The organism is Streptomyces sp. NPDC059718, from assembly GCF_042733315.1.
In the GTDB taxonomy this organism is placed as follows: Bacteria; Actinomycetota; Actinomycetes; order Streptomycetales; family Streptomycetaceae; genus Actinacidiphila.
In genome coordinates, this window is record NZ_JBHWGA010000042.1 from 1 (window position 1) to 53,989 (window position 53,989).

Below are 53,989 nucleotides of genomic sequence, written 5' to 3' on the forward strand. Positions count from 1 at the left end.
GGTCAGTGTCCGGGCAGCCCGCATTCGTCCGTTCTGCGACGTGTGGGGGTCGCGGGGCGGGGGGGGGGGGGCCCCACCCCCCCCCCCCGCCGCGCTGACGCTGGAGCGCGCACCACTATCGCGGATTTATGCACGACCTTCTCATGATCATCGACGAAACATCGGTAGGTGCCGCACGTGACCCATCCTCCCAAGGGAGCGGTGATGCGGTCGGGTCGACGCCCTGCGGCATTCGAACACCAGGTCCAGGCCGACGGCGGTTGCGCCGGCAGGGGCGATCACCGAGGCCGATCGCGAGGTCGTGATGAGCCGGCCGAATGAAATGAAAGAACGCGTTCCGCGACGCGGAGAACGGATGCGTCCGCGATCGGAGCGGAGGAAGATGACGGTGCCCCTTGGACGAATTGCCGGGCTGTCGCGGGCGCCGCCCCGCAGACCGGCTCCACGAGTACGCCGCGCCGTACTGGGTCTTCAGTCAGTCGAGAAGTCCTTCGGTCCTTGTGTGGCCCGGTGGCGAACCGAGCAGGACGTCGAGCATGCTCAGGGAAGCTTCAGGTGGTCGAAGTAGGGCGCTGGCGGGCGGTTCCGCGATGGGTGAAGGATGGCTGGCATCCGTCATCTTTCCTATACGATCCGAATGGTCGTCACCATGCAGCAGCGTTGCGACCGATGTCAACAGGTTCGCGAAGACGCTAGGAAGATCCTCACGTCACCATGGACGACGAAGCGACGATCGCGAGGGACCGTGGGGCCATGACGGGCGGAACGCCGCCGGGAAAATCTCGTGGCCGGCTTGCCGACGAGGTGTACGACACGCTGCTCGGACAGCTGGCTGATGTCGCTACGGATCGAGCCTGGCTCCCGCGTCACGATCGACGTCCTGGCGCGAGAGCTGGGGGTCTCGCAGACGCCGATCCGAGACGCTCTGAACCGCATGGAGGCCGAGGGCCTGGTCGTGCGTGCGCCCCATGCCGGCTATCGCATTCCCCCCCAAATCACCCGTCAGCGATTCGAGGACATGCTTGAGCTCCGCCTGCTCCTCGAGCCGGCAGCGGCGCGCAGATCCGCCGAACGCGCATCCTTGCAGCAGGTGGCCGGCCTGCGACGAATGCTGGAGGAGATGGCGGAGCTGGAGGGGGGCAGTGGGCGTTGTTCGACGAGGCCAAGGGCTCGGATGGAATGGCGTAAAAGCTTGACGGGCGGACCGGGCCGAGGAATGCTCACACAATCGGATCGGATCGGATCGGATCGGATCGACCTCATCCGCCTCAGATGCGAGGAGAAGCAGGTGCCCAGAGCGCTGCTCCTGACCGGCGACGCCGCCGAGGAGCTCGACACCATGTATCCCTACTATCGCGTGCAGGAGGGCGGCTGGGGCGTTGACGTCTCGTCACGGACGATGCGTGACGTTCAGCTGGTCATCCACGAGTTCGACCCCAACTCCGACGCCTACGTGGAGAAGAACGGCCGAAAGTTGCCGGTCGACGTGCCCTGGGCCGAGGTCGACGTCGAGCGCTATGACGCCCTCATCATCCCTGGGGGACGTGCCCCCGAGTGGATCCGGGTCGACGCCGACGTCAGGCGCATCACCGAGCACTTCTTCGCGCGCAACCTCCCGATCGCGCTGATCTGCCACGGCGCGCAGGTGCCGGCTGTGTACGGACTGCTCAAGGGCCGGAAGACGGCGTGCTTCCCGCCCATCACCGGTGACATGGAGAACGCGGGCGCGACGGTGATCGACGCTCCCGACGTCGTGGACGGCAACCTCGTCTCCTGCCGCGGATGGCCCGACATGCCGCAGTTCGGCACGGCGATGATGGAAGTCTTTTCGAAGTCCATCAACTCCGCATCGGCATGAGCACACCTGGCCTGTCCCAGTGACGGCACTTCGGACCGTCACAGTCGACGGCTCCCCCGTCCACGTCATGGAGAGCGGCACCGGGCCCGCGGTGCTGATGCTGCACGGCTCCGGACCCGGTACGACCGGATCCGGCGCCTGGGCAACGACGGCACAGGCGCTGGGCACGTCCTGGCGCCTGGTGGCTCCTGACCAGGCGGGGTTCGGCCGTACACCAATCCCGGCGGGCTCCAGGGGTGGGCTCCGGCTGTGGACGGAGCAGGCCGCGGGCCTGATGGATGCTCTCGGTGTCGAGCACTACGCCGTGGTGGGCCACTCCATGGGCGGTGCCGTGGCGCTGGCGTTGGCGGCCGCGCGTCCCCAGCAGGTCACCCGTGTCGTGGCGGTCTCGACGATGGGCGCCCCCGGGGCGCCGCTGTCCGCCGAGCTCGACGCGGTCTGGGCCGCCCCCGCCGGCCCGCTCGGGGCACGAGACATGTTGAGTCGCCTCGTCCTCGACCAAGCGCTCGTGACCGAGTCGGCCGTCGCTGCCCGTGCAGCTGCGATGCGAGCGGGGGCGGCCGCATTCGCGTCGTTGTTCCCTCCACCTAGGGCGCGTTGGGCCGACGAGCTCACCCTCTCGGCGCAAACGCTGGCAGGGGTCCGCGCGCCCGTGCTGCTCGTCCACGGCGCCGAGGACCGAGTCACCCCGCTCGGGACGGCAGCCCTGCCCTTGCTCGAACACCTGGCCGATGTCCGTCTGCACGTGCTCGGCCGATGCGGGCACGTGCCGGCGCTCGAGCACCCGCACGACTTCAGGCGACTTCTGTCGTGCTTCCTCGGCCGGGAACGAGGTCACTAGTCATGCAGGTCCTGCCGCAGGACGTCGCGCCCCACGGTGCCCGGATCCGCGGACAGCCGGATCACGCGGCCCGCGTCCTCCAGCACGTATGAGTGCGACGTACTCGTCGCCCTGGTACCAGTGGATCCCCTCCTGCTCGCAGGTCGCCCGACCGGTCCCCGCCGCGCCGGTGTCCTGAACGACTGATCCACGACCCGGATCCGGAGGTCGTCCACTGTGCCGCCGCCAACCCCGTGCTGTACCCCGAGCGGATGCACCGCGTCCTTGCCGACGCCGGTCTGTGAAGCCGGACCGCGCCCGAGCGGTGGCGTGCGGTCAGTGGCTCCGGGTGCGGGGACCGCGGTACTGCTCGTCGGCGACCTTCTCCAGCCACGTGGTCTCGGGACGGTCGTCCCCCGGGCCCTCCCACATCGCGAGGTGCTGCATGAACCTCTCCGGCGTCGCGCCGTGCCAGTGGTCCTCATCGGGCGGGCAGGCGACCATCTCACCGGGCTGGACCTCGAAGGGCGTGCCGTCGCGGGTGCCGACCAGGGCGACGCCCTCGACGACGTGCAGGGTCTGGCCGACGGCGTGACGGTGCCAGGCCGTGCGGGCGCCGGGGGAGAAGCGGACCATGTTCGCGCGCATCCGCGAGGGCTCCACGCCCGCGAGGATCACGTCGAACCACACGTTCCCGGTGAACCATTCCTCAGGACCCTTGACGGTGGGCCTGGACGTCACGAATTCCATGACCGCGGGCGACGGGGCATGCGCGGTGCCGCGCTTTCCAGGCCGGCACCCCGGCCCCCGACGCACAGCCCGACGACCGGCCCCGGCCGGAACGACCGAAGTCGCCTCAGGCAGGCTGGAGCAGTTCCCGGCAGGCGGCACGGGCGATCCAGGTCTGGGCGCGGTCGAAGGCCCAGCCCCGTTCACCGACGAGCGTGATCCAGGCGTGCGGGCCGAGGTGGAACCACAGCACGTCGACCGCCTCGGCGCGACCCACCTCGGAGCGGAGCGCGTCGAGCGCCACGAGGCGGTCCGCGACCCGGTTCAGGGCCTGGACGTAGTCGTCCGCCCCCTTGTCCAGCACCGCCTTGACGGCTGGTTCCCCGGGCGGATCCCGGTAGAAGAGCCCGTACACCAGCTCCCAGTGGCGTTCGTGCGTGAGCCGGGTGCCCGCGGCGGTCAGCTCGATGACGGCGCGCGGGTCGTCGCTGGTGCCGACGGCGGCGAGGGCGTCGGCGATGGCGGGGTCGGTGAGGGCCGGCTCCAGCAAGGCCGTCAGGATCTTCGGCTTGTTCCCCACGCTGCTGTACACCGTGGGCACGGCGACCTTCCCCGCTTCCGCGATCTCCCCGATGGTCACTCCGGCGTACCCACGGGCGAGGAAGAGCGCCTGGGCGCTGTTCAGGATCGCTTCGCGTGTGCTCGCGGCCGAATGGGCGCGCAGGGGGGAGTGGTACTTCCGGCTCGTCACCGACGCATCGTACCCCTCCACCGTAAGTGACTATATTGACAATAATAACCTCTAATGAATATGTTCCGCTCCATGAACCATTCCTCCCAAGAGCCCATGGCCGTCATCGAGACCCGGCTCGCCCACGAGGTACACCGTGTCGCCACGACACTGCTGGCGGAGGCGGCCGTTCGGCCTTCCGCGCCCTTGGGCACGCTGGCCCAGCTGCGTGACTTCCTCGTGGTGAACCTCCGCCACCACCACGAGACCGAGGACGAGGACCTGTGGCCGCGGATCGTGGCGACGGCACCGGCGGCCGCGGACGCGCTCAAGGAGCTGAGCGCTGAACACGAGGCCCTGGACGAGGGCCTCGACCGGCTCGCCGCCGTCGAGTTGAGCAACGGGGAGGGCGACGGGCAGGGCGACGGAGCCCGGGCCGCGCTCCGCGAGGCGGCCGTCGCCGTACGCGACACGGTGCACAGCCACCTGGCCCACGAAGAACCCGTCCTCTTCCCCGCACTGCGGGAGCACATCACCCCCGAGTACTGGGCCGACTTCTCGCAGCGGGTGATCGCCACCACGCCGCCCGTGGCCGGACACCTCATGATCGGCTTCCTCGACGAGGTGGGGTCCGCCGAGGAGGTCGCACTCATGCTCGCCGCCCTCCCGGAGGCTGTGCGGCCGCTCGTGCCCGTGCTGCGCCGGCAGGCGGCGGACGACCTCCGGAGCCTGCGCGGCGTCGAGGCCTGACCCGGGCACGAGGGGCGGGGCGCCCAGGCCTGCGGACGGACGCCGGGCGGCCCCGCCCCGAGGGCGGATTCGGCAAGCGGGAGCGGGGCCGCATTTCCAGGGTGCGCCCCGGAGCGGCCGGGGACACTTCGGGGCGCACGGACGCCGGCGAACCGCCCGGGAGCGAGCCGCCGGGCCCGGGCCGCGCGAAGCAATAGACGAAGGTATGGGTGCCACCGCCGGTCGCGACTTTCGTCACTCGTGGAACGCAGACTTTCTGCCGAAGTCCGGCGCCCGGCCCGCGCCATAACTTCGTTTCCATGAACCGAACCTCCCGTACGGATACCGTCCCCCTGGCCCAGCGCCCCGCACTGCTCGCCGCCGGCCTGCTCGGTGCGGCGCTCCTCCTGCTGGGCGGTGTGCCACTGGCCGGTCGGCTGCTCGCCCATCTGACGTTGTGGGGCGCCGCCCTGACCGTCCCCGGACTGCCTCACCTGGCCCTCCTCGTCGTGGGCGGCGCGCTGCTGACCCTGTTCTGGCGCCGCCGGTACGCCGCGGCCCCGGCCCCGGCCACCTCTCCGACCGGTGAATGACCAGGACGCACAGGAAGACCACACGGGCCACCACGTCATGACCGATTCCCCCAACGTCCCCGCCATCGAGACCATCGGGCTGGGCAGGCGCTACCGCCGAGGGTGGGCGCTGCGCGACACCTCCTTCCGCCTGCCCACAGGCCGCGTCTGCGCGCTCGTCGGCCCCAACGGCGCGGGCAAGACGACCCTGCTGTCCCTGGCCGCCGACCTGATCACGCCGACCACCGGCACGATCACACTGTCCGGGCACCGACCCGGCAGCGCGCGGGCCCGCCGGAGCACCGCGTTCCTCAGCCAGCAGAAGGCCCTCTACCCGCGGTTCCGCGTCAGCGAGGTCCTGCGCATGGGCCAGGAGCTGAACCCCACCTGGCACCAGGAGACCGCCGAGTCCGTCATCGACGCCGGCGGGGTCCCCCTGAACGCCCGGGTCGGCACCCTCTCCGGCGGACAGGCCACCCGCGTGGCCTTCGCCCTCGCCCTGGGCAAGCGCCCCCAACTGATGCTCCTGGACGAGCCGATGGCCGATCTGGACCCCCTGGTCCGGCACCAGATGACCGACATCCTCCAGGCCGAGGCCCGGCGGCACGGTTCGACCGTCGTGATGTCCTCGCACCTGGTCTCCGAGCTGGAGAGCGCCTGCGACTACCTCGTGCTCGTCAACAACGGCACCGTCCGGCTGGCCGGCGAGGTGGAACTCCTGCTCGCCGAGCACCGGCAGCTCACCAGGCGCCGACGGGAGGACCTGGACGGCCACCAGGTCATCGCGACCACCGGCAGCGACGGAGGGTTCACCTCGCTGGTGCGGACCCCCGACGCACCGCCCCCCGACGCCGACCACCGCGCCCCCACCCTGGAGGAGCTCGTCCTCGGGTACCTCAGGACGCCCGACGCGCCCGCGCTGCTCACCCCGAGCGCGCAGGTCACCACCGGCCGCGAGGTGGTGGCGGCATGAGCACCGGCACCCGCACCGGCACGCCCATCGGCACGCCTGTCGGCACGCGCACCGTCGTCCGCCGCAGACCGCGACTGCACGGGCTGACCTGGCTGATCTGGCGGCAGAACCGCACCGCCTTCTGGATCGGACTGGCGGCCGCGGCAGCCGTCGCCGTCTACGCCGTCGTACAGCACCAGCACATCGCCGCGGCCGTCGCGGCGCAGCACCTCGACGCCTGCCACGGCCACGAGTACTCCGACTCGTGCCTAGGCCGCCTCAACGCGTTCGGGCAGCGGTACCAGTTCCCGATGCGGCGGCCGCTCCAGGCGATGCTGCTGCTGCCGTTCCTGTTCGGGGTGTTCCTCGGCGGGCCGCAGCTCGCGCAGGAGCTGGAATCGGGCACGTACCGCACGGTGGCCACCCAGTCCGTGACCCGCATGCGCTGGTTCGCGGCGAAGCTGGGTGTGCCGCTCGCCATGACCGCGGTCGTCAGCGGCGTCATCGCCGCCGCCATGACCTGGTGGTGGCACCCCGTCGCCAAGGCCATGGGCCCCCTGTTCACCTGGCACATGTGGTACCCGTTCTACGGGGTCGGGCCGGTCGTCGTCGGCCTCGGCGTCCTGCTCTACCTCCTCGGGACGACCCTCGGCCTCGTCCTGCGCCGTACCGTCCTGGCCATGGGCGCGACCCTCGTCACCGGCGCCGGGCTGTTCGCCCTGCTGGAGGCGGTCCGGCCCGGCATCTGGCCGGTCAGGACCGCGTACGCGCAGCACACCTCGGAACCGCCGGCCGCCAGGACCGCGTGGCTGCTGGCGGACGGCCCGCTGTCCAAGGACGGGCGGCGCGTGCCCGAGGCCTGGGACTGCTACGCCGCCGGGAACGTGAAGCAGTGCCTCGCCTCCCGCGGCATCACCGGCCGCTGGGCGGAGTACCACCCCGCGTCGGACTTCTGGCCGCTGCAATGGACGGCCACGGGCTTGTGCCTGGCACTGGGCGCCGCGCTGGTCGCCTTGTCCGTGTGGTGGATCCGCCGGAACCCCGCCTGACGACCCGCGCTCCCGGGGCGACCCCCGCCAAAGGGGGATCGGCGCTCCCTGGATCGGTGATGCCTTCATCCGTGCGGCGTCCCCGCCGAATCTGGTGGTGAGCGGTTCGGGGCCCGGCCAGGGCCCCGACCGCGGACCGAGGATGCAGGAGAGCTGAACATGCGTGTGAACACGATCGCGGTGATCACCGGCGCCAACCGGGGACTGGGCCGGGCCACCGCCCTCGCGCTGGGCGCCGCGGGTACGGACGTCGTCGTCACCTACCGGAGCAACGAGAAGGAAGCCGAGGAGGTGGTGGAGGCACTGACCGCCATGGGGCGCCGGGCGGCCGCACTGCGGCTGGACACCACCGCGTTCGAGGACTTCCCGGCCTTCGCGCGGACGCTGGGCGACACCCTGCGCGCCACGTGGGGGCGCGAGTCGTTCGACTTCCTGGTCAACAACGCGGGCTCGGCGGCACTGTCCCCGCTGGGCGCCACTGGTGCGGATGACTTCGACCTGATGGTCGACGTCCACTTCAAGGGCGTGTTCTTCCTGACCCAGGAGCTGCTCCCGCTGCTCGCGGACGGCGGGCGGATCGTCAACACCTCCACCGGACTGACGCGGTTCGTGGGCGAGGGCTGGTCGGTGTACGCGGCGGTCAAGTCGGCCGTCGAGACCTACACCCGGTACCTGGCCAAGGAGCTGGGCCCGCGGCGCATCAGCGTCAACGCGGTCGCGCCGGGTCCCGTCGCGACCGACTTCGGCGGTGGGATGATCCGTGACGACGAGGGGCTGCGCACGGCGATGGCCGAGCGGGCGGCGCTCGGCCGCGTCGGGGAGCCGGAGGACATCGGGCCGGTGGTGGCCGCGCTGCTGGCACCGGGCACCGGCTGGATCACCGGCCAGCGCGTCGAGGCCTCCGGCGGCACGCTCCTGTAGCCGCCGGTACGCAGGTCCGTACGCCCACCCATTCGTCCACCCGTACGCCCGGCCGCCTGCCCGCGGCCGGGCGTACCCTTCGGACCGAGCGGCCGGGGCGCACCCGGCCGCGGCAGTCGCGACGAGGAAACACCATGGACCGAGCACAACTGGCCGACTTCCTGCACACCCGGCGGGAGGCGCTCCAGCCGGAGGACGTGGGCCTGCCACGCGGGCCCCGTCGCCGCACCCGCGGCCTGCGCAGGGAGGAAGCCGCCGTGCTGTGCGGCATGTCCACGGACTACTACGCCCGGCTGGAGCAGCAGCGCGGCCCGCAGCCGTCCGAGCCGATGCTCGCGGCCATCGCCCGCGGGCTGCGGCTGTCCCTGGACGAACGCGACCACCTGTTCCGGCTGGCCGGGCACAACACCCCCAGCCGGGCGCTGCGCGGCGACCACGTCAGCCCGGGCATGATGCGCATCCTGGACCGGCTCGCGGACACCCCGGCCCAGGTGATCACCGCGCTGGGGGAGACCTTGCTGCAGACGCGCCTGTCGGTCGCGCTGCTCGGGGACGAGACACGCTTCACCGGACCGGCCCGCAGCTTCGTCTACCGCTGGTTCACCGATTCCGCCGCCAGGCATGCCTACCACGAGGACGACCGGCCCGGGCTGAGCCGACGCTTCGTCGCCGACCTGCGCGCGGTCTACTCCCGGCTCGGCGCGGACTCGCGGGCCGGGGCCATCGTCGAGGCCTTGCTCGCGCAGAGCCCGGAGTTCCGCGACCTGTGGCAGGCACACGAGATCGGCGTGCGGTGCGGCGAGGTCAAGCGGCTGCTCCACCCGGAGCTGGGGCTGCTCGAGCTGAACTGCCAGGTGCTGTACGACGCCGACCAGGCCCAGTCCCTGCTCGTCTACACCGCCACCCCGGGCTCGGAGACCCACGAGAAGTTGCAGCTGCTCCCGGTGCTCGGCGAGCGCGCGCCCGGCACCTGAGCCGGCGCACGGCCGCGGCGGGGCCGGCTCACCGCTCGCCGTGGCCGTGGCGTCCCCGGCCGGGCAGCATCTCCTGCACCTTCGCCTTGAAGCCCTGCCGGACCATGGCGGCGCGGTCGGAGTCCCCCTTGAGGACGGACGCGGCCGCCGCCTCGATCTGGTCCAGCGTGGCGTGCGGCGGGATCGGCGGGACGGCGGGGTCGGTACGGAAGTCCAGGACGAAGGGCCGGTCCGCGGCCAGCGCCCGCTGCCAGGCGCCGTCGACCTCGCCCGGCTTCTCCACGCGGAGGCCGTCCAGACCGATGGAGCGCGCGAAGTCCGCGTAGGCGACGTCCGGCAGGGACTGGGAGGGCAGGAACTGCGGCGCTCCGGACATGGCGCGCATCTCCCAGGTCACCTGGTTGAGGTCGCCGTTGTTGAGGACGGCCACGACCATCCTCGGATCGGACCATTCGCGGTAGTACTTGGCGGCGGTGATGAGTTCGGCCATCCCGTTCATCTGCATCGCGCCGTCACCGACCAGGGCGATCGCCGGACGGTCCGGGTGGGCGAACTTCGCGCCGATCACGTACGGCACACCCGGCCCCATGGTGGCGAGCGTGCCGGACAGGGAACCGCGCATGCCGCCGCGCATCCGCAGGTGCCGGGCGTACCAGTTCGCCGCGGAACCGGAGTCGGCGGCCAGGATGACGTCCTCGGGCAGGAGCGCGTCCAGGGCGTGCACGACGTGCTCGGGGTTGACCGGGTCCGCCTCGACGCCGGCACGGCGCTCCATGACCTCCCACCAGCGGGCCGTGTCCTTCTCGATCTTCCTGCGCCAGCTACCGTGCTCCTTGCGTTCCAGCTTCGGCAGCAGCCGCGTCAGGGTCGTCCTGGCGTCGCCGACGAGGTTCACCTCGAACGGGTAGCGCAGGCCCACCATGAAGGGGTCGATGTCGATCTGCACCGCGCGGGCCTTGCCGAACTCCGGCAGGAACTGGCTGTACGGGAAGCTGGAGCCGATCACCAGCAGGGTGTCGCAGTCCTGCATCAGCTCGTAGCTGGGCCGGGTGCCCAGGAGACCGATCGCCCCCGTGACGTACGGCAGTTCGTCCGACAGCGCGTCCTTGCCGAGCAGCGCCTTGGCGACACCGGCGCCGAGCGTGTCGGCCAGCTGCTCGACCTCGCTCCGTGCGCCGCGCGCTCCTTGGCCGATGAGGACGGCCACCTTCTCGCCCGCGTTGAGCACCTCGGCCGCCCTGTCCAGGTCGGCCTCGTCGGGGACCGGGGCGAAGGAGGGCATGCCCAGGCTGGAGGGCACCATCTTGAACGCGTGCTGCGGCGGGGAGTAGTCGAGCTCCTGCACGTCGGCCGGGATGATCACGGCCGTGACCGTGCGCTTCGCGGCCGCCACGCGCATCGCCCGGTCGATGACGTTGGGCAGTTGCTCGGGGACGGTCACCATCTCCACGTACTCCGAGGCGACGTCCTTGAACAGGCTCAGCAGATCCACCTCCTGCTGGTACGAGCCGCCCATCGCGCTGCGGTTGGTCTGCCCGACGATCGCCACCACCGGTACGTGGTCGAGCTTCGCGTCGTACAGACCGTTGAGGAGGTGGATGGCGCCGGGGCCCGACGTGGCCGCGCAGACGCCGACCCGGCCGGAGAACTTGGCGTACCCCACCGCCTGGAAGGCGGCCATCTCCTCGTGACGGGCCTGGATGAACCGCGGCTTGTCGTCCGCCCGGCCCCATGCGGCGAGCAGTCCGTTGATGCCGTCACCGGGATAGGCGAAGACGTGGTCGACGCCCCATTCGCGAAGCCGCTGCAGAACGTGGTCGGACACCTTGATGGACACGGGAGACACCTTCCGGTCGGGCTCGACGTTGCTGGTGGCGGCGCACCGCGGCGGCCGCACCGGTCGCCCCGGCCGCGAGGGCGGCGGCCTACGTGTCGTCCGCCTCCCCGCTCGTCGGTGAACCGCCTCGGCGCCCCAGTCACGCGTTCCCGGACCGAACGGTCTCTAACGCCTCCCGAGCGCGGATCGGCCGGATGCGGCACGCCCCCGCGGTTCACCGGCGTGCCCACGGGTACCCGATGGTCCTGCCGCGAAGGACAACCGCGAGGAAGTGATCGATCATGCGGGCGACCGTGTGGCACGGCAAGCACGACGTACGGGTCGAGACCGTGCCCGACCCCCGGATCGAAGAGCCGACCGACGCGGTGGTGCGCATGACCTCCACCGGCCTGTGCGGATCGGACCTGCATCTGTACGAGGTCCTCGCCCCGTTCATGACGCCCGGCGACATCCTCGGGCACGAACCCATGGGCATCGTCGAGGAAGTCGGCTCCGAAGTGGACAACCTCGCGCCGGGCGACCGCGTCGTGGTGCCGTTCCAGATCGCCTGCGGCACCTGCTACATGTGCCGCGAGGGACTGCCGACGCAGTGCGAGACGACCCAGGTCACCGAGTACGGGAGCGGAGCGGAGCTCTTCGGCTACACCAAGCTCTACGGCAGCGTCCCCGGGGCCCAAGCGGAGTACCTGCGGGTCCCGCAGGCGCAGTTCGGCCCGATCAAAGTCCCGGACGGCCCGGCCGACGACCGGTACGTCTACCTGTCCGACGTCCTGCCCACGGCCTGGCAGGCGGTGAAGTACGCCGACGTCCCCCAGGGCGGCAGCGTGGCCGTCCTGGGCCTGGGGCCGATCGGCGACATGTGCTGCCGCGTCGCCCGCCACCTGGGCGCGGGCAAGGTCATCGGCGTCGACCACGTACCCGAACGGCTGACCAGGGCGCGCCATGACGGCGCCCACGTGTTCAGCCTCGACGAATACGAGGACCAGGACGATCTCGTGAAGGCCGTCCGGGACGCCACCGACGGCCGCGGCCCGGACGCCGTGATCGACGCGGTGGGTACCGAGGCCCACGGCAGCACCCTCGGCAAGCTGGTCCAGCAGTCCGCCGGCCTGCTCCCTCGCGCCTGGGCGGCCAAGCTCATGCAGACCGCGGGCGTCGACCGCCTCGGGGCCCTGCACCTGGCCATCGAGATGGTCCGCCGCGGCGGCACGATCTCGGTGAGCGGCGTCTACGGCGGCATGACCGACCCGATGCCGATGCTGACCCTGTTCGACAAGCAGATCCAGCTGCGCATGGGCCAGGCCAACGTCCGGCGCTGGAGCGACGAGATCCTCCCGCTCCTGACCGACGAGGACCCCCTCGGCGTGGACGGCTTCGCCACGCACCACGTCCCCCTGGAGCAAGCCCCCCAGGCCTACGACATGTTCCAGAAGAAGGCCGACGGCGCCATCAAGGTCCTCATGGTCCCGTGACGCCCGCGATCACCCAGGCGGCGCGTCGAGCGGCGTGGCGGCCAGGGCCCGGGCCACGCCGTGGAGGTTTGCGGCCATGGCGCGACCCGTCTTGTGGGACCAGTCGTGCCCGCGCTCGTCCTCAAGGTAGTTGGGGCCGGCGCCAGGGCCGAGATGCCAGTACGTCCAGGCCTGGCCCGGGATGGTGTACCCCAGGTCGGCCAGGGCCCCGGAGATCTCGCTGATGACGTGGTGTGCGCCGTCCCCGTTGCCGGTGACCACCACGCCAGCCACCCGGTTGTAGGCGACCGGACGGTCACGGTCGTCCGTCTCGGGCATCATGGCGTCCATGCGCTCCAGCACGCGCTGGGCGACCGACGAGGGCCTGCCCAGCCAGGTGGGGGAGGCGACGATAAGGATTTCTGAGGACAGCAACTTCTCGTGGATCTCGGGCCACGCGTCTCCGGCACCTTCGTCGCCGGTCACGCCGGGCTTGATGTCGAGGTCGACCGCGCGCCCGCAGTCGATGTCCACGCCGTAGGCGGCGAGCTGATCGCCACCATGACCTCCGCCTTGCTCCTGGTCCTGCGGGTGGCCACCCACGACCCGTTCGTGCCCTACCTGGTGGCGCTGATCCTCGCCTGGTGCGTGCTGTGCTGGTTCGTACTGCCTCTGTGGGCCCGAGCCCGGTTCACCGAGGACTGACGGGTTCCGGCCGGGTTCACCCGGTTGTCCCATCAAGGCGGATGCCGCAGTGCCGATACCGCGGTAGTGCGCTGAAGAATCCGACCGACAGGCTCCGTGCGTCCCGCGACCACGGGACGTGCTCTCCCTCGAAGCTCTGCCCGCCCCGGAAGGGGCATGGGCGCATGGCTTGGACCAGAGCGATGTGCTCCTGCACGTCGTACGGGAACTGTGCGCTCGCGGGCTGCTCACCGTGGGTCTCCCGAGCGCCGATTCCGAGGCGCGGATCGTGGCCGACAATCGCCGCTGAGGTCCCGCTTGGGGCGGACGTCCCGGGGTAGCCGAAAGGCGTCCGCGTGGCAGGGCACTCAGGGAGGGCGGGGCACATGACGACGTTCGTCCGGGCGGCCCGAACCGCTCCGCGAGGCGGGGCTGACCGCGAGCGCCCCCGCGAGGACGATCTTCCGGTGCTGGAAGACGCGACGAAGGTGGCGCCGGGCGACGCCCAGCAGTTGTCGAAGGCGTTCTTCGTCCGGCTGGGCGTGCTCGAGGAGGGGACCGCCGAGTACCAGTACGTCAGGAACACGCTCATCGAGCTCAATGTGTCGCTGGTGCGCTTCGTCGCCTCGAGGTTCAGCAGCCGCGGGGAGGAGATGGAGGACATCGTCCAAGTCGGGACGATCGGGCTGATCAAAGCCATCGACCGTTTCGACCTGACGCGCGGCGTCGAGTTCGCCACCTTCGCCATACCCTGCATCCTCGGCGAGATCAGGCGGTACTTCCGCGACACCAGCTGGGCCGTCCATGTGCCGCGCCGTCTGCAGGAGTTGCGGATCGGGCTGGCCAAGGCCGTCGACACCCTGCCGCAGACGCTCGGCCGGGACCCCACGGCCGCCGAACTCGGGGCGCTCATGGGGGTGGACGAGCGGGACGTCCGGCAGGGCGTCGTCGCGTCCAACGGCTACACGGCGGGATCCCTGGACATCGCCTTCAACCCCGATGACGAGGAGGACGGGATCTACGCGGACTGCTTCGGTGCCGTGGACCCCGCGTTGGACGGGGTGGTGGACCTCGTCGCCCTCCGGCCGCTCATCACCGGGCTCAGTGACCGGGACCGGCGCCTGTTGCGGATGCGGTTCGGGCAGGAGCTGACGCAGGCCCAGATAGGCGCCGCTCTCGGGGTCAGCCAGATGCACGTGTCCCGCCTGCTGGCCCGGGTCCTGGCGCGCTTGCGGAGCCGGCTCGACGACGCGGAGTAATCGGGCACCACCCGCGGGGGTCCTCCGCCGGGAGCCGGGCCACGGCCGTTCCGGAAACCTACTCCGCAGGAGCCGGGGCAGGCCGGGTGCGCCGACGATGGCTGGTGTCGCACCACGGGTACTTGCGGCTTCGGCGGCAGACGCAGACGGCCACGACGAAGCGGTCGGAGCGCACGACGCGGCCGTCGTCCAGGACGACCTCGACGGGTCCCTCGATGAGGATCGGTCCGTCCCGGGTGATCGTCACGCGTGTCGGCGCCGGTTCAGCGTTCGCGTTCGGCACGGATCACCACCAGCTCCTCCTTCTCTTCCCCCGGAGCTATCAGTCCGCGCGCCTCCAGCCACGCCGACCGGTCACGCAGCACAGGCCCGAAGGGGATGTACCGGCGCTCGGTGACCGCAGCCCGCAGTCCGGCACGACGTAGCCGGCCCACGGTGCGCTCGACACCGCAGAGACCGGAGTGGACCAGGAGCAGGACTCCTCCCGGGGTGAGCAACGGCGGCGCGTCCGAGCAGACGCGGTCGAGCAGAGCGCGGCCGTCGGACCCCGCATCCCACGCCCGGGCACGCCCCCGGGCCGGAGGATCGGCTCGAGGGGACGGGACGTACGGGGGATTGGCCGTGATCAGGTCGAAGCGGCGGCCCGTCACGGGGGCGGTGAGGTCGCCGCGCAGCACCTCGACGCGCAGGCCGTTGAGGCGCGCGTTGACCCGCGTCGCGCACACCGCACTCAGGGAAGCGTCCACGGCGGTCACCTGCGCGGCGCCGCGCTCGGCGGCGGTCAGGGCGAGCGCGCCGGTCCCCGTTCCGAGGTCGAGGACCTCGGCATCGTCGGCGAGACGCTCCCGTTTCAGCGCGTCTTCGAGGAGGAGCGTGTCGTCCTGGGGGTGGTACACCCCTGGTGGACACAAAAGCCACATAGGGCGCGGCTACCCCGTGGCGCACGAATTAGCATGGACCTCGGAACGAGCTACCGGGGCGCTGTCATCCGTCCCGGTCGGCGCGTGCGTGAGCCGACCGCATGGGATCCTGGTGCGCGGGCAAGCGAAAACACCTGGGGTGCACCCGAGGACAGGGGAGCATGGACGCTGTCGCACCGGAAACGGGACCGCCCTTCCTGGAGGGATCGCGGGCACTGCGCTTCGCCGCGGCCGACGGCCTCCTGGGAGGCGTGATGGCGCCCGCCTATGTGGTGGACGGCGGGGGGCTGATCATCGCGGCCAACGACGCCGCAGCGACCCTCCTGCAACGGTCCATCGCGGATCTCCTCGATCATGACGCCCATGACCTGCTCCACCGCGACAGCCACGGTCACACCCTGCCGCGCTCCCGTTGCGAGATGCGTGACGCCTTGCTCACGGAACGCACCCGGCACCGCGACGTCGGGTGGTTCGCCCGCGGGGACGGCAGCCTGCTCGGGTTGTCCTGGTTCCTGACGCCGTACGCCCTGGGGCCCGGAAGGCGGGGGGCCCTGGTCATGCTCTACCAGCGGCAGGAGGCAGCACATTCCCAGGGGCGGGCGGCGGGGCTCTCGACGCCGCTGACGGAGCTCGACCGTCTCGCCCTCCTCGCGGAGACCACCACCCAGCTCACCTCGACACTCGACGTGAACGAGGCGCTGCACCGCCTGGCCGCCCTGACCGTGCCGCTGCTGGCGGACTGGGCGGTCGTCGACCTCCTCACCGAGAACGACGAGGTGCGGCGCGCCCTGGTGGTCCAGAACAAGGACGGTCTCCTGATCGAGCGCGCCGACCTGCAGGGGCCCATGCCGCCGGTGCCGCAGGAATCCCCGATGCCGCTGTCCCGCGCATTGCGCGGCGCCGCGTCGACCATCGCCACCGCCTCGACCTACCACGGCCCGCCGGACTCCGGAATCGCGGTCGAGCAGCACCGGCTCTTCGAGCGGACGGGCATGCACTCCGCGGCCATCGCCCCGATCCGTGGGCTGCGGGACGTGCTCGGAGCGCTCACGCTGGGCCGCTCGGAACGCCCGGACGGCTTCACCGTCGGTGACCTGCCGCTGCTGGAGGACGTGACCCGCCGGGCCGGCCTGGCGCTGGACAACGCCCGCCTCTACCAGCGGCAGCGCAAGGTCTCCGAGACCATGCAGCGCCACCTGCTGCCCCAGATGCCCACGATCCCCGGCCTGGAGATGACCGCCAGGTACGTCCCGGCCCCGCAGGCCTCGCAGGTCGGCGGTGACTGGTACGACGCGTTCCCGCTCATCGACGGTGCCACCGCACTGGCCATAGGCGACGTCGTCGGGCACGACCTCGACGCCGCCGGCGGCATGGCACAGGTCCGGAACATGCTGCGCGCCTTCGCCTGGTCGGATCCCGAGTCACCCAGCGCCGTCGTCACGCGCCTCGACCAGGCCGTCATGCACACCGCCGAAGTACCCATGGCGACCATGATCTTCGCGCGGCTCACCAGCACCGATGACAGGCTGTGGCGACTGGAGTGGACCAACGCGGGCCATCCGCCGCCGCTTCTGGTGACCCGCGACGGGCAGACCAGCTTCCTCACCGAGGGACACGGCATCCTGCTCGGCACGGGCACCGACCGGCCGCGCCAGGACGCCCTCGTCACCCTGCCCCCGCAGTCCACCCTCGTGCTGTACACCGACGGACTGGTCGAGTCGACCCGGCACTCCATCGACGTCGGCCTCGACCGGCTCCGCCAGCACGCCGCATCCCTGGCCCGGCGTCCCCTGGACTCGTTCAGCGACTCGCTGCTGAGCCAGGTCCGCCCCCAGGACAACGACGACGACGTCGCCTTCCTCGCACTGCGCACACCCGCCGCCCCGTAGGACCGGGCCGGCCGCCGTCGGAAGTGGTCCTGTGAGTGAAGCGGCCAGGGCGGGAAGAAGAGCGAAGAAGAGCGAGGAGCAAGGGAGGTCGCCGTGTCGCACGACCAGCTCGGGCTCGACGACGTACTCATGGCGGCGGAGGCGGCCTCGCCGGTGAAGTCCCTGGACGTGGTGGCGCGCAACCTGCGGGAGCGGTTCGGGGCCCGCTCGGTGTCGCTGCTGGTCCCCGACATCATCGGCCAGAAGATGGTGCGGGTCAGCGAGGACGCGGACTCACAGCAGGACAGGAGCGCCGATCAGGTTCCGCTGCACGGCAGCGTCTACCACGACGTACTGCGCAGCCAGCAGGTCACGCGGGTGCCCGGCGACGGATCGGGCGAGCGGGTGATCGCGCCCGTCACCAACCGGGGCGACACGATCGGGGTGCTGGAGCTGACCCTGCCCGAAGCCACCGACGACGTCCTTGGGCAGGTCGGCTACGCCGCGCACGCGCTGGCGTACATCGTGGTCACCGATCGCCGGTTCACCGACCTCTACCACTGGGGCAAGCGCACGACGCCGATGACCTTGGCGGCCGAGATCCAGCGTCAACTGCTGCCCACGGCCTCCTGCTGCACGGCGAACGAGTTCACCGTCGCCGGGGCGCTGGTGCCCGCGGACTCCATCGGCGGTGACACCTACGACTTCACCCTGGACTACGACACGCTCCACCTGTCGATCACCGACGCGATGGGCCACGACATCAGGTCGGCCATGCTGGCCACCGTCCTGGTGAACGCCTCCCGCCGCGCCCGCCGTGCCGGCTGCGATCTGGCGGAGCAGGCGCGCCAGATGCACGAGGCGATCCTGGAGCACGGCAGTCAGGGGCTGGCCACCGGGCAATTGGTCCGTGTTGCGCTGGACGGAACCAGTTGTCAATTGGTCAACGCGGGGCACCCCTGGCCCCTGCGCCTGCGCGACGGAACGGTCGAGGAGTTGCCCCTCGGCGTCAACCTCCCCTTCGGAGTCCCGTCCTCGGCTCCCTACCGCGTTCAGGACCTCGACGTGCGCGCCGGTGACCGGCTCGTGCTCTACACCGACGGCATGCAGGAGCGCCGGGCCCGCGGCGTGGACCTGGCCGCCATGCTCCACGACTCCGCCGACGAGCACCCCCGCGAAGTGGTCCAGACGATGACGTCCGCCGTGTCCGTCGCCTGCCACGGCCACCTGGAGGACGACGCCTCGATCGTCTGCCTGGACTGGCGCGCGTAGAAGGCCACGGCTGTCGCATGGCGATGCCGGGTTTGTCGTGGAGCGAGGAGGAAAGCCGCTCCACATGAGGCTTATGAGGCTTATGAGCGAAAAGCAAGGTTCTCCGAACGCCGCCCTTCCTGCAGCGATGGACACCCTTGAGCAGCAGGAGTGGCTCGACGGACTCGCCGCGGGCGTCCGCCGGGCCGTGCGTGCCCTGCCGCTGGGCCGGGGACGTGACGCGCTGCGCGGCCTGTGGCTCGGTCACCCCGTGCATCCGGTACTCGTCCAGGTGCCGATCGGCGCCTGGACCTCCGCCGGGATACTCGACCTGCTCCCCGGCGAGAGTCGCGCCGCCCGCCGTCTGGTGGCGCTCGGTCTGGTCTCCGCGGTGCCGGCGGCCCTCGCCGGATGGGTGGACTGGGCGGAGCAGCGTCCCCGGCAGGCCCGCGTGGGCCTGGTCCACGCGACCGCCAACTTCGTCGCCGTCACCGCGTACGCCTGCTCACTGGCCGCCCGGATCAAGGGCCGCCCGATCCTCGGCCGGGCCCTCGGCTTCGGCGGCATGACCATGGCCACGGTGGGCGGGGTGCTCGGCGGCCACCTCGCCTACCGGCAGGGCGCCGGGGTGAACCACGCGGAGGCGGTGCCGGTGCTGGTGGAGCCGGGCTGGCATCGCGTCGGCGTGCCGCAGGACTTCCCGTTCGGCGAGCCGGTGCGGCGGATGGCCGACGAGGCGGCCGTGGTCGTGGTCCGCGCGGACGACGGGCGGTTCCACGCCCTGGCCGACCGCTGCAACCACATGGACGGCCCCCTGCACGAGGGCAAGGTCATCGAGGGCTGCCTCGAATGCCCCTGGCACGGCAGCCAGTTCCGCCTCTCGGACGGCGCGAACGTCCAGGGGCCGGCGACCGCGCCGCAGCCCCGTTTCGAGTGCCGGATATCCGCCGACGGGCAGGTCGAGGTCCGGCTCGCGCGGTCCTGAGCCACCCTGAGTCACGAGGAGGAACTGCCATGAGTCAGCAGGCTCTCGAGATCTACATGAACGACCATCTGGCGGGATCCACCACCGGGCAGCTGATCTCGCGTCACCTCGCCGACCACCAACGCGCCACCCCGCACGGCGACGAACTGCGGCGCGTGGCCGACGAGATCGCCGAGGACCGGCAGAGCCTCCTCGACCTGATGGCCGCGCTCGACGTACCGGCCCGGCGTCACAAGGTCTACGCGGGATGGCTCGCCGAGAAGGCGCGCCTGCTCAAGCTCAACGGCCGGGTCACCCGCCGCTCCGGCCTGAGCACGGTCATCGAACTCGAGGTGCTGCGCCTGGGCATCGAGGGGAAGAGCCTGCTGTGGCAGTCGCTCCTGTCGCTCACGCCGAAGAAGGACCTGGACGAGGACCGTCTGCGCCTCCTCCTGGACCGCGCGCGGGAGCAGATCGACACGGTGGAGACCGTACGCCGCGAAGCCGTCGGCGCCGGTCTCGGCTGATCCTGGCCGCCGCCCGTGACATCTTTCGCCGTCAGGCTGCCCGAGTGAAACGTGTGATGATCCGCCGATTCAGGGTAGCCGTCACCTAGGACCAAGACCAGCAAATGGGGTGAATCGCATGCCCGCAGGGTCGAGCCGTAAGCGTGAGCGGCAGTACGAGCACATCAAGGAGAGCGCCGAGGACCGGGGCGAGAGCGAGAAGCGGGCCAAGGAGATCGCCGCCCGTACGGTCAACAAGGAACGTGCCCGGGCGGGCGAGTCCAAGACCGCCAGCCGTTCCTCCCTCGAGGACATGTCCTCGGGCAGGCGCGGCGGACAGCGTTCCGGCAAGGGCTCCCAGGGGCCCACACGCGACCAGCTCTACGCCGAGGCCAAGCGCCGCAACGTCGACGGTCGTTCGCACATGAACAAGGCGGAACTCCAACGAGCCCTCGGCGACCGCTGAGCGCACGCGGGTCAACCAGCGGAGGACATCATGCTCATCCTCGGCATCATCCTGCTGATCATCGGCTTCCTCACCGGGATCTCGATCCTGTGGACCATCGGGATCATCCTGGTGATCATCGGCCTCGTGCTCTGGGTGCTGGGCGCGGTGGGGCACAGCGTCGGCGGACGCAAGCACTACTGGTAGGAGGCGCGGATCCGGGTCGTCAGCCGTTCCGGAGGCGCCCCGACCGCCCCGGACGCCCCGACCGCCACGGCGGCCGTCGCGGCCGTTGCCACCGCCACCGCCACCGGCTTCGTTTCAGGGCCGCGGGGTAGGCACGCCCCATGGCGGAATACGACGCCTCGCCCTATGTCCCCGAGGATGCGGACCTCGCGGCGCTGAGCCGCGCTGCCGCGGGTTGCCAGGGGTGTCCGCTGTACGCGGATGCCACCCGGACCGTCTTCGGGCAGGGGGAGCCGTCCGCACGGCTGGTACTGGTGGGCGAGCAGCCCGGGGACCAGGAGGACCGGCAAGGGCTCCCCTTCGTCGGCCCCGCCGGGCAGGTGCTGCACAGGGCGCTGGAAGAGGCCGGGATCGATTCGGTCGACGCCTACGTCACCAACGCCGTCAAGCACTTCAAGTTCACCGTCCCGGAGGGTGGCAAGCGGCGGATCCACAAGCAGCCCACGCTCCGCGAGGTCGCGGCCTGCAAGCCCTGGCTGGAGGCCGAGCTGGAACGGATCGCCCCGCGCATCGTGGTCGCCCTCGGCGCCACCGCCGCCAAGGCCCTGATGGGCCCGGAGTTCCGGGTCACCCGGCAGCGCGGAAGGCTCCTGACGCCCGGCGTGCCCCTCGACGGGGCGCACGTCCTCGCCACCGTCCACCCCTCCGCGGTGCTGCGCGCCGGCGAGAACCGCGAGGAGATGTACGCCGGGCTGGTGGCGGACCTGCGCGTGGTGGCCGACGCCCTCGGATGACCTGATTCCGTTTCCCGGGTCGGGTCCAGGGCAGAGGCTCAGCAGATGCACTGACCGCGTCCCTCTGGGAGGTGTGCCATGAGCACGCCGCATGCAGGCAACCGTTCCGCCCCGAGCAGCAGTGCCGAACGCAAGGTGCCGCCCACGGAGACACCCCCGGCGGAAAGCAGCACCACCCACGGGATCTCCCTCCCCGAGCGGCCGGAACTTCGCAAGGCGTGGGGATTCACACCGCTGGTGTTGATCTTCTGTGTCGTCGCGATCTTCCTTGCGGGAGTGATCGCCATGATCGTCGCACTCTCCACCTAGCCACAGTCCATTGCTGTGACGCGTGGGGGCCCTTACCGGTACTGGGCAGGGGCACCCGGACATGGGAACGGCTCCGTCGAGGAGGAATCCATGGCCGCACGCGACCTGGGCAAGGGCGACGCGGTGGCGGTTCTCCCTCATGAACTGGGTCGTGATCCGCTGAAGTGAACGGTCGGTCGAGCGCACGGTGGGCTCCCTCGGCCGGAACCGAGACATGCGCGCCGCGCTCGGCGTGACGGGCTGACTCACCATGGGCACCGCCTCCCTCAGTTCCGATTCGCATACGTAAACGTGCAGGTGACAGCGCAGGTCTGGGCCCGGCACGGCCCGTTCGGCGCGCTCAGCGGTCGGTCGGGGCGCATGGTGGAAACCGCGGGCCCATGGCGTTGGAGGTTGGTCATGCCGAGCACCTACGAACGCGGCCGAGTGGGATTGCTTCTCGTCGACCTCGTCAACGAGAACTTCTCGAAGGACGGCAAGGCCTATGCCATCTACGCGCCGGAATACGAGAGGCTTGGCACGATCGACAACCTGCGCAGGCTCGTCGCCGGGGTGCGACGGCACAAGGACATCCCCGTCTTCTACTCGACGACCGCCTTCACCCGCGAGGACTATGCGACGTGGAAGCACGTCTCCGGGATGCACCGGGAGATGTTCGACAACCGGCTGTTCGAGGCGGGAACCTGGAACACCTCGTTCTACGAGGATCTGGCTCCCCAGCCGGGCGAGGTGGTCCTCGCGCCGCACAAGGGCCTGGACGTGCTCCACCACACCGACCTCGAATTCCAGTTGCGGCAGCGCGACGTCGAATACCTGGCGATCGCCGGAGTCTCCGGGATCATGGCCGTGGAGTCGACGGCCCGCAGCGCGATGGAGCGCGCCCACCACGTCACGACGTTCACCGACGCGATCGCCGCGCCCGGCGGCCTGGTCACGTACCAGGCGATGATGCGCGGCCTGAACATGATCTCGCACAGCGTGGTCAGCGTCGACGACTTCCTGGCCTCGCTCGACGACCTGGGCGCGTGACACTTCCACCATCCGTGCGGTGAGGAGAGCAGCCGGGATGCAGCGGGCGGCCCGATCTTGGCCGGCGAACGTCCGGGATCGGCTCGTGGCGTCCGATCCCGGACTGATCCGGCTGCTGTCCGCGCTGAGCACGGTCTGCGCGGTCCTGTTGACGCTCGGTGTCCTCGCGGCGCTGCGTGCCCCGATACCCGTCCTGGTGACGGGTGCCCTCACCGCGATCGTCAGCACGGTGGCGGTCACCGAGCCCCGGCCGCGCGACCAGCTGCTGACCCTCGCGGCCGGATTGCCCATCGCGCTGGCGACCATGGCGGTCGGCAGCGCGCTGACGCCGTACCGGGTCGTGGCGGACGTGGTGTTCGTGCTCTTGATCTTCGCCGCCATCTACATCCGCCGGCTGGGCTCGCGCGCGACCACGCTGGGCATCTTCGCCTTCCAACTCTTCTTCGTGACCCAGTTCGCCGAGACCCGCGTGGAGCAATTGCCGCAGCTGTTCCTGGGCGTGGTGGTGGCCTTCGGCAGCTCGGCGCTGGTCCGCTTCGCCGTCCTGCGCTCGCCGCCGGAGCGGACGCTGGCACGGCTGCAGCGGGCCTTCGGGCTGCGTCTGGCGCTGGTGCTCGACGCGCTGATCGAGGTGGCCGAGGGTGGACCGCAGGCGCCGCGGGCCGAGCGGCAGGTCGACGATCTGCGCCGGTACGCGGCCCGCCTGCACACGGCCGCGTTGATGATCCAGACCTGGCTGGCAACCGGCACGCCCGACGAGCGCACCGCCACCGCGATCCAGCGCCGCGTGGCGGAGGCGGAGACGGCCGTGGAACGGCTGGCCATCCTCGTGCTGCGGGTCCTGTGGCCCGCTGCCGATGTCGACACCCTGACCTGGCACCTGACCAGGATCGGCCGCGCCGGATCCTCCATCGACGCCCGCGACGCGGCGATGCTGCCCGCGCTGGTCTCGGAACTGCGTGCGCTGCGCGTGGTGATCGGACCGGGTCGGCTGCGGCCGGAGGGCGCCGATACCGCCGAGGTGCGCGACCGCCTGCTCGGCTACCGCAACGACGAGCACCTGCCCGACGCGTCACCGGCGATGCGGGACGTCTTCCGCTCCGCCGGGGACTTCGCCCGCGCCCTGTTCGGCCTGAGCCTGGCCGTCGACGGGGACACCTCGGCATCCCAGGACACCGCCGAGGCGGCACGGTCGAGGGAGGAGCTCACGGCAGAGGACTCCGGCCTGGCGAGGGACGGCGTCGTACCGAAGCCGGAGGGCGCCCGCATCCGCCCCACCACCAGGACCGCGCTGCAGGTCGCGACCGGATCGGCGCTGGCCGTCGTCGGCGGTGAGCTGCTGTCGCCGCAACGCTGGTACTGGGCGGTGTTCACGTGCTGGGTGGTGTTCATCAGCACCGCCTCCACCGGCGAGCTCCTGGTCAGAGGGTACCGGCGGATGATCGGCACGGTGGTGGGCGTCGTCGCCGGGCTCTCCCTCGCCGCCCTGATCGGCGACGACCCCCCGCTGGCCTTCGCGCTCGTGGTCCTCAGCGTGTTCGGCATGTACTACACGACCGCGGTGTCCTACACACTGATGTCCTTCTTCGTCACCACGATGATCGGCATGCTGTACACACTGCTCCACGCCCTCACCCCGGGCGTGCTGGTGGTGCGCATCGAGGAGACCGCGCTCGGGATCGCGTGCGGGCTGGCCGCCGCTCTGCTCGTGCTGCCGGTGCGGACCCGGGAACGCACGGACCAGTTGCTGCGCGACGTGCTGGAACGCCTTCGCGCGGTGCTGTCGCAGTCGCTGGCCCGGCTGGGCGGCGAGGCCGGCCGGGATCTGCTGGTGCCGGCCCGCGCGCTGGATTCGGCCCTGGACGGCCTGCGCCTGTCGGTGCAACCGCTGATCACCCCGATCAGCCCGCTGCGGTCCCGGCGGCGCACCGCGCTCTGCGCGCTGGGGTTGCTGGAGACGGCGGCCTTCCACGCCCGCAGCCTGGCAGCCACCGTGGAAGTCATGCCGGCCGGCGTCCGCGTCAGCCCCGATCCGTGCCTCGTGGACGAGGCCGGCCGGATCGACCGGAACCTCGCGACCCTGATCGGCCAGGTTGCTGCTCGAGGCGAGGAGGACACCTCGATCGAGCGCGGTTCCGGCATTCCCACCCCCCTCGGAGAGGGTTTCGCCGGAGCGCGTGCCGAGGACGTCCACGCGGCGCGGCGGGTGGTACGGCACCTGCAACGCGTGGACGAGAGCATCCAGGGCCTTGCCCGAACCCTCGAGGTGCCCGTCCGCTACAACTCGTAGCCGCAGGTACCGGCGGGTCCTCCACAGGTGTGCGTGCTCCCCCATAGGGCAGCCGAGGGCCAAGGACAGGTCCGATCGAGACCGCCCACCCGAAAGGAGACACGCATGAAGCGCGACGAGACGCCCGAAGACGCGGAGCGTACGGCCCCGCCGCCGAAGGACCAGCAGGATCTGCAGCAGGCCCGCGGGCGCGATCCCGACGCCGCGGAACGGGGGCGGCCGGACAAGGACGTTCCCGACGCGCCGCGCGACCTCCCGCCGCAGGAACCCCCTGACTGACGATCGGGCGGGCCGGGTGACGCGAGGTGATCCCGGACGCCGGGAGGGGGGACCCGGCGTCCGGGGCATTCACCCACCATGCGGCTGCCTCACCGCAGGATCCGGCTGCCCCGGATCCTGCGGCCCACACACCGCTGGGAGCCGTTTTTCCCGGCCTTCACCGGGCAGCCGCCCGACATGACGCAATTCGGATACACGATGATGACCGAGCAGGCCGGCCCGCGGGACCTGGTGGCCCACGTGGTCAGGGCCGAGGAGGCCGGCTTCGACTTCTCGGTGACCTCCGACCACTACTTCCCCTGGCTGGACGAGCAGGGTCACGCGCCGTACGCCTGGAGCGTACTGGGAGCGGCCGCGCAGGCCACCTCGCGGATCCCGCTGATGACGTACGTGACCTGTCCGACCGTGCGCTACCACCCCGCCGTCGTCGCGCAGAAGGCGGCGACGGTGCAACTGCTGTCCGAGGGCAGGTTCCGGCTCGGCCTGGGTTCGGGGGAGAACCTCAACGAACACGTCGTGGGCGGTGGATGGCCGGCCGTGGACGTCCGCCACGAGATGCTCGCCGAGGCCGTGGAGATCATCCGGGCGTTGTTCGAGGGAGGCTACGTCAACCACCGCGGCGAGCACTTCGACGTCGAGTCGGCGAAGCTGTGGGACCTGCCCGACCTTCCGCCGCCGATCGGGGTCGCCGTCTCCGGGGCACAGTCCTGCGAACTGGCGGGACGGCTCGCAGACCTGATGATCGCCACCGAGCCGGACGCCGAACTGGTGGCCGCGTTCGACGAGCACGGAGGTACGGGCAAGCCACGGGTCGGACAGCTGCCGGTGTCCTACGACCCGGACCGGGCGACGGCCGTGCGCCGGGCGCACGAGCAGTTCCGATGGTTCGACGGCGGCTGGAAGGTCAACTCCGAACTGCCCGGGACGGAGGCCTTCGCCTCGGCCGGCGCCCACGTGCGCCCGGAGGACGTCGCGGAGTCCATCCCCTGCGGGGACGACCTGGATGCCTTCGTGGAGGCGGTCCGCCCGTACGCGGAGGCGGGGTTCACCGAGATCGCCCTCGTCCAGGTCGGCGGTGACACCCAGATGGCCTTCCTGGACTGGGCGGAGAAGACCCTCCTGCCCGCGCTGCGCGAGCTCTGACCCCGGTCACCGACGTGTCGGACCACGGTCCCGGGGGCCGCGGTGGCCGTGCGGGTGCGGGCGGAGACAGGCCGCTGGGCCGCTCCGGCGGGCATCCGCCCGAACGGCCCAGGGAAGCCGGCTCGCGTCAGGAACGGCCGCGGCCGGTGACGAAGTCGCGTGCCCGGTCCACCAGTCCGGTCCCCGGCGCCAGGAGCTTGTTGCCGGGCGGGGTGTCCGGAGCGCTGGGGTGCGGGCGGGTCGGGGCGATCTTCTTGGCCCGCCGGACCTGCTCGCCGAGTTCGTAGAGCTGCTCGGGCGTGCAGGCCTGCGCCAGGCTCGGGAAGAGCTGCTGCTCCTCCTCCCGGACGTGCTCGGTGACGTCGGTGACCAGCTTCTGCACCATCCGGTCGAAGCGGGGGTCGTCGATGTCGGCGTCCTCCAGGTCCTTGAGGACCTGTTCGACCTCGGCGTGTTCCTGGATCTCCTTGTCGGCCAGGGCGTCCCCGCCGGGCAGGTGCTTCCGGACGGCCGGGTACAGGTACATCTCCTCGGCCACCGAGTGCCGCACCAGCTCGATGGTGACCTCGTCGAGCACGTTCCGGCGTTCCTTGTCGCCCGCGGGCAGGGCCCGCAGACGGGCGAAGTACTCCTCCACCTCGCGGTGGTCGGCTGTGAGTTCCGCGATGACGTTTCCGCCGTGTCCCATCACATGGCTCCCTTCCGGGTCGGTGTGCGGTCTACGGTCTTCTCCGGAGCGGCTTCCCGGTCCCACGACGGGCACGCCCCCTTTGTCAGCCATCCGGACGACGATGTTCGGCCCAGGCCGCAAAGCGCACCCCGGGATCGACCAGGACGTCGGCTGCGGTGCAGGCCGGCGCCTGGGCCGCGGCCGGCATCACCTTCCGGGCCCGGGAGCCGGCCCCGGCGGCGGCGAACTCCACGGCGAAGCCCTCCCCCGCTCCAGGTGACCGGTCAGCATGCGGGCCGCACGTACCTCCTCGAAGGACGGCTCGGGATCGCGGTGCAGGGCGAGCGCGACGGCCCACAGCGGACCGGCCCGTGCGGTCAGCTCCTCCGCGACGCGTGCGTACAGCTCGTCGAGTTCCCCGGGCATCGCGGCCTCCCGGCCGTCTCCGGCACGCCTACCCGCCACCGCGGCGCACGACCGAACGGCCGCGGCAGGCCCCCGGCGTTCGTCGCGGTGCGGCCGCATGAGCCGATGGTGCCGCCGCACGCGCCCATAAAGGAGGGTGAGAAGCCGACCCTCAGGAGCCGCAGACTGAGCACCGCGGTCGCTGACCACCCCCGTCCTCCCAGGAGGCGTTTCCGCCATCCGGGCGGGGGCAACCGCTGTTCATGGACCATTCGCAGGCGCCGGTCCTGGAGGCGCTGGCCGCCTACCACGCGACCGGTCAGACACCGTTCACCCCACCCGGTCACAAACAGGGCCGGGGCGCCGACCCCCGTGTCCTGGAGGCGCTGGGAGAGGCGGTCTTCCGCTCCGACATCCTGGCCACCAGCGGCCTGGACGATCGCACCTCCTCTCACGGCGTCCTGGAGCGGGCGCAGGCGCTCATGGCGGACGCCGTGGGAGCGGAGCACACGTTCTTCTCCACCTGCGGCAGCTCGCTGTCGGTCAAGTCGGCGATGCTCTCGGTCGCCGGACCCCACGAAAAGCTCGTGGTCGGACGGGACGCCCACAAGTCCGTCATCTCGGGGCTGATCCTCTCGGGCCAGGAGCCGATCTGGGTGCGCCCCGAGTGGGACCCCGACCTGCACCTGGCCCATCCGCCGTCCCCGCAGGCGTTCGCCGCGGCCCTGCGCGACCACCCGGACGCCAAGGGCGCCCTGGTCACCAGCCCCACCCCGTACGGGACCTGCGCGGATCTGTGCGCGATCGCCGAGGAGTGCCACCGGCAGGGCAAGCCGCTGATCGTCGACGAGGCGTGGGGAGCGCACCTGCCCTTCCACCCGTCGTTGCCGACCTGGGCGATGGACGCCGGAGCGGACGTGTGCGTCACCTCCGTGCACAAGATGGGGTCGGCCCTGGAGCAGACCTCGGTCTTCCACCTCCAAGGGGACCTGATCGACCCCGCCGTACTCAAGGCCCGCGAGGACCTGCTGGGCACCACCAGCCCCTCGGTGCTGCTCTACGCAGCGCTGGACGGCTGGCGCCGGCAGATGGTGGAGCACGGCCACGCCCTGTACGACCGGGCCCTCGCCGTGGCCGAGGCCCTGCGCGGCCAGATCCAAACCCTCGACGGCTTCCACGTGCACGGCCGCGCGGACTTCTGCGCCCCGGGCCGGGCCGCCGATCTGGACCCCCTGCAGGTGATCGTCGACATCTCCGCGCTGGGCACCACGGGATACCGGGCCGCCGACTGGCTGCGCGCCCACCACGGGGTGAACCTCCACGTCAGCGACCACCGCAGGATCAGCGCCCAGCTCACCCACGCCGACCACGAAGACACCACGAAGGTCCTGGTCACCGCCCTGGCCGACCTCGTCGACCACGTGGGCGATCTGCGCCCCGCGGTTCCCGTGCACATTCCGAGCCCGGAGGAACTCACCCTGGAACAGGTCGTCCTGCCCCGCGACGCCTTCTTCGGCGAGACCGAGCAGGTCCCGATCGCGGAGGCCGAGGGCAGGATCACCGCGGAAATGCTCACGCCCTACCCGCCCGGCATCCCTGCCGCCCTGCCCGGCGAACGTCTCAACCGGCACGTGCTGGACTACCTGCGCACGGGCGTCGAGGCCGGGATGGTCGTCCCGGACGCCGCCGACCAGAAGGTGCGCTCCATCCGAGTCGCGATCGAGAAGTGACGGAGGAACCCGCATGACCTCCCGCAACGAGGACCCGGTCAGCCGCCACCCTCAGCCGGACTTCCCCGCCCAGGACCAGCCGCCTCCGGGCTGGACGGGGCCGATGGACCCGCCCCCCGACCACGGGGAGACCTCCTACGAAGGCAGTGGCCTGCTGGAGGGCAAGGCCGCGGTGATCACCGGTGGCGACTCCGGGATCGGCCGGGCCGTCGCGCTCGCTTTCGCCCGCGAGGGCGCGGACGTGCTCATCACGCACCTGCCCGAGGAGAGGGCCGACGCGGACACCACCGTCGGACTCATCGTGGACGCCGGACGCAAGGGCGTCGCCCTGTCCTGTGACATCCGCGAAGAGGAGCAGTGCCGCGAGGTGGTCGACCTGGCGCTCGCGCAATTCGGACGGCTCGACATCCTGGTCAACAACGCCGCGTACCAGATGTCACAGCCGGACGGGATCGGCGCGATCGACACGGAGCAGTTCGACCGGGTGCTCAAGACCAACCTGTACGCGATGTTCTGGTTGTCGAAGTCGGCCCTCGAGCACCTCCCCGCCGGCGGCTCGATCATCAACACCAGCTCCGTGCAGGCCTACAAGCCCAGCCCCCATCTGCTGGACTACGCCATGACGAAGGCGGCGATCGTCAACTTCACGCAGGGACTGGCACAGATGGTCGCCTCCAAGGGGATCCGCGTCAACGCGGTGGCCCCGGGACCGGTGTGGACCCCGCTCATCCCGGCGACCCTCCCGGACACCACCGAGTTCGGCAAGCAGTCCCCGCTCGGTCGACCCGCCCAGCCGGCCGAGATGGCCCCCGCCTACGTCTTCCTCGCCTCCCAGCGCGCCGGTTACATCACGGCGGAAGTCGTCAACGCCACAGGCGGCACGCCGCTGCCCTGAGAGCGGCATGCGCCGCCACCGACCGGGAAGACGGTGGATCAACGACCGCCTTTGGGCTTCGCTTGAGGAGACGCCATGCTGATGGCCCACCCCGCCGTCCTGAATGACCTGGTCGACCGGTACCAGACCCTCAGGCTGCTCAATGCCGAGGACCCCGAGGTCCGCCGACGGCTCGAGGACCTCGCGTACACCCTCTGCGTCGCCACCGGCACCAGCGACATCGACGCCGCCCTGCTCGCCGCCCGCCTCCGCCTGCCGGGCGCCCGCCCGCACGACGACTCGACCGTCCCGGCCTGACGGACGCACGCGCGGGGCAGCGGCGCCTACCTCGGCAAACACGGATCGACCGGGCTTCGCCGTCCACCGGCTGCCACCCCTCCGGCGAGCCGGTGATGGACGATGAGGGCGATGACGGGCGAGGGTCGCTGGGGTGTAGGGCCCGGGTGGCCGGGTAGCAGCCTGGACTGAAGCGATGCTTCGCTTCCCGAGAAGGTGATGCGTGATGGCCGGGACCACCGGACACCGGGACAAGGCGAAGGACAAGGCGACGGTCAAGGCCTTGCTGGACAGCGAAGGCCACACCTATGCCGAGGACGCCGGCATCAAGCTGAAGAACACCCCGCAGCCGCTCTACCAGGCGCTGGTGGCAGCCTGCCTGCTCAGTGCCCGGATCAAGGCGTCCGTGGCCATCGACGCGGCGCACGAGCTCTTCGCCGCGGGCATGCGCGACCCGCGTCGGATGCGCGACGCCACCTGGCAGCAGCGGGTCGACGCGCTGGGCAGGGGACGCTACCGGCGCTACGACGAACGGACGGCGACGCAGCTCGGGGACGGAGCGGAGCTGCTTCTCGACCGCTACGGCGGCGACCTCCGCCGGTTGCGGGACGAGGCGGACGGCGACCCGGACGAGATCCGGCGCGCTCTGCGCCAGGTTCCCGGGCTCGGGCCGGTCGGCGTGGACATCTTCCTGCGGGAGGTGCAGGCGGTCTGGCCGGAGACGGGCCCCTTGTTCGACGACAAGGCCCTGCAGGGCGCCGAGCGGCTCGGCCTTCCGGCTCGGCCGGAGGAGCTGGCGGCCCTGGTGCCCAAGGCCGCCTACGCGGTCTTCGCCGCGGCCCTGGTGCGGGCGGCTCTCGACCGCCACGTGGTCGAAGAGGTCGCCGAGGCACAGTCCTGAGCGGGGATTCCCAGCGGCGCGGCCCGGAGACCTCGGCAGGTCGGCGCGGTCGTCCGGCCCGCTGAGCACGACGCGCCTGGCGTGAGCCGGTCGCAGTGGCCGGGTGACCGCGGTCGTGGCCCTCGCCGCCCTCGTGCCGCGCTCACCGTCCGCCGGCTGAGGGCCCCTTACGCGACCCGCCGGCGCCGACCGGTCCGCCGCCAGCGTGAGGTCGGCCACGCGGCAGCGAGCAAGGTGACGGCCCACGAGGCCGCGCCGACCCACACCAGCGAGGTGTCCCTGGTCAGCGTCGCCGTCAGCAGCAGGGCCAGGGTGGTGCCGGCGAGGAAGGTCACCAGCAGGGCGCGCGGCCACCGTGCGAACCGCGCCGCGAACTCCCGCAGGGGCGTACGGACGCGCATGGTGCGCAGTCGCCGGGCGAGCGCCCGGTCGTCACGGCGGAGCAGGCGCTCGATTCCGTCGAGAGCCATGCGTTCCCGGACGGTGAGCCGGCAGTCCTCCCTCATCGGCCTCTCCTGGCAGGTGTGGGCCGGGCTGCTCCGGCCATCTGTGCTCCGCGTGTACCCCGTTGTGCGGCCGGGATCGCCGCAGCACGATGAATGACCTGATACGGCCGGTGGCGCCCGACGAACAGGGGCCCGCCGCGATGCGCGGCGGGCACCCGGCGTGCTGCGGGCGGGCGTCAGGTCACCATCGGTACCAGCGGCGGCGCCCGCCGCCCTCGGCGGCCCGGAACACGAACCCGAGCAGCCACACCACCAGCACGATGACGGCGATCCACCACAGGGCCTTGAGGGCGAACCCGGCGCCGAACAGGATCAGGGCCAGCAGCAGGACAAGAAGCAAAGGAACCATGTCGTCAACCTCCTGACCCCGCGTCTGCCCTGGTGTTCCGTCACCATGCACCACCGCGCCGAGGCGGCCGCCGGGAAGGACTGTCGGACCGGGGCGGCATAATCCGGCCATGAGCCTCACCTCGCGGCAACTGACCCTCGCCACCCTGGACCGTCAGCTCCTGCTCGAACGCGGGCGCCTCGACGTGGCCGAGGCGGTACGCCGGGTCTGCGCGCTGCAGGCACAGACCCCGGCCTCCCCGTACCTTGCGCTGTGGAACCGTGTGCAGGACTTCGCGCCGGAGGACCTCGACGCGGCGTTCGCGGACCGGCGGATAGACAAGGCGACCCTGATGCGGATCACGCTGCACGCCGTCCACGCCGAGGACCATGCCGCCTACCACGCCGCGATGCGGGGCACGCTGCGGGCGTCACGACTGTACGACCGCCGCTTCACCTCGACCGGGCTGGACCCCGCCGACGCCGACGAGTTGCTTCCCGAACTCTCCGGGTTCCTCGACCGGCCCCGCACCGGCACCGAGGTCGAGAACGAGGTCACCGGACGCTTCGGCGAGCACGCCCACCGCGTGTGGTGGGCCCTGCGCACGTACGCGCCCGTACACCACGCGCCGGCCGGCGGTCCCTGGTCGTTCACCCTGCCGAACACCTATCGCGCCTCCGCGGCGGTCCCCGCGCCAGAGCCCGAGCAGACGGACGCCGGGGTGCGGCGGCTGCTGCTCGCCTACCTGGGCGCGTTCGGGCCTGCCTCGCCCCAGGACTTCGCACGCTTCACCCTGCTGCAGCGCTCCGTCGTCACCAGGGCGCTGAACGGGCTCGGCGACCAGGTGACGCAGGTGGCGGGACCGGGCCGCGCGGCCCTGTACGACCTCGCCGACGCCACCGTCCCCGACGAGGACACACCGGCGCCGCCGAGGCTGCTCCCCATGTGGGACAGCATCCTGCTGGCCCACGCCGGCGCGGGGCGGGTCGTGCCCGAGGAGTACCGGCCGCTGATCGCGCGGCGCAACGGCGACACGCTGCCGTGCCTGCTCGTCGACGGGCGGGTCGCCGGCGTGTGGCGCGCGACCGGCGACGGCCTGGAGCTGACCGCCTTCCACAAGCTCGGCAAGGCCGCCTGGCAGGGGCTGGTGGAAGAGGCGGCGAAGCTGTGGACTCTGCTCGCCGACCGCGACCCGGCCGTCTACCGGCGTTACGCACACTGGTGGGACAAGGGGTTCCCCGGCGTCGAGAGCCGCTTCGTCAAGGCCTGACGTGTCGGTGCGCCGCCGCCGTCGCGGTACCTGCCGGATCCCTTTGCGTCCCGTGCGTCACAGGACCCACCTCCGCTTCGCCATTTCACCGTCTCGCGTCGTGTCGCGGAGGCTCTCCTGCCGGAATCTTTCCCGCACTTATCATCGGATTTATTGGCAATACTCCTGAAGGGCCACTTATTTCACAAGGGAGGAGTCGGCCCATGGGGCAGCCGGACAAGGAGACCCGCCGAGACGCGGATCGGGACCTGGAGGAAGAGGCCACCCGGGAATCGGAGACGCCTTCCACGGATGAAGAGGAGCGGGGCTCGGAGCAGTTGAAGATTCCACCGCACGAGAAGCGCCGGGGCACCGGCCTTGAGGATTTCTAGCTCGCTCCGTCGCACCCCGACGGTGTTCGGGCGGGGCGCTGCACGGACAGCGCCCCGCCGGGACGGACTCAGGTGGACAGCAGGCGGTTGAAGAAGGACCGGTAGCGCCGGAGCGCGGTGCGCAGGTCCTCCGTGTTCACCTGCTCGCCACGGGTCCACTGGCCTTCCAGGTCCCCCTTGTGCTGGGCGAACGTCGACGCCAGCTTCTGCATGACGTCGGCGACCAACTCGTCGGCGGCGTGCACGGCATCGCGTGGGTCGTCGACGAACTCGCTCTGGATCCGCTGCCAGCGGTCGCGGAAGTTCTCCTGGTCCTGGGATCCCAAGAGTTCCGGGGCCTCGTCCGCGGCGGTCTCCCGGGCAGGAGTGCCCGCCATGTCCTCCGGGGGCGGTTCGCCCCGTGTTCCGGTGCTCTCGCCGGGGTACTCTGGTGCCCTCGAGGCCGCTTCCGGGCGGTCCTCCTCGGGGCCGGCGGGTGCGTGGGTCTCTGCGAGGTCTTCTGTGGCCAGACCGCTTCCGCGGGAGACGCGCTCGCGTTCCATCGTTCTCCGCCTTCCTGATCGGTGTTCCGGGACGGGCCCTTCGTCAGGCCCGGGCGTGGCGCCGCCCACCGCCGTCGGTGAGCAGTTCGTCGAACAGCGCGCGGTAGTGGACCATCGCGCCGCGCAGCTGCTCGGTCGTGGCCTCGTGCCGGGTGCTGAGGTCGTTGACCTCATGGGCCGCCCGGTAGTGGTCCAGGGTCCGGCCGTGTTCCACCGACAGGTCCTTGACCTGCTGGTCGAAGTTCTCGGTCGGGTATCCGCGGTCGCGCATCAGGGAGCCCACCAGGCTGTCGGCGTCGTGGACGGCGTCCTCGGGCCGGTCGACGAACTCCTCCTGGACGCTGGTCCACTCCCGCGCGTAGCGGTCACGGATGCCGCTCGGCAGCGGCTTGATGTCCAGCGAGTCGTGACGCTTGGTGCGCGCGGCGAGGTCCCGCTCGGCGTCCATGCGGCTGTTGGCGCCTTCCACGGTCCGGTCGTACTCCGGGCCGAAGCGGTCCTTCAGGCGCCGGTGGCGTACGTAGAGGGTGGACGCCACCGCGATCAGGGCGATTATCACCACCACGGGGATGATGATCGCCAGAAGTGTCCCTGTTGACATGGGGTCGACTCCCTCGCACTCACGGGAACCCCCCTCGCCGGACGCCTGCCCTGGGGCCGGTGTCCAAAACGCCACTTGTGCGGGCATTCGTCACATGTGACGTCGGTGGCCCCTCAGGCCGTACCGCGTTGCGCGCGCAGGTGCTCGACGACGGGGGTGAGGGCCTTGCGGAGGGCGGCCTGGTCCTCGGCGGGGAGCAGGTCGATGAAGTGTTCCCGTACGGCGGCGACGTGGTGCGGGGCGACGTTGCGCATGGTCTCCCAGCCTTCGTCCGTGAGGACGGCGAACAGTCCGCGCCGGTCGGACTCGCAGTTCTCGCGGCGGACCAGTCCGGCGTTCTCCATGCGGCTGATCTGGTGGGACAGCCGGCTCTTGGACTGCAGGGTGGCGCGGGCCAGGTCGCTCATCCGCATACGGTGCTCGGGCGACTCCGAGAGGTTCACCAGGATCTCGTAGTCGTTGATCGTCAGGTCGAACGGTTCCAGGTCACGTCCGAGTTGACTGAGCAGCAGAGTGCCGACCTCCAGGTAGATGCGCCAGGCGCGCTGCTCGTCACCGGTCAGCCATGGGTCGCTCTTGCCCTTCTCCATTTGTTCAGCATATCCAGCGCGGAAATTCTGCTTGAAAGCTCCACATTCCGCAGGGCGCGGTTGAGCCGAATGCGTCACTCAAAGCGATCGATCTCTTTGTGCCGCCGCGGGCTCCCTGGAAGACTCGTCCCACGTACTCGGGGCCGTGCGACGGAAGCGAACGGCCATGGACCGGTACCTGGCGGAGATCCTTAGGGCGCACGGCGGCGGTGACCGCTACGCGCGGTTCGGCGAGGTCCGCGCGACGATCGTCACCGGCGGCGAGCTGTGGGCGCTGAAGGGCGTGCCGCAGGACCCGGCGCCCCGCGACATGACCGTGTGGCTCCACGAGGAGCGGGCGTCCCTGCGCCCCTATGGCGCGCCCGGCCGGCGGACCGACTTCACCCCCGGCCGTGTCGCGATCGAGAAGGCCGACGGCACGGTCGTCGCCGAGCGCGGCGACCCGCGCTCCCACTTCGCGGGGCACACCATGACCACCCCCTGGGACGCGCTGGACCGCGCCTACTTCAACGGCTACGCCCTGTGGACCTACCTGACCACCCCCTTCCTGCTCGCCGGGCCGGGGGTCACCGTCACCGGCATCGGGGCGTGGCGCGAGGAGGACGAGACGTGGCGGGGCCTGCGCGCCACGTTCCCCGAGGACGTGGCCACCCACTCCCGCGAGCAGGACTTCTACTTCGACGACGCCCTCCGGCTGCGCCGCTACGACTACCACGTGGAGATCGCGGGCGGCTTCGCGTGCGCGCAGTACGTCCACGACTACGTCGAGGCCCAGGGGCTGCGGATGCCCTCGAAGCGCCGGGTGTACCTCCGCGCCGAGGACGGCAGCCCGCGGCGTGACACGTTGCTCGTCTCGATCGACGTCAGCGACGTGCACTACGCGTGAGGCTCAGGGGGCGAGGGTGAGCGTCGCCGGCGTCCCCAGCGCCAGCATCTTGGTGTAGGGACACAGGGAGTCCGCCCGCCTCAGCAGGGGAGCGGCGGTCGCCGCGTCCGTCCCCGGCCAGGTGATCAGCAGGTCCGCCCGCACCAGGTAGCCGCCGTCCAGGGGGTCCCGGCCGAAGGCGACGGAGGCCTCCACCGCGATCGTCGCGGGGTTCCGGCCGGCCTGCCGGGCGACCAGGCTGAGGGCGCCGTGGAAGCAGGCCGCGAGCCCGGCGGCGAACAGCTGTTCCGGATTCGTGCCGCCGCTCTCCCCGCCGAGTTCGGAGGGCAGCCGCAGCACGAGGTCGAGCATCCCGTCGGACGACCGGGCCCGTCCCGATGCCCGTCCGTGGCTCACCTCGCCGCCGCTGACGGTCACGGACGTCGTGTAGATGGGGGAGAAGGCCGTGCCGTCGTAGTCCTTCGCCGTGGACAGCCCGGGCCACTGGGTCGGCTCGCTCACCGCGGTGCCTCTCTCCGGAGCCGGCTCCCGCAGGGTGCGGGCGCCTTTCCGCCGCACATGACTGTGGTCTGCATGGTCCGCCCTTCGTCATCCCGGGAGAGGCCCGGACCCGATCACCGACTCTGACCAATCAGCTGATCGACTTGTGACACGCCGGGGGTGAATTCCGCGTGAACTCGCCCGCGGGCCCGAGCGATTGGCGCCCGGGTGGTCCGCCGGGCACCCAAGCGCGGCATATCGGGCGTCACAGCCACCTCGATCCACTGGTCTCCATGAAGAGTCCCGGCCCGTCCCCACCAGGAGGTCTTCATGAATTGGCGTTACGACGCTGCGTGCCGCGAGGAGGATCCGGAGCTGTTCTTCCCCATCAGCGGCAGCGGCCCGGGAATGGCGCAGATCCAGGAGGCCAAGGCCGTGTGCCTGCGGTGCCCCGTCACGGCGCAGTGCCTGCGGTCGGCGCTGGCGGCCGGCCGTCTCGACGGGATCTGGGGCGGCACCACGGAGGACGAGCGGCGGAGGATGCAGCGCCGCGACTACGTGGAGCGCTGGCGGAAGACGCGGCAGGCCACCGTCTGATCCGGGTCGGACGAGCTCCAGCCCGCCGTCCGCCGTGACGACATTCCATAGGGGTCGGGGACGGATGGCACTGCGGGGCGGGTGGGATCCATGTCGCATATGCGGTGGATGTCATGTCGTGCCTGGAAGGCCGGAACTGTGGCGCAGCGCCCCACACGGGCGCGATCGCGCGGCCACGCCATCCCACCGCACGGAAAGGCAGTGCGTGATCCCCTCCCTTCCGCTCCGCACCCGCCCCGCCCCCCCGCTCATGGGGGCCGGGGATACGGCCCGCCGTCGAGCTGCTCCTCCTCGCCGCCGCCTACCAGTCCTCCGACGCCCACACCACCGTCGGCGGCGACCTCGGCCGCCCGCGTCCCCGGAGCGACGCGGACGCTGATCGGAACGTCCGCGGCAAGGGCCTGCAAGGGATCCACGAAGTGGCGGCCGCCGTCGGCGCGTTCAGGGAGGCGGCACCCCGCTGCGCCACCCTGTCCCAAGTGGCCGCGCACCCGGAGGGCAGCATGCGCACCCACCTGGAGGAGTTCGAGGAGAGCCACCACGACGCCGCCGAACGCTGCGTCACCGCGCTGGCGTTGGAGATACCCGACGACCGGCGGGTCATCCGCGCGGTCAACTGCGGCAACCCCGCGCCCCTCGTCTCCGGTGGCGGGCACGTCACCCTGCTGGCGCCCCGACGCAGCGGGCCGCCCCTCGGCCTGAGCGGGCGACGGGCCCGGAGGCCTCGTGCGGGAAGACCCGTGCCGGCACCTCAGGGGCCCGCTGAGCGACGACGTCGCCATCGTCGCCCTCCAGCGGGTTCCCTTCCCCGCGCAGGCGACCGCCCCCGGGGCGGAGGCCGGGCGGGTTCCGGGCGGGCCGCCGCCGGGCGCGGCGGGGAGTTCCGGTCCGCCGCCCCCTCGGGTGATGGCGGCCTGCGGGCCCTGACACCGCCTGCCCGTCACACCGTGCGGCGCGGTCCGGTGTGCCCTCGGGCGGCCTCCGCGGCAGACCAGGCGCGTCGAGTGCCGCGAAGGTACGTTAAGCACGTACGGGCATTCACCGGTCATACGCATCGGGAGATGGGCAAAGCCATGAAAATCGCAGTCATCGGCGGAACCGGGCTCATCGGCTCGCAGGTCGTGAAGGACCTCAACGCGGCCGGCCAGGAGGCCGTGCCGCACTCCCTGTCCACCGGCGTGGACCTCCTGAGCGGCGAGGGCGTCGTGGAGGCCGTCGCGGGCGCGGACGTCGTCGTCAACCTCACGAACTCGCCGACCTTCGACGAGGCCTCGCCCGCGTTCTTCCAGACGTCGATGGACAACCTGATCGCCGCCTGTGAGAAGGGCGGCGTCGGTCACATGGTCATCCTCTCCATCGTGGGCGTGGACCAGGTGCCGGAGCTGGACTACTACCGGGCGAAGGTGCTGCAGGAGGACATCCTCAAGGCGGGTTCGATCCCGTACTCCATCGTCCGCGCCACGCAGTTCATGGAGTTCATGGACGCGACGATGTCCTGGACCACCGACGGGTACACCGTCCGGCTGCCGCACACCCCGCTCCAGCCGATCGCCGCCGCCGACGTCGCGCGGATGGTCGCCGAGGTCGCCTCGGGTCCCCCGCTCAACGGGACCGTGGACATCGCCGGGCCCGATGTCTTCTCCCTCGACGAGATCGGCCGGATCACCATCGCCGCCAAGGGCGACGGGCGTTCCGTCGTCGTCGACGACACGGCGGGCATGTTCGCCGTCCCCCAGGGCGACGTCCTCGTCGGTGGGGAAGCCGCCCGCATCGCCCCTACCCACTACCGGGACTGGCTGTCCTGACCGACGGGCGCGTCCCGACCGCGGACGACGCCGACCGAGGACGACGCAGTGGATGACGCCGACGACCTCCAGGAAGCACAGGAGGAGTTCCAGGCCGCCCGTGGCGCTCTGTTCGGCATCGCCTACCGGATGCTCGGCAGCGTGAGCGAGGCCGAGGACATCCTGCAGGAGGCGTGGATCCGCTGGCAGACCTACGACCGCTCCAAGGTGGAGAACCCCCCGGCGTTCCTCGCGACGACGGTCACCAGGCTCGCCATCAACGTGCTGCAGTCGGCCAGAGCCCGGCGTGAGACCTACGTCGGACCCTGGCTGCCGGAGCCGGTGGACACCGAGAGCGATCCCGCGCTGGGGGCCGTGAACGGGGAGGCGCTGGAGGTCGCGGTGCTGATGCTCCTGGAGAAGCTCACGCCCGCGGAACGCGCCGCCTATGTGCTCCGGGAGGCCTTCGAGTACCCCTACGCGCAGATCGCGGAGATCATCGGACAGTCCAACGCCAACGCGCGCCAACTGGTGAGCCGGGCGCGCAAGCACCTGGCGGCGGAGAAGCGGGCCGGTGTGGTGACCGCCGACCGACAGCGCTTCCTGACGGCGTTCGTGGCGGCCGCGAAGGCCGGGGAGGTGGGCGTGCTGGAGGACATGTTCGCCGAGGACGTCGTCTCGTACTCCGACGGCGGAGGCGAGGTCCGTGCCTCGAAGTTCCCCGTCGTCGGCCGTCAGCGGGTGGCCAAGTACCACCACGCCTTCGCCGACCGGTTCTGGGTCGGCGCCACCGTGGAGCCCGTCCAGGTGAACGGCGGGCCCGCCATGAAGCTGTCCCGCGACGGCACGGTCTTCGCCGTCCTGACGTTGAGCGTCACACCGGAGGGCATTGACCGGGTGATGTGGATGATGAGCCCGACGAAACTCGCCGTCCTGGACAATTGAGCGCGCACGGACCCCCGGCACCGCCCAGGGGGGCGCGGCGCCGGGGGAGCGGCCCGGTCAGTCGACGAAGTACGAGTCGTGCTTGTCCAGGAACGCGGCGCGCTCCTCCGCCGTGGCGTTGCCCATCTGCGAGATCTGCTCGAAGTACTCCTCACGCGGTGCGCCCGGCGTGAAGAGCAGCAGCATCTCCGCCGGGGCGTCGGAGTCGTTGCGGAAGGCGTGCAGCCCGCCCTGCGGGACGTGCAGGAAGTCGCCCTCCTGCGCGTCCACCCACTTCTCGCCGTTGTAGAGGCGGACGGTTCCGTTGAGGATGAAGAAGGACTCCGAGATGGTGCGGTGGAAGTGCGTCTTGGGACCGCCCGCGTTCGCCCTCATCATGACGCGGTAGAGGCCGTACTCGCCCCGCGTCATGTCCGTGGTCGCCAGGTAGTGGATGCCGTCCCCGGCCTGGCCGACGTTCGGAGGGGCGCTCGCGGGGCGGAAGTTGGCGTTGACCTCGCCGCTGTCCCCGAAGTACACCTGCTTTGGGTATGACATGCCTACCATCCCTCGCTCGCGTCGTGTGCGCCGTGGCGCACCGGCGGGGCGTGCGCCGACCGCTGCGGTCGGCCGTCCATGACCACGCCCCTCTCGGGGAGACCGGGTTGCCCGCGCGGGTGTGACAGCTCCGTGGCGTCAGGAGACGGCGACGACGCCCACCGCGGCCAGGCCGTCGTCCGCGCGCAGGAGGATGTCGTAGAGGTAGGTGTCGCCCGCGCGGGGCGTGAGGACCTGCCGGCCCCCGGAGGGCAGGGTCCCGGTGACCGTCTCGTGCCTCTCGCCGGGCTCCGATCCGCTGACGGCCACGAGCTTGACCGGCGTCCTGCCGATGTTCTCCAGCGTAACGGAGCGGGTCCTCGGACACGTACCGGTGAGCTCGTCGGCGCAGTGGAAGCGCACGTCGCCGAATTCGGTCAGGCCGCAGGAGACGTCGGTGGCGAAGCTGAAGTGGGCGGAGCAGACGGCACCGCCGCGCAGGGCCGTCGCGGGCGGCGAGGTGTGGGCGTCGTCGGGGGGAGGGTCGTCCGTGCACGCCGTGGCCAACGGCGCGAGCGCGACGGTGCTGACGAGTACGGCGGACAGGAGTGCTGTGCGCACGTGGAGCTCCAGAAGAAGGAAGGCGAAGGTGGGGGGCGCGCGGGGCGCCGCCGTGGACGTCAGCCCGGGGCCGGCTGACGTCGAGTGCTCAGGAACGTAGCAGACAGTGTTGATCCGTCCGGCGAGCGGAGGGGCTGCGCACAGACCCCCAAACGGTCGTTCTTGTAGCAAATCTCCCGATACATCCCCGCCGCGATCACAGTGTTCACCACTGAGCGGACATGCTCTGTCACACCGGCAGGGCCTGCGCTGTCTTACTGGTGACGGAGAGAAACAGAGGGAATCATGCGCGAGATCCTGATCGTCGGCGGTGGCTACGCGGGCTTCTACACCGCCTGGGGCCTTGAGAAGACCCTGCGGCCCGGGGAGGCGCGGGTCACCGTCGTCGACCCGCGTCCCTACATGACGTACCAGCCGTTCCTGCCGGAGGTGACCGCCGGTTCGGTGGAGGCACGCCACGCCGCCGTGTCGGTGCGGCGGCACCTGCACAAGTCCCGGCTGGTCGCGGGCAGCGTGACCGGGATCCGCCACGCCGACCGCACGGTGACGGTCCGGCCCGCGAAGGGGGAGGAGTACGAACTCCGTTACGACACCCTCGTCGTCACCGCGGGAGCCGTGACCCGTACCTTCCCCATCCCGGGCCTGGCCCGGCACGCCATCGGCCTGAAGCACGTCGAGGAGGCGGTCGCCATCCGCGACCGGCTGCTGACGGCGTTCGACCAGGCCGCCTCGCTGCCCCCCGGGCCCGAGCGGCGGAAGCTGCTCACCGTCACCTTCGTGGGCGGTGGGTTCTCCGGCGTCGAGGGCTTCGGCGAGCTGCTGTCGCTGGCGACCGCGATGCTCAAGTCCTACCCGGAACTGAGCCTGGGGGAGCTGTCGTTCCACCTGGTGGAGGCGCGGGGGCGCATCCTGCCCGAGGTGAGCGACGGGCCCGGGGCCTGGGTCGTGCGCCACCTGGAGCGCCGCGGCGGCCATGTGCACCTGAACACCCAGCTGGTCTCCGCCGAGGACGGGCACGTCGTGCTGTCCAGCGGGGAGGAGTTCGACTCGGAACTCATCGTCTGGACCGCCGGCAACGCCTCGAACCCCGTGGTGCACAACCACACGGATCTGCCGGTCGACGAGCGCGGCCTGCTCGTCGTGCGGCCGGACCTCCGGGTGGGTACGGACGCCGAGCCGGTGCCGGACGTGTGGGCGGCCGGGGACGACGCGGCCGTGCCCGACCTGGCCTCGCCCGTGGCGGGGGCGCACACGGTGCCGAACGCCCAGCACGCGGTCCGGCAGGGCAAGCGCCTGGCCAAGAACATCGTCGCGAGCCTGCGCGGCGGCAGGGTCCGGGACTACCGCCACAGCAGCCTCGGCGTGGTCGCCACGCTGGGCCTGGGACGCGGCATCTTCCAGTACAAGGCCATCGTCATCAAGGGGTTCCCGGCCTGGCTGATGCACCGCGGTTACCACGTGCTCGCGGTGCCCACCTGGGAGCGGAAGGTCCGGGTGCTCACCGTCTGGCTCACCGCCGCCCTGTTCGGCCGGGACCTCGTCTCCCTCGCCTCCGTGCAGCACCCGCGGGACGCGTTCGTCACGAGTGCCTCCCCCCGGCGTCCCGCGGAGCCGCGGGCGGGCGACCACGCCGGAGTGTGAACGCCGGGAAGACGACGCCGAGCGGGCGGTGGAGCGCGCTCGACCGGCTCCACCGCCGCGTCGAGAACCGCGTCGAGCGGGCGCTGCACGGGCAACTGGGCGTGAGCGCACGGGAGTTCCAGGCCCTGCGGGCTCTCCAGGAGAGCATCCGCGACGCCGAGGGCCAGCTCCACTTCGACGAACTGGCCGACGCGATCGGCCTGACCCAGTCCGCGACCAGCCGGCTGGTGACGCGGCTGCGCGACCGGGGATTGATCACCACGCGCACCTCGGCGTACGACCGGCGGAGCGTGGACGTGCACCTCACCCCGGTCGCGCAGGACGTGCTGCGGCTCGGGGTGCCGCTGCTGGAGCGCGCCGTCCACGACGTCGTGTCCGGCCTCCGCGCGGACGACACCGACGCCGACCTGATCCGCTACCTCCAGGGGCCCTCGTAGCCCCTGGAGGCGGGTGCGCCCCGGCCCGGCCCATCACTTTCCGTCACGTTGGCATTCGTGTATGCGGAACTTTCCGCCACGGATGAATAACGTGTCACTCTTTCCCTGGCAACAGAGGGTCGAATCTGCGCGGTTTTTGGCGAAGTGCCGGATTCGACGTCCCATTTGCTCCGTTTGTCCAGCGTACGATGTGAGGCAACGGTGGGTTGTGAGCCCGTGGAACACATCATGCGCTCCCCGTAAGCCTGTTGTTGCGGTGCCGACGACGACTTTCTCCCGCCCTTTTCTGTCACATGATCGGGCCCCTTCCGGTCTATTCAGCGGACGTGAATGGAGAGATCGTGACGCTCGGTGAACAGAGACCGTGTAGTGGCCACCCATGTAGTGCATCGTGTGACACCTTCGTGTCACACGGTCGGGGGCTGCCCGTAAATGACCTCTGACCGGCGGAACGCGGACGCCGAGCCGTCCCCCTCAGCACCAAGCCTCGACGAGGCGGCCTCCGCCTTCGTCGAACTTCAGCCACGCCTGTTCGGCATCGCGTACCGCGTGCTCGGCAGCGCCGTCGAGGCCGAGGACGTGGTGCAGGAGGTGTGGCTGCGCTGGCAACGGACCGACCGCTCCGCGGTGCTCAGCCCGGCCGCCTTCCTCTCCACCACGACGACCCGGCTGGCCATCAACGTCGCACAATCCGCCCGGGTGCGCCGGGAGACCTACATCGGGCCATGGCTGCCCGAACCCGTGGACACGAGCGCGGACCCCGAGGCGGGCGTCCAGCGGACGGAGGCCGTGGAGTTCGCCCTGCTGCTGGTCCTGGAGCGGCTGAACCCCACGGAACGCGCGGCCTACGTCCTGCGCGAGGCGTTCGACTACGCCTATCCGGAGATCGCCGAGATACTCCGGCTCAGTATCGTCAACGTCCGCAAGATCGTCAGCCGGGCCCGCAGACATGTGATGGAGAAGCCCCGCGGGACCGTCGACGCCGGGGAGCACCAGCGCCTCCTGGAGACCTTCGTCTCGGCGTCCCGGACGGGGAACCTCGCTCCGCTGGAAGCGCTCCTCGCCCCGGACGTCGCGGACCGCCTGGCCGAACGCGGCGGCCCGCACGGGGCGGCCCCCACGGTCCGCGACGGGGTCTGCGCCGCCGGTCCGTCGCGGACGACGGACGCGGGCGCATGAAGGGCTCGCGGAGCCGTCAGGATCCGAGGGTGCCGACCGGGCGGGTCGGATGGTTCCAGGGCCGGAGCTTGTCGGGGTTGAGGACGATCCAGGCCTGCGAGACGCGGTGGTCGGCGACGTCCAGGCTGATGACCGCCACCACCCGGCCCTCGTAGCGGGCCACCAGACCGGTGCGGCCGTTCACGGAGTGGGCGGACAGGGCCACCCGCTGGCGGTGCGAGAGCAAGGTCAGCAGACTGCGCGCGACCGCCTCGGCGCCGTGCACCGGCCGGACCAGTGCCCGGATCTTCCCGCCACCGTCGAAGAACGCCGTGGCGTCCGGACACATCAGCGACGCCAGCCGCACCACGTCGTCGCCCGCGCAGGCCGCGTGCACCGCGCGCGCCACCGCGTCCTGCTCCTGCGGTGTCACCGGATGCGACCGGCAGGCCCGGATCGTCAGGCGCGCACGATCGGCGAGCTCGGCGCATTCCGGCTCCGACCGCCCCACCACGTCCGCCACGGCGCCCAGCGCCATCCCGAAGCAGTCGTTGAGCACGAACGCCGCCCGCTCCACGGGCGACAGCGCGGCCAGGGCCGTCAGAAGGACCTCGCCGATCTCCTGCTCCAGCTCGGCACCCACGCCCGGCCGTTCCGTGTCCGTCACCGGCGGGACGGTTCCCCCCGCGGACGTGGCCAGCCGCGCCAGACAGATCGCGCCGACCGTCTTCACGAGCCACGCCCCGGGCGGATCGATCGACCGGCGGACCGCCTCCGGCAGCTCGAACCACCGGCGGTAGGCCTCGTCGACGACCGCCTCGGCCTCCGCCGTGCCACCCACCATCCACAACGCCACGTCCAGCAAGTGCCGACGTTCGTCCAGCAGCTCCGCGATCGGCACCGCGTCACCGGAGAAATCCATGACCCCCGACCTCCCTCGCCCACCACACCGACATGGCACCGAATTCCGGTCCTAGTGGTGAGACCAGGTCCGTGCGGACCTTGTGACATTGAGCCCACGCGCCGGCCGCCGGCGGAGCTGTCCGCGCGCCGGTCCACCCCCGTGAACAGGGCGCGAAACTCCCTTCCGCATTACCGCGCAGACGGCGCACGTCACACTTTCGCCGCGTGATCGGTCGTATTGCTGGAAGGTGCACGAGAGTGCCGACCCGCGACCCGCCATGGGTGAAACATGAATGGTGACAGGAACATGGACGGTGACAGCCGGCCCCCCGATTCGGAACGACCGCCGGACCGGGGGGTGAAAGTCGCCGAATGGGTCGGCGAACGACTGGGCGTCGACAGACGTACCAGATCGTCCGGGATGCGGAAGGCATTCCCCAGCCATTGGTCCTTCATGCTGGGGGAGATATCCCTCTACAGCTTCTTCATCCTCGTCCTGACAGGGGTGTACCTGTCGCTGTACTTCCATCCGTCGATGACGCCGGTGGAATACCACGGCAGTTACGCACCGCTGCAGGGCCAAATGGTGTCCGAGGCCTTCGACTCGACGATGCGCATCTCCTTCGAGGTGCGCGGCGGCCTGCTGATCCGCCAGGCCCATCACTGGGCGGCGCTGATCTTCGTCGCCAGCATGTTCGCCCACATGCTCCGGGTGTTCTTCACCGGTGCGTTCCGCAAGCCGCGCGAGCTCAACTGGGTGCTCGGCTTCTCCCTGCTGGTCCTGGGCATGTTCGAGGGGCTGACGGGCTACGACCTCCCGGACGACCTGCTCTCCGGGACCGGACTCATGGTCGTGAACGGCACCATCCTCTCGATACCGGTCGTCGGGACCTACCTGTCGATGTACCTCTTCGGGGGCGAGTACCCGGGCAAGGACCTGATCGCGCACTTCAACACGCTCCACGTCGTGGTGATCCCCGCCCTCATGGCGGGCATCCTCGTCGCCCACCTGGTCCTGGCGCGCCGTCACCGGCGCGCGCAGTACCCGGGGCCCGGACGTACCGAGCGGAACGTGGTCGGCCTGCCCTTCCGGGTCTACGCCGTGAAGTCGGGAGCGTACTTCCTCCTGGTCAGCGGGGTCGTCCTCATCATCGCCTCGACCACGCAGATCAACCCCATCTGGCTGTACGGCCCCTATAGGCCCGACCAGGTCACCGCCGGTTCACAGCCCGACTGGTACATGGGTGTGCTCGACGGTCTGCTGCGCGTCATGCCCGGCTGGGAGGTCGTCTTCCTGGGCCACACCCTGGCGCTGGACAACCTCGTGCCGCTGCTGGCGGGCGCCGGGCTCTTCCTCGCCCTGGGCGCCTACCCGTTCGTCGAGGCATGGGTCACCAAGGACGGCAACCGCGACCACCACATCCTCGACCGGCCCCGCAACCGGCCGGTGCGCACCGCCCTGGGCGCGGCGTGGGTCAGCGTGTACGCGGTGGCGCTGCTGGGCGCCGCGAACGACGTGATCTCCATCCGCCTGCACATGTCGGTCAACGCCGTGACGTGGGCCGTCCGCATCGGCCTGTTCGTCGTGCCCTTCGTGGTGTACGTCGTGACCAAGCGCTGGGCGCTCGCCCTCCAGCGCAGCGACCGCGACAAGGTGCTGCACGGCCGCGAGACCGGGATCATCAAGCGCCTGCCGGACGGCGAGTACGTCGAGGTCCACCAGCCGCTGGGCCGCGAGCAACTCCACCTCCTCACGCAGCACGAGCAGTACGCGCCCCTCCGCTTGTCCCCGGACGGCAGGGCCGGCCGTGTGGAGCGGCTGCGGGCCCTGCTCAGCCGGGGCCTGTACGGGAAGGGAACGCAGATTCCCAAGCCCACCGTGCGGGAATTCGAGGAGATCAACCACGACCACGGTGAGAAGAACATCGTCCACTGAGGTGTCACATATTCAGCCGGTCCTTTGTCATAAAGGCGAAGGAAGTGCACGATAGTGCCGAACTTGGGAGTTCGACAATGAGCAAGCCCGTCCTCGAGCCTGCGGCTCAGGAAATCGCGGACGCGACGGCGAAGCCGCCATTCCTCTACGAGCTCGGTCCGGAAGGCGCCCGCAAGGTCCTCGACGACCTGCAGGCGGCGCCGGTCGAGAAGTACGACGTCCAGGAAAAGTGGATCACCGTGCCGGCCGAGGTGGGTGAGGTGCGGGTGCGCGTCGTCAAGCCCGTGGGCGCGGAGGAGGTCCTGCCCGTCGTGCTGTACGTGCACGGTGGCGGGTGGGTGCTCGGCAACGCGGGCACGCACGACCGGCTCGTGCGCGAGCTGGCGGTCATGGCGCACGCCGCGATGGTGTTCGTGGAGTACGACCGCTCGCCCGAGGTCCGGTACCCGGTCGCGATCGAGCAGGCGTACGCGACGGCCCGCTGGGTCACCGAGAACAGCGCGGACGAGGGCCTGGACGCCTCGCGCATGGCCGTCGCCGGCGACTCCGTCGGCGGCAACATGACCGCGGCGCTGACGATCATGGCGAAGCGGCGCGGCGACGTGACCTTCGTCCACCAGTCGCTCTACTACCCCGTGACCGACGCGGCCCAGGACACCGGCAGCTACCGGGAGTTCGCAGACGGCCCGCACCTGACCGCGAAGGCCATGGCCTGGTTCTGGGACTGCTACACCACCGACCCGGCGCAGCGGGCGGAGATCACCGCCTCGCCGCTGCGGGCGAGCCTGGAGGACCTCCAGGGCCTGCCGCCGGCGCTGGTCATCACCGACGAGAACGACGTGCTGCGCGACGAGGGCGAGGCCTACGCCCGCAAGCTCACGCTGGCCGGCGTGCCCACCACCAGCGTCCGCTACAACGGCACCCTGCACGACTTCATGATGCTCAACCCCGTCCGTTCCACGCAGGCGACCACCGCCGCCATGGAGCAGGCGACCCGCGCGCTGCACACCGCGCTGCACACCAACTGAGTTCCCCCACCGCCGGAGCGCGGGGCCGGGCCACTGCGCCGCCCCTGCCCGCGGGCCTCCCCGAGAAGCGCCCGCACCGGTGATTCCCGGTGGTCGCGGACCCGGACGTCCCCGGTTGCCGGCCGCGAGCCACCTCTCTCAGACGTGCGGCGCATCCCGCCGCACCCTCCACCGGACCTCGTTCCCGGGGCCCGGATCGCACAACCATCTCCCGCCTCGAAAGGGCCTTCCTGTGAACCGTCATGCCCGTTACCGGACCCTCCGCACCCCGCTCACCGTCATGGCGACGGTGACCGTCGCAGCCGGTCTGCTCGCCGCGACCATGGCCCCCGCCAGCGCCACCAAGGGCGGGCACGGCGCACCCTCGCACCACCGCAAGCCGACCGTGGTCCTGGTCCACGGCGCGTTCGCCGACTCCTCCAGCTGGAACGACGTCGTCAAGAAGCTGGAGCACGACGGCTACCCCGTGGTGGCGGCGTCCAATCCGCTGCGCGGGCTGGCCGGCGACGCCGCGTACGTCCGGGAACTGGTGGACAGCATCGACGGGCCCGTGGTCCTGGCCGCCCACTCCTACGGCGGCGCCGTGATCTCCAACGCCGCCTACGGCTCCGACAAGGTCAAGGCCCTCGTCTACCTGGCCGCCTTCATGCCCGACAAGGGCGAGAACGCCTTCGACCTGTCGCTGAAGTTCGAGGGCAGCACGCTCGGCGACGCGCTGAAGCAGGTGCCGGTGACGATGCCCGACGGTTCCAAGGGCGTCGACCTCTACATCGACCAGGCCAAGTTCCACCACCAGTTCGCCGCGGACGTCCCCGCGCACACCGCGGAGATCATGGCGGCCACCCAGCGCCCCGTGTCCGGCGGCGCGCTGTACGAACCCTCCGGCGAGCCCGCGTGGAAGACCATCCCCTCGTGGACCCTGGTGGCCTCCAACGACCGGAACATCCCCCGCGAGCTCCAGGTCTTCATGGCCAAGCGCGCCAAGTCCCACGTGGAGGAGGTCCGTTCGTCCCACGCGGTGAGCGTCTCCCACCCGAAGGAGTCCGCGCGCATCATCGAGGAAGCCGCGCGCTCGGTCCGCTGACCGCCGGCCCGGTGACCCCGCGGGGCGGGGGGGGGGGGCGGGCGCCGCCCCGCCCCCCCCCCCCCCGGGCCCCCCCCGCGGGGGGGGCGGCGCACGATGCGCCGCCCCGCCCGCCGTTCGTGGCCTCCCGGAAATTCGGTTGCCTGACGGCCCTCAGGTCGAACATCATCTCGGCCATGGATCTGTAACCAGTGGCGCACGTGCGGAATGAAGACGGGTTCGACTCACTCCCCGTCAGGTTCCGGCGTGCCGTTCGAAGCCCGCATCGTGTGATCAGTGCGGGCTTCCTTCACACGACGTGCTGTGCCACGTCGCGCCGGCCGGTGTGCTCCGCTCTCGGACGCCGGCCTCACGCCACTGGATCCGGGGGAGTTCACAGCGCCGCGACGCGCTCCCTGACGCCTCCTCCGTCAGCCCTGGAGTTCGCCGAAGCCATGAACGAGGTCCGCAGTATCCGTGTGTCCGCTGAAAGCGGCGGTTCCGACGCCGACCGGAAAGCGCTGTGGGTGATCAGGGAGCTCTGCCTGCCCGCCATCGTCACGGCGTGCGTGTCGTGCAGGTCCACGCGCCACCGTCCCAGCGGCAAGTTCCGCGTGAACGCGAGCGGCAAGCTCCTCGACGTCTGGATGCTGATCTGCTGCGAGCTGTGCGGCCGTACGTCGAAGATCCCCGTCCACGAGCGCGTCCACGTGCAGGCACTCGACCATGAGCGGCTGCTGATGTTCGAGAACAACGATCCGGCCATGGTGCGGCATCTGATGATGGACGGGGCGCCGGTCGGAAGGGCCGGGTACCGGCTCGACTGGACCGGCACATGGGAGCTGGAGACCGACATGCCGTTCTACGACATCGAGCGGGACGATCCGACGTCGTTCGAGGTCGTCGTCGGTTTCGACCTCCCTGCGCCCATCAGGGTCGAGAAGCTGCTCATGACCGGGCTCGGCCTGAGCCGATCCGCCGTGAGGGCCATGGTGGCCTCCGGGCGGCTACGCCTGCCTCTGGCCGTCGACGCCAAGGCACGCGCAGACTTCACCTTCTTCGTCACCGCCACCCCACCGCCTCCGCGCGACGTGGCAGCGGGTCACAGGGCCTAGGGTCGCGGCGCCGACCGCTCCGCGCACCGGTCCGGCCGGTCGGTGCGCGGAGCATGGACATCACCGGCGCCGGCGTCGAGGATGGCCACCCACAACACGTCAAGATTTCTGCCCGGTGATGGAGTCGGTGCGGGGCGCGTGCCCCCTCTCCGCGCCACCACTGGACGGTTTCAGGCGGCTTCCACGGGACGGCACATCCGGGCACCGGCGTCCCAGGTGGGCCGTCCCGCCGGGCAGCGAAAGGGAATCGCCGTGCCCTCGGCGAACTACCGTTCCCTGCTGCGTACCCCCGGGGCCGCGGCCTTCTTCCTGCCCGCATCGCTCGGACGCGTCGGCATCGCGATGACCGGCCTCAGCATCGTCTGGCTCGTGCACAGCCGTACCGGCACCTTCGCCGCGGCCGGCCTGGTCGGCGGCGGATTCGCGGTGACCGACGCGCTCGTGGCGCCCCAACTGGCCCGGCTGGTGGACCGGTTCGGGCAGACCCGGGTCCTGCCGCCCGCACTGCTCGCCCACGCCCTCGCGGTGGCCGTCCTCGTGTCCCTGGTCGCCGCCGACGCCTCCGACGCCCTCATGACGCTGGGCGGTGCGCTGGTCGGGGCCAGCCTTCCCCAGCTCAGCGCGATGTCCGCGGCACGCTGGGCGGCGCTGCTGCGCACCGACCGGGCCGCGGAACTGCCCACCGCTTTCGCGCTGGAGTCGATCGGCAACGCGGTGGCCTACCTCGTGGGCCCGGTGCTGGTCAGCGCACTCGCCGCGGCCGGACATCCCGCGGTCGGCACGGTACTGGCCGCCTCCTTGTCGGTGGCCGGCGGCCTGGTCCTCGCGGCGCAGCGCGGCAGCGCGCCCCCGCCGGCGGCCGACAGCGCCGTACACGCCGGTGCGGGCCGGTCGTTGCTGTGCGGCGCGGTCTTCGTACTGATGGGGCTCAACCTCGCTCTCGGTGTGTTCTTCGGCGCCATGCAGGTGTCGGTGACCGCCTTCGCGGTGGAGCACGGCGCACCGGGCGCCGCAGCCGTGGTCTTCACCGTCTCCAGTTGCAGCGGTCTGCTGGCCGGTTGGGTGTACGGGTCGCGCCGGTGGGGCGCCACGCCCCCGGTGCAACTGCTGGCGGCGACCAGTGTGCTCCTGCTCGGCACGCTGCTGCTGCCCACGGCCGGCTCACCGTTCGGGCTCGGCTTGGTCGTCCTCCTGACCGGTGCCACGATCCAGCCCCTTCTGGTGCTCTTCTCCGTGCTCACCGAGTCGACCGTCCACCGGGCCGTCCTGACCCAGGCGTTCTCCTGGCTCGGCTCGGCCAGCGCTGCGGGTTCGGCCGCCGCGGCGGCGGTCTCCGGCTGGGCGATCGACTCAGCCGGGGCACGTGGCGGCTTCGCGGTCACCACCGCGGCCGCCGCCGCGATGACCCTCCAGAGCCTCGCGGGCCTGCGTCTCCTGCGGACGGGGAAGGGACAGCCGGCACGTGCGGAGCCGACGGCGAACTGAGGGCGGGAACCTTCAGCCGCGTACGACGCGGATGCCGGCCGTCGCCACCGCGCGGTCGATCAGTGCGGTGAGGCTGACGGCCGGTGCGGACGCCAGCGCGTCGCCCGCGAGCGCGCCCACGTCCACCGCCGGCGTCCGCCCGCCCAGCGGATGCGTGAACCCGGTGAAGACCCAGCGGCCGCCCACGGGCGAGGCCGAGTCCTCGCACCACGCCCAGCGTGCGCCGTGCACGCTGATCAGGAACTCCGCGAGGCAGGCCACCAGCAGCATGTGGAGCTCGACCCACTCCTCCCGGTCGAGGAGCGCGGGGATCTCCCGGGCCAGGCGTGCGTCGAGGACGCGCACCGCGGTCCCCGGGTCCGTCCGCAGGAGATCGGGAGCATGACCGAGACCGGCCAGGAGGTCCCCGGTGCGGCCGCGGCACGCGGCGGCCCACTCGTAGACATCGACCAGGGCGACGGCATCGGCATTCATGCAGGCAGGCATATCAGAGCGGACTCGACGGGCAGCACGGTGCCCCCGCCGCCGCTGCCAGGCGATATCCCGTTGTCGGCTTGCAGGAGGCCGCGAGAGCATCCGGGCATGGACGAGCCCGCCGAGATCCTCCGCTCCGACCAGGTCGAACTGCGCCGCTGGCGCACCGATGACCTCGACGCCCTGGACCACGCCATCCACGAGTCCCTTGACCACTTGGTGCCCTGGATGCCCTGGGCCGCCGGCCACGGCAGAAAGGACACCGCGGGCTTCCTTGCCCGCAGCCAGGACGAGTGGGGGAGCGGTGAGGCGTACGCCTACGCGATCACGTCGGAGGACGTGGTGATCGGCAGTTGCGGCCTCCACCGCCGCATCGGTGCGGGGGGCCTGGAGATCGGGTACTGGCTCCACCCCCGGTGGACCGGACGGGGACTCGCCACGGCGGCCGCCGCGGCCCTCGTCGGCCAGGGCTTCGGCCTGACCGGCATCGACCGGCTGGAGATCCACCACGACGCCGCCAACGCCGCCAGCGGAGCCGTCGCCCGCCGCCTCGGCTTCACCGAGATCGCACGCGTACCGGAACCGGAAGGCCCCTCCGCTCCCGGCGAGGTGGGGATCGAGGTCGTCTGGCGGATGACCGCGGACCAGTGGAGTGCGTCCCTGCCGGGTCGCGCGCTCTGAGTACGCGGAGGTCACCGTGCGCGCCCGGGACGGTCGGTCAGGACGCCCGGGAGGATCGGTCAGGAATGGAGAAGCCTCCGCGAGCGGGCCGCGGCTAGCGTGACGGCCATGGACATCACCATTCACTGGACCTTCCTCCCGCACACCGACCCCGAGGCCTCGCTGGCCTTCTACCGCGACACCCTCGGCTTCAAGGTCCGCAACGACGTCGGCTACGGCGACATGCGCTGGATCACCGTCGGCCCCGCCGACCAGCCCGGCACGTCGATCGTCCTGGAGCCGCCGGCCGCCGACCCGGCCATCACGGAGGACGAGCGCCGCACCATCACCGAGATGATGACCAAGGGCACCTACGCCCGTCTCACCCTGGCGACGCCCGACCTCGACGGTGTCTTCGAGCGGCTCGTGGCCGGCGGCGCCGAGGTCGTCCAGGAGCCGGCCGAGCAGCCGTACGGGATCCGCGACTGCGCCTTCCGCGACCCCGCGGGCAACACGATCCGCTTCAACGAGGTCCGCTGACCGCCCCGTGATCCCCGCTCCCGCGCCGCCCCCCGGCGGGAACCCGGCCCCCACCCGGTCCGTTCGCCGGGGACCGGGCCGAAGCG

At 71.2% G+C, this 53,989-nt stretch carries 58 protein-coding genes and 4 pseudogenes; 44 read left to right on the top strand and 18 right to left on the bottom strand.

Annotation, left to right across the window (positions count from 1 at the left end; genetic code table 11):
* Window positions 1-835: 835 nt before the first annotated feature.
* Together ACFV3E_RS34805 and ACFV3E_RS34810 are read left to right on the top strand one after the other, a co-directional pair.
* Window positions 836-1,858, top strand: coding sequence for a DJ-1/PfpI family protein (locus tag ACFV3E_RS34805; RefSeq protein ID WP_500538670.1), 1,023 nt, complete (start codon window positions 836-838; stop codon window positions 1,856-1,858).
* Between the two features lie 19 nt (window positions 1,859-1,877).
* Entirely contained in the window at window positions 1,878-2,699 is an 822-nt protein-coding gene (locus tag ACFV3E_RS34810; RefSeq protein ID WP_500538671.1) for an alpha/beta fold hydrolase, read from the top strand.
* A 315-nt stretch (window positions 2,700-3,014) separates the two neighbouring features.
* On the opposite strand, the gene ACFV3E_RS34815 is transcribed toward ACFV3E_RS34810, so the two are convergent.
* Both ACFV3E_RS34815 and ACFV3E_RS34820 read right to left on the bottom strand, forming a co-directional pair.
* Window positions 3,015-3,428, bottom strand: a complete 414-nt coding sequence (locus ACFV3E_RS34815) for a (R)-mandelonitrile lyase (protein ID WP_500538673.1) — start codon at window positions 3,426-3,428, stop codon at window positions 3,015-3,017.
* Between the two features lie 106 nt (window positions 3,429-3,534).
* On the bottom strand, window positions 3,535-4,158 hold the full coding sequence (locus ACFV3E_RS34820) for a TetR/AcrR family transcriptional regulator (protein ID WP_500538675.1): 624 nt from the start codon (window positions 4,156-4,158) through the stop codon (window positions 3,535-3,537).
* A gap of 72 nt (window positions 4,159-4,230) precedes the next feature.
* Between ACFV3E_RS34820 and ACFV3E_RS34825 the strand changes: the two genes are divergently transcribed.
* The 6 genes from ACFV3E_RS34825 to ACFV3E_RS34850 all read left to right on the top strand — a co-directional run bounded on the left by ACFV3E_RS34825 (window position 4,231) and on the right by ACFV3E_RS34850 (window position 9,334).
* Window positions 4,231-4,887 carry a hemerythrin domain-containing protein gene (locus tag ACFV3E_RS34825; RefSeq protein ID WP_500538677.1) on the top strand — a complete coding sequence of 219 codons (657 nt, stop codon included), beginning with the start codon at window positions 4,231-4,233 and terminating at the stop codon, window positions 4,885-4,887.
* Between the two features lie 299 nt (window positions 4,888-5,186).
* Window positions 5,187-5,459, top strand: a complete 273-nt coding sequence (locus ACFV3E_RS34830; protein WP_500538679.1) for a hypothetical protein — start codon at window positions 5,187-5,189, stop codon at window positions 5,457-5,459.
* A gap of 37 nt (window positions 5,460-5,496) precedes the next feature.
* Window positions 5,497-6,411: an ABC transporter ATP-binding protein gene (locus ACFV3E_RS34835; protein WP_500538681.1), complete on the top strand. Its 915-nt coding sequence runs from the start codon at window positions 5,497-5,499 to the stop codon at window positions 6,409-6,411.
* Window positions 6,408-7,439 (top strand): ABC-2 membrane transporter-related protein, encoded by a 1,032-nt coding sequence (locus ACFV3E_RS34840; protein WP_500538683.1) that lies wholly within the window; start codon window positions 6,408-6,410, stop codon window positions 7,437-7,439. Before ACFV3E_RS34835 ends, ACFV3E_RS34840 begins: the two co-directional genes overlap by 4 nt.
* Before the next feature lie 165 nt (window positions 7,440-7,604).
* A complete protein-coding gene (locus ACFV3E_RS34845) occupies window positions 7,605-8,360 on the top strand; it encodes an SDR family NAD(P)-dependent oxidoreductase (RefSeq protein ID WP_500538822.1) in 756 nt (251 codons plus the stop codon).
* A gap of 134 nt (window positions 8,361-8,494) precedes the next feature.
* Window positions 8,495-9,334, top strand: coding sequence for a helix-turn-helix transcriptional regulator (locus ACFV3E_RS34850; RefSeq protein ID WP_500538685.1), 840 nt, complete (start codon window positions 8,495-8,497; stop codon window positions 9,332-9,334).
* Between the two features lie 28 nt (window positions 9,335-9,362).
* On the opposite strand, the gene ACFV3E_RS34855 is transcribed toward ACFV3E_RS34850, so the two are convergent.
* Window positions 9,363-11,171, bottom strand: coding sequence for a thiamine pyrophosphate-requiring protein (locus tag ACFV3E_RS34855; protein ID WP_500538687.1), 1,809 nt, complete (start codon window positions 11,169-11,171; stop codon window positions 9,363-9,365).
* 281 nt (window positions 11,172-11,452) lie between these two features.
* Between ACFV3E_RS34855 and ACFV3E_RS34860 the strand changes: the two genes are divergently transcribed.
* A complete protein-coding gene (locus ACFV3E_RS34860; protein ID WP_500538689.1) occupies window positions 11,453-12,643 on the top strand; it encodes a zinc-dependent alcohol dehydrogenase in 1,191 nt (396 codons plus the stop codon).
* 9 nt (window positions 12,644-12,652) lie between these two features.
* Here ACFV3E_RS34860 and ACFV3E_RS34865 read toward each other — a convergent pair.
* A pseudogene (locus tag ACFV3E_RS34865) lies at window positions 12,653-13,159 on the bottom strand (flavodoxin family protein); the annotation flags it as partial.
* 12 nt (window positions 13,160-13,171) lie between these two features.
* Here ACFV3E_RS34865 and ACFV3E_RS34870 point away from each other — a divergent pair.
* Window positions 13,172-13,327 (top strand): annotated as a pseudogene (locus ACFV3E_RS34870) (DUF6328 family protein); the annotation flags it as partial.
* A gap of 365 nt (window positions 13,328-13,692) precedes the next feature.
* On the top strand, window positions 13,693-14,565 hold the full coding sequence (locus ACFV3E_RS34875) for a SigB/SigF/SigG family RNA polymerase sigma factor (RefSeq protein WP_500538691.1): 873 nt from the start codon (window positions 13,693-13,695) through the stop codon (window positions 14,563-14,565).
* Between the two features lie 58 nt (window positions 14,566-14,623).
* On the opposite strand, the gene ACFV3E_RS34880 is transcribed toward ACFV3E_RS34875, so the two are convergent.
* Together ACFV3E_RS34880 and ACFV3E_RS34885 are read right to left on the bottom strand one after the other, a co-directional pair.
* Window positions 14,624-14,848, bottom strand: coding sequence for a CDGSH iron-sulfur domain-containing protein (locus ACFV3E_RS34880; RefSeq protein ID WP_500538693.1), 225 nt, complete (start codon window positions 14,846-14,848; stop codon window positions 14,624-14,626).
* Window positions 14,829-15,485 carry a HemK2/MTQ2 family protein methyltransferase gene (locus ACFV3E_RS34885; RefSeq protein ID WP_500538695.1) on the bottom strand — a complete coding sequence of 219 codons (657 nt, stop codon included), beginning with the start codon at window positions 15,483-15,485 and terminating at the stop codon, window positions 14,829-14,831. Before ACFV3E_RS34885 ends, ACFV3E_RS34880 begins: the two co-directional genes overlap by 20 nt.
* 161 nt (window positions 15,486-15,646) lie before the next feature.
* On the opposite strand from ACFV3E_RS34885, the gene ACFV3E_RS34890 reads away from it, so the two are divergent.
* The 12 genes from ACFV3E_RS34890 (at window position 15,647) to ACFV3E_RS34945 (ending at window position 26,549) form a co-directional block, all read left to right on the top strand.
* Window positions 15,647-17,374 carry a PP2C family protein-serine/threonine phosphatase gene (locus tag ACFV3E_RS34890; protein WP_500538696.1) on the top strand — a complete coding sequence of 576 codons (1,728 nt, stop codon included), beginning with the start codon at window positions 15,647-15,649 and terminating at the stop codon, window positions 17,372-17,374.
* Window positions 17,375-17,467: 93 nt separating this feature from the next.
* The gene (locus ACFV3E_RS34895; RefSeq protein WP_500538698.1) at window positions 17,468-18,625 is read left to right on the top strand and encodes a PP2C family protein-serine/threonine phosphatase; all 1,158 of its coding nucleotides are present in this window, start codon (window positions 17,468-17,470) and stop codon (window positions 18,623-18,625) included.
* A gap of 127 nt (window positions 18,626-18,752) precedes the next feature.
* Window positions 18,753-19,589 carry a Rieske (2Fe-2S) protein gene (locus tag ACFV3E_RS34900; protein ID WP_500538699.1) on the top strand — a complete coding sequence of 279 codons (837 nt, stop codon included), beginning with the start codon at window positions 18,753-18,755 and terminating at the stop codon, window positions 19,587-19,589.
* A gap of 29 nt (window positions 19,590-19,618) precedes the next feature.
* A complete protein-coding gene (locus ACFV3E_RS34905; protein ID WP_500538701.1) occupies window positions 19,619-20,095 on the top strand; it encodes a hypothetical protein in 477 nt (158 codons plus the stop codon).
* A gap of 118 nt (window positions 20,096-20,213) precedes the next feature.
* Complete coding sequence (locus ACFV3E_RS34910; protein WP_500538703.1) at window positions 20,214-20,540, top strand: plasmid stabilization protein; 327 nt, start codon at window positions 20,214-20,216, stop codon at window positions 20,538-20,540.
* A gap of 30 nt (window positions 20,541-20,570) precedes the next feature.
* Window positions 20,571-20,726, top strand: a complete 156-nt coding sequence (locus tag ACFV3E_RS34915; protein WP_089228969.1) for a DUF6131 family protein — start codon at window positions 20,571-20,573, stop codon at window positions 20,724-20,726.
* A gap of 140 nt (window positions 20,727-20,866) precedes the next feature.
* The gene (locus ACFV3E_RS34920) at window positions 20,867-21,499 is read left to right on the top strand and encodes a UdgX family uracil-DNA binding protein (RefSeq protein ID WP_500538705.1); all 633 of its coding nucleotides are present in this window, start codon (window positions 20,867-20,869) and stop codon (window positions 21,497-21,499) included.
* A 78-nt stretch (window positions 21,500-21,577) separates the two neighbouring features.
* Window positions 21,578-21,808: a DUF6480 family protein gene (locus tag ACFV3E_RS34925; RefSeq protein ID WP_500538706.1), complete on the top strand. Its 231-nt coding sequence runs from the start codon at window positions 21,578-21,580 to the stop codon at window positions 21,806-21,808.
* A gap of 399 nt (window positions 21,809-22,207) precedes the next feature.
* Window positions 22,208-22,837 carry a cysteine hydrolase family protein gene (locus ACFV3E_RS34930; protein ID WP_500538708.1) on the top strand — a complete coding sequence of 210 codons (630 nt, stop codon included), beginning with the start codon at window positions 22,208-22,210 and terminating at the stop codon, window positions 22,835-22,837.
* 85 nt (window positions 22,838-22,922) lie between these two features.
* Window positions 22,923-25,127, top strand: a complete 2,205-nt coding sequence (locus ACFV3E_RS34935; RefSeq protein WP_500538710.1) for an FUSC family protein — start codon at window positions 22,923-22,925, stop codon at window positions 25,125-25,127.
* A gap of 105 nt (window positions 25,128-25,232) precedes the next feature.
* The gene (locus tag ACFV3E_RS34940; protein WP_500538712.1) at window positions 25,233-25,406 is read left to right on the top strand and encodes a hypothetical protein; all 174 of its coding nucleotides are present in this window, start codon (window positions 25,233-25,235) and stop codon (window positions 25,404-25,406) included.
* Between the two features lie 177 nt (window positions 25,407-25,583).
* Window positions 25,584-26,549, top strand: a complete 966-nt coding sequence (locus ACFV3E_RS34945; protein ID WP_500538714.1) for an LLM class F420-dependent oxidoreductase — start codon at window positions 25,584-25,586, stop codon at window positions 26,547-26,549.
* 127 nt (window positions 26,550-26,676) lie between these two features.
* Here the strand turns inward: ACFV3E_RS34945 and ACFV3E_RS34950 are convergent, their stop codons facing one another.
* Together ACFV3E_RS34950 and ACFV3E_RS34955 are read right to left on the bottom strand one after the other, a co-directional pair.
* Window positions 26,677-27,237, bottom strand: a complete 561-nt coding sequence (locus ACFV3E_RS34950; RefSeq protein WP_500538716.1) for a hemerythrin domain-containing protein — start codon at window positions 27,235-27,237, stop codon at window positions 26,677-26,679.
* Window positions 27,238-27,426: 189 nt separating this feature from the next.
* Window positions 27,427-27,645, bottom strand: coding sequence for a hypothetical protein (locus ACFV3E_RS34955; protein ID WP_500538718.1), 219 nt, complete (start codon window positions 27,643-27,645; stop codon window positions 27,427-27,429).
* Window positions 27,646-27,887: 242 nt separating this feature from the next.
* Between ACFV3E_RS34955 and ACFV3E_RS34960 the strand changes: the two genes are divergently transcribed.
* The 4 genes from ACFV3E_RS34960 (at window position 27,888) to ACFV3E_RS34975 (ending at window position 31,426) form a co-directional block, all read left to right on the top strand.
* Entirely contained in the window at window positions 27,888-29,354 is a 1,467-nt protein-coding gene (locus ACFV3E_RS34960; protein WP_500538720.1) for an aminotransferase class I/II-fold pyridoxal phosphate-dependent enzyme, read from the top strand.
* 13 nt (window positions 29,355-29,367) lie between these two features.
* Window positions 29,368-30,249: an SDR family oxidoreductase gene (locus ACFV3E_RS34965; protein WP_500538722.1), complete on the top strand. Its 882-nt coding sequence runs from the start codon at window positions 29,368-29,370 to the stop codon at window positions 30,247-30,249.
* A gap of 75 nt (window positions 30,250-30,324) precedes the next feature.
* Window positions 30,325-30,546 carry a DUF5133 domain-containing protein gene (locus tag ACFV3E_RS34970; RefSeq protein WP_500538725.1) on the top strand — a complete coding sequence of 74 codons (222 nt, stop codon included), beginning with the start codon at window positions 30,325-30,327 and terminating at the stop codon, window positions 30,544-30,546.
* A gap of 205 nt (window positions 30,547-30,751) precedes the next feature.
* The gene (locus ACFV3E_RS34975) at window positions 30,752-31,426 is read left to right on the top strand and encodes an HhH-GDP family DNA glycosylase (protein WP_500538726.1); all 675 of its coding nucleotides are present in this window, start codon (window positions 30,752-30,754) and stop codon (window positions 31,424-31,426) included.
* A gap of 167 nt (window positions 31,427-31,593) precedes the next feature.
* On the opposite strand, the gene ACFV3E_RS34980 is transcribed toward ACFV3E_RS34975, so the two are convergent.
* The gene (locus ACFV3E_RS34980; protein ID WP_500538728.1) at window positions 31,594-31,932 is read right to left on the bottom strand and encodes a DUF3040 domain-containing protein; all 339 of its coding nucleotides are present in this window, start codon (window positions 31,930-31,932) and stop codon (window positions 31,594-31,596) included.
* A 181-nt stretch (window positions 31,933-32,113) separates the two neighbouring features.
* Window positions 32,114-32,281, bottom strand: coding sequence for a DUF5670 family protein (locus ACFV3E_RS34985; RefSeq protein WP_026251678.1), 168 nt, complete (start codon window positions 32,279-32,281; stop codon window positions 32,114-32,116).
* 109 nt (window positions 32,282-32,390) lie between these two features.
* Between ACFV3E_RS34985 and ACFV3E_RS34990 the strand changes: the two genes are divergently transcribed.
* Both ACFV3E_RS34990 and ACFV3E_RS34995 read left to right on the top strand, forming a co-directional pair.
* Window positions 32,391-33,530: a winged helix DNA-binding domain-containing protein gene (locus tag ACFV3E_RS34990; RefSeq protein WP_500538730.1), complete on the top strand. Its 1,140-nt coding sequence runs from the start codon at window positions 32,391-32,393 to the stop codon at window positions 33,528-33,530.
* Window positions 33,531-33,733: 203 nt separating this feature from the next.
* A complete protein-coding gene (locus ACFV3E_RS34995) occupies window positions 33,734-33,901 on the top strand; it encodes a hypothetical protein (RefSeq protein ID WP_500538734.1) in 168 nt (55 codons plus the stop codon).
* A gap of 68 nt (window positions 33,902-33,969) precedes the next feature.
* Here ACFV3E_RS34995 and ACFV3E_RS35000 read toward each other — a convergent pair whose 3' ends face one another.
* The 3 genes from ACFV3E_RS35000 to ACFV3E_RS35010 all read right to left on the bottom strand — a co-directional run bounded on the left by ACFV3E_RS35000 (window position 33,970) and on the right by ACFV3E_RS35010 (window position 35,634).
* The gene (locus ACFV3E_RS35000; RefSeq protein ID WP_500538736.1) at window positions 33,970-34,443 is read right to left on the bottom strand and encodes a hypothetical protein; all 474 of its coding nucleotides are present in this window, start codon (window positions 34,441-34,443) and stop codon (window positions 33,970-33,972) included.
* Between the two features lie 43 nt (window positions 34,444-34,486).
* On the bottom strand, window positions 34,487-35,044 hold the full coding sequence (locus ACFV3E_RS35005) for a hypothetical protein (RefSeq protein WP_500538738.1): 558 nt from the start codon (window positions 35,042-35,044) through the stop codon (window positions 34,487-34,489).
* A 113-nt stretch (window positions 35,045-35,157) separates the two neighbouring features.
* Window positions 35,158-35,634 carry a MarR family winged helix-turn-helix transcriptional regulator gene (locus ACFV3E_RS35010; protein WP_500538740.1) on the bottom strand — a complete coding sequence of 159 codons (477 nt, stop codon included), beginning with the start codon at window positions 35,632-35,634 and terminating at the stop codon, window positions 35,158-35,160.
* A gap of 166 nt (window positions 35,635-35,800) precedes the next feature.
* On the opposite strand from ACFV3E_RS35010, the gene ACFV3E_RS35015 reads away from it, so the two are divergent.
* On the top strand, window positions 35,801-36,520 hold the full coding sequence (locus ACFV3E_RS35015) for a hypothetical protein (protein ID WP_500538742.1): 720 nt from the start codon (window positions 35,801-35,803) through the stop codon (window positions 36,518-36,520).
* 3 nt (window positions 36,521-36,523) lie between these two features.
* On the opposite strand, the gene ACFV3E_RS35020 is transcribed toward ACFV3E_RS35015, so the two are convergent.
* Complete coding sequence (locus ACFV3E_RS35020; RefSeq protein ID WP_500538744.1) at window positions 36,524-37,021, bottom strand: Ohr family peroxiredoxin; 498 nt, start codon at window positions 37,019-37,021, stop codon at window positions 36,524-36,526.
* 309 nt (window positions 37,022-37,330) lie between these two features.
* Between ACFV3E_RS35020 and ACFV3E_RS35025 the strand changes: the two genes are divergently transcribed.
* The 4 genes and pseudogenes from ACFV3E_RS35025 to ACFV3E_RS35040 all read left to right on the top strand — a co-directional run bounded on the left by ACFV3E_RS35025 (window position 37,331) and on the right by ACFV3E_RS35040 (window position 40,326).
* Window positions 37,331-37,597: a WhiB family transcriptional regulator gene (locus ACFV3E_RS35025; protein ID WP_500371659.1), complete on the top strand. Its 267-nt coding sequence runs from the start codon at window positions 37,331-37,333 to the stop codon at window positions 37,595-37,597.
* Window positions 37,598-38,016: 419 nt separating this feature from the next.
* Window positions 38,017-38,247 (top strand): annotated as a pseudogene (locus ACFV3E_RS35030) (SpoIIE family protein phosphatase); the annotation flags it as partial.
* Between the two features lie 423 nt (window positions 38,248-38,670).
* Complete coding sequence (locus tag ACFV3E_RS35035; RefSeq protein ID WP_500538824.1) at window positions 38,671-39,402, top strand: SDR family oxidoreductase; 732 nt, start codon at window positions 38,671-38,673, stop codon at window positions 39,400-39,402.
* Between the two features lie 48 nt (window positions 39,403-39,450).
* The gene (locus ACFV3E_RS35040; RefSeq protein ID WP_500538746.1) at window positions 39,451-40,326 is read left to right on the top strand and encodes an RNA polymerase sigma-70 factor; all 876 of its coding nucleotides are present in this window, start codon (window positions 39,451-39,453) and stop codon (window positions 40,324-40,326) included.
* Between the two features lie 57 nt (window positions 40,327-40,383).
* Here ACFV3E_RS35040 and ACFV3E_RS35045 read toward each other — a convergent pair whose 3' ends face one another.
* Window positions 40,384-40,863 carry a cupin domain-containing protein gene (locus tag ACFV3E_RS35045; RefSeq protein WP_499509659.1) on the bottom strand — a complete coding sequence of 160 codons (480 nt, stop codon included), beginning with the start codon at window positions 40,861-40,863 and terminating at the stop codon, window positions 40,384-40,386.
* A gap of 138 nt (window positions 40,864-41,001) precedes the next feature.
* A complete protein-coding gene (locus tag ACFV3E_RS35050) occupies window positions 41,002-41,463 on the bottom strand; it encodes a hypothetical protein (protein ID WP_500538748.1) in 462 nt (153 codons plus the stop codon).
* Between the two features lie 285 nt (window positions 41,464-41,748).
* On the opposite strand from ACFV3E_RS35050, the gene ACFV3E_RS35055 reads away from it, so the two are divergent.
* From ACFV3E_RS35055 to ACFV3E_RS35065, 3 genes and pseudogenes are all read left to right on the top strand, one after another.
* A complete protein-coding gene (locus tag ACFV3E_RS35055; RefSeq protein ID WP_500538750.1) occupies window positions 41,749-43,104 on the top strand; it encodes an NAD(P)/FAD-dependent oxidoreductase in 1,356 nt (451 codons plus the stop codon).
* Window positions 43,101-43,541: a MarR family winged helix-turn-helix transcriptional regulator gene (locus ACFV3E_RS35060; protein ID WP_500538752.1), complete on the top strand. Its 441-nt coding sequence runs from the start codon at window positions 43,101-43,103 to the stop codon at window positions 43,539-43,541. The genes ACFV3E_RS35055 and ACFV3E_RS35060 overlap by 4 nt, the downstream gene beginning before the upstream one ends.
* 432 nt (window positions 43,542-43,973) lie before the next feature.
* Window positions 43,974-44,657 (top strand): annotated as a pseudogene (locus ACFV3E_RS35065) (sigma-70 family RNA polymerase sigma factor); the annotation flags it as partial.
* Between the two features lie 79 nt (window positions 44,658-44,736).
* Here ACFV3E_RS35065 and ACFV3E_RS35070 read toward each other — a convergent pair.
* A complete protein-coding gene (locus ACFV3E_RS35070; protein ID WP_500538754.1) occupies window positions 44,737-45,621 on the bottom strand; it encodes a sigma-70 family RNA polymerase sigma factor family protein in 885 nt (294 codons plus the stop codon).
* Window positions 45,622-45,909: 288 nt separating this feature from the next.
* Between ACFV3E_RS35070 and qcrB the strand changes: the two genes are divergently transcribed.
* From qcrB to ACFV3E_RS35095, 5 genes are all read left to right on the top strand, one after another.
* The gene (gene qcrB, locus ACFV3E_RS35075; RefSeq protein WP_500538756.1) at window positions 45,910-47,538 is read left to right on the top strand and encodes a cytochrome bc1 complex cytochrome b subunit; all 1,629 of its coding nucleotides are present in this window, start codon (window positions 45,910-45,912) and stop codon (window positions 47,536-47,538) included.
* Window positions 47,539-47,615: 77 nt separating this feature from the next.
* Window positions 47,616-48,566, top strand: a complete 951-nt coding sequence (locus tag ACFV3E_RS35080; protein ID WP_500538758.1) for an alpha/beta hydrolase — start codon at window positions 47,616-47,618, stop codon at window positions 48,564-48,566.
* 232 nt (window positions 48,567-48,798) lie between these two features.
* Window positions 48,799-49,650: an alpha/beta fold hydrolase gene (locus ACFV3E_RS35085; protein WP_500538760.1), complete on the top strand. Its 852-nt coding sequence runs from the start codon at window positions 48,799-48,801 to the stop codon at window positions 49,648-49,650.
* Between the two features lie 458 nt (window positions 49,651-50,108).
* A complete protein-coding gene (locus tag ACFV3E_RS35090) occupies window positions 50,109-50,744 on the top strand; it encodes a DUF1062 domain-containing protein (RefSeq protein WP_500538762.1) in 636 nt (211 codons plus the stop codon).
* Window positions 50,745-50,996: 252 nt separating this feature from the next.
* Window positions 50,997-52,229, top strand: a complete 1,233-nt coding sequence (locus ACFV3E_RS35095) for an MFS transporter (protein ID WP_500538764.1) — start codon at window positions 50,997-50,999, stop codon at window positions 52,227-52,229.
* A 12-nt stretch (window positions 52,230-52,241) separates the two neighbouring features.
* On the opposite strand, the gene ACFV3E_RS35100 is transcribed toward ACFV3E_RS35095, so the two are convergent.
* Entirely contained in the window at window positions 52,242-52,703 is a 462-nt protein-coding gene (locus ACFV3E_RS35100) for a hypothetical protein (RefSeq protein ID WP_500538766.1), read from the bottom strand.
* A 108-nt stretch (window positions 52,704-52,811) separates the two neighbouring features.
* Here ACFV3E_RS35100 and ACFV3E_RS35105 point away from each other — a divergent pair, with 108 nt between their 5' ends.
* Window positions 52,812-53,384: a GNAT family N-acetyltransferase gene (locus tag ACFV3E_RS35105; protein WP_500538768.1), complete on the top strand. Its 573-nt coding sequence runs from the start codon at window positions 52,812-52,814 to the stop codon at window positions 53,382-53,384.
* A 108-nt stretch (window positions 53,385-53,492) separates the two neighbouring features.
* Window positions 53,493-53,903, top strand: coding sequence for a VOC family protein (locus tag ACFV3E_RS35110; RefSeq protein WP_500538770.1), 411 nt, complete (start codon window positions 53,493-53,495; stop codon window positions 53,901-53,903).
* Window positions 53,904-53,989: the final 86 nt, after the last annotated feature.

Excerpts from the sequence above, each read along its gene's own strand:
- ACFV3E_RS34940 (WP_500538712.1), top strand. The coding sequence starts at position 25,233 with ATGAAGCGCGACGAGACGCCCGAAGACGCGGAGCGTACGGCCCCGCCG.
- ACFV3E_RS34960 (WP_500538720.1), top strand. The coding sequence starts at position 27,888 with ATGGACCATTCGCAGGCGCCGGTCCTGGAGGCGCTGGCCGCCTACCAC.
- ACFV3E_RS34965 (WP_500538722.1), top strand. The coding sequence starts at position 29,368 with ATGACCTCCCGCAACGAGGACCCGGTCAGCCGCCACCCTCAGCCGGAC.
- ACFV3E_RS35035 (WP_500538824.1), top strand. The coding sequence starts at position 38,671 with ATGAAAATCGCAGTCATCGGCGGAACCGGGCTCATCGGCTCGCAGGTC.
- ACFV3E_RS34805 (WP_500538670.1), top strand. The coding sequence starts at position 836 with ATGTCGCTACGGATCGAGCCTGGCTCCCGCGTCACGATCGACGTCCTG.
- ACFV3E_RS35015 (WP_500538742.1), top strand. The coding sequence starts at position 35,801 with ATGGACCGGTACCTGGCGGAGATCCTTAGGGCGCACGGCGGCGGTGAC.
- ACFV3E_RS34875 (WP_500538691.1), top strand. The coding sequence starts at position 13,693 with ATGACGACGTTCGTCCGGGCGGCCCGAACCGCTCCGCGAGGCGGGGCT.
- ACFV3E_RS34925 (WP_500538706.1), top strand. The coding sequence starts at position 21,578 with ATGAGCACGCCGCATGCAGGCAACCGTTCCGCCCCGAGCAGCAGTGCC.
- ACFV3E_RS34815 (WP_500538673.1), bottom strand. The coding sequence starts at position 3,428 with ATGGAATTCGTGACGTCCAGGCCCACCGTCAAGGGTCCTGAGGAATGG.
- ACFV3E_RS34840 (WP_500538683.1), top strand. The coding sequence starts at position 6,408 with ATGAGCACCGGCACCCGCACCGGCACGCCCATCGGCACGCCTGTCGGC.
- ACFV3E_RS34920 (WP_500538705.1), top strand. The coding sequence starts at position 20,867 with ATGGCGGAATACGACGCCTCGCCCTATGTCCCCGAGGATGCGGACCTC.
- ACFV3E_RS35070 (WP_500538754.1), bottom strand. The coding sequence starts at position 45,621 with ATGGATTTCTCCGGTGACGCGGTGCCGATCGCGGAGCTGCTGGACGAA.
- ACFV3E_RS34915 (WP_089228969.1), top strand. The coding sequence starts at position 20,571 with ATGCTCATCCTCGGCATCATCCTGCTGATCATCGGCTTCCTCACCGGG.
- ACFV3E_RS34830 (WP_500538679.1), top strand. The coding sequence starts at position 5,187 with ATGAACCGAACCTCCCGTACGGATACCGTCCCCCTGGCCCAGCGCCCC.
- ACFV3E_RS35005 (WP_500538738.1), bottom strand. The coding sequence starts at position 35,044 with ATGTCAACAGGGACACTTCTGGCGATCATCATCCCCGTGGTGGTGATA.
- ACFV3E_RS34900 (WP_500538699.1), top strand. The coding sequence starts at position 18,753 with ATGGACACCCTTGAGCAGCAGGAGTGGCTCGACGGACTCGCCGCGGGC.
- ACFV3E_RS34905 (WP_500538701.1), top strand. The coding sequence starts at position 19,619 with ATGAGTCAGCAGGCTCTCGAGATCTACATGAACGACCATCTGGCGGGA.
- ACFV3E_RS35025 (WP_500371659.1), top strand. The coding sequence starts at position 37,331 with ATGAATTGGCGTTACGACGCTGCGTGCCGCGAGGAGGATCCGGAGCTG.
- ACFV3E_RS34890 (WP_500538696.1), top strand. The coding sequence starts at position 15,647 with ATGGACGCTGTCGCACCGGAAACGGGACCGCCCTTCCTGGAGGGATCG.
- ACFV3E_RS35000 (WP_500538736.1), bottom strand. The coding sequence starts at position 34,443 with ATGGAACGCGAGCGCGTCTCCCGCGGAAGCGGTCTGGCCACAGAAGAC.
- ACFV3E_RS34835 (WP_500538681.1), top strand. The coding sequence starts at position 5,497 with ATGACCGATTCCCCCAACGTCCCCGCCATCGAGACCATCGGGCTGGGC.
- ACFV3E_RS34990 (WP_500538730.1), top strand. The coding sequence starts at position 32,391 with ATGAGCCTCACCTCGCGGCAACTGACCCTCGCCACCCTGGACCGTCAG.
- ACFV3E_RS34910 (WP_500538703.1), top strand. The coding sequence starts at position 20,214 with ATGCCCGCAGGGTCGAGCCGTAAGCGTGAGCGGCAGTACGAGCACATC.
- ACFV3E_RS35100 (WP_500538766.1), bottom strand. The coding sequence starts at position 52,703 with ATGAATGCCGATGCCGTCGCCCTGGTCGATGTCTACGAGTGGGCCGCC.
- qcrB (WP_500538756.1), top strand. The coding sequence starts at position 45,910 with ATGGACGGTGACAGCCGGCCCCCCGATTCGGAACGACCGCCGGACCGG.
- ACFV3E_RS34850 (WP_500538685.1), top strand. The coding sequence starts at position 8,495 with ATGGACCGAGCACAACTGGCCGACTTCCTGCACACCCGGCGGGAGGCG.
- ACFV3E_RS34825 (WP_500538677.1), top strand. The coding sequence starts at position 4,231 with ATGAACCATTCCTCCCAAGAGCCCATGGCCGTCATCGAGACCCGGCTC.
- ACFV3E_RS34975 (WP_500538726.1), top strand. The coding sequence starts at position 30,752 with ATGGCCGGGACCACCGGACACCGGGACAAGGCGAAGGACAAGGCGACG.
- ACFV3E_RS35045 (WP_499509659.1), bottom strand. The coding sequence starts at position 40,863 with ATGTCATACCCAAAGCAGGTGTACTTCGGGGACAGCGGCGAGGTCAAC.
- ACFV3E_RS35110 (WP_500538770.1), top strand. The coding sequence starts at position 53,493 with ATGGACATCACCATTCACTGGACCTTCCTCCCGCACACCGACCCCGAG.
- ACFV3E_RS34995 (WP_500538734.1), top strand. The coding sequence starts at position 33,734 with ATGGGGCAGCCGGACAAGGAGACCCGCCGAGACGCGGATCGGGACCTG.
- ACFV3E_RS34985 (WP_026251678.1), bottom strand. The coding sequence starts at position 32,281 with ATGGTTCCTTTGCTTCTTGTCCTGCTGCTGGCCCTGATCCTGTTCGGC.
- ACFV3E_RS34970 (WP_500538725.1), top strand. The coding sequence starts at position 30,325 with ATGCTGATGGCCCACCCCGCCGTCCTGAATGACCTGGTCGACCGGTAC.
- ACFV3E_RS35105 (WP_500538768.1), top strand. The coding sequence starts at position 52,812 with ATGGACGAGCCCGCCGAGATCCTCCGCTCCGACCAGGTCGAACTGCGC.
- ACFV3E_RS34955 (WP_500538718.1), bottom strand. The coding sequence starts at position 27,645 with ATGCCCGGGGAACTCGACGAGCTGTACGCACGCGTCGCGGAGGAGCTG.
- ACFV3E_RS34885 (WP_500538695.1), bottom strand. The coding sequence starts at position 15,485 with ATGTGGCTTTTGTGTCCACCAGGGGTGTACCACCCCCAGGACGACACG.
- ACFV3E_RS34950 (WP_500538716.1), bottom strand. The coding sequence starts at position 27,237 with ATGGGACACGGCGGAAACGTCATCGCGGAACTCACAGCCGACCACCGC.
- ACFV3E_RS35055 (WP_500538750.1), top strand. The coding sequence starts at position 41,749 with ATGCGCGAGATCCTGATCGTCGGCGGTGGCTACGCGGGCTTCTACACC.
- ACFV3E_RS34930 (WP_500538708.1), top strand. The coding sequence starts at position 22,208 with ATGCCGAGCACCTACGAACGCGGCCGAGTGGGATTGCTTCTCGTCGAC.
- ACFV3E_RS34980 (WP_500538728.1), bottom strand. The coding sequence starts at position 31,932 with ATGAGGGAGGACTGCCGGCTCACCGTCCGGGAACGCATGGCTCTCGAC.
- ACFV3E_RS34860 (WP_500538689.1), top strand. The coding sequence starts at position 11,453 with ATGCGGGCGACCGTGTGGCACGGCAAGCACGACGTACGGGTCGAGACC.
- ACFV3E_RS35010 (WP_500538740.1), bottom strand. The coding sequence starts at position 35,634 with ATGGAGAAGGGCAAGAGCGACCCATGGCTGACCGGTGACGAGCAGCGC.
- ACFV3E_RS35080 (WP_500538758.1), top strand. The coding sequence starts at position 47,616 with ATGAGCAAGCCCGTCCTCGAGCCTGCGGCTCAGGAAATCGCGGACGCG.
- ACFV3E_RS34945 (WP_500538714.1), top strand. The coding sequence starts at position 25,584 with ATGACGCAATTCGGATACACGATGATGACCGAGCAGGCCGGCCCGCGG.